General features: G+C 68.7%; 60 protein-coding genes and 1 rRNA gene (1 of these 61 running past the window's edge). 37 read left to right on the forward strand and 24 right to left on the reverse strand.

Going from position 1 to position 54872, the window contains the following annotated elements:
* The first annotated feature begins 2 nt into the window (after positions 1–2).
* The 3 genes from rrf to M8859_RS24960 all read left to right on the forward strand — a co-directional run bounded on the left by rrf (position 3) and on the right by M8859_RS24960 (position 1278).
* Positions 3–119, forward strand: a 5S ribosomal RNA gene (rrf, locus tag M8859_RS24950).
* 114 nt (positions 120–233) lie between these two features.
* Positions 234–923: an endonuclease NucS gene (gene nucS, locus M8859_RS24955; protein WP_195072411.1), complete on the forward strand. Its 690-nt coding sequence runs from the start codon at positions 234–236 to the stop codon at positions 921–923.
* 46 nt (positions 924–969) lie between these two features.
* Positions 970–1278 carry an Rv1322 family protein gene (locus M8859_RS24960; RefSeq protein WP_159924409.1) on the forward strand — a complete coding sequence of 103 codons (309 nt, stop codon included), beginning with the start codon at positions 970–972 and terminating at the stop codon, positions 1276–1278.
* 184 nt (positions 1279–1462) lie between these two features.
* Here M8859_RS24960 and M8859_RS24965 read toward each other — a convergent pair whose 3' ends face one another.
* Positions 1463–2464, reverse strand: coding sequence for a coiled-coil domain-containing protein (locus M8859_RS24965; RefSeq protein WP_159924407.1), 1002 nt, complete (start codon positions 2462–2464; stop codon positions 1463–1465).
* Positions 2465–2550: 86 nt separating this feature from the next.
* Complete coding sequence (gene mce / locus M8859_RS24970) at positions 2551–3024, reverse strand: methylmalonyl-CoA epimerase (protein ID WP_249644899.1); 474 nt, start codon at positions 3022–3024, stop codon at positions 2551–2553.
* A 139-nt stretch (positions 3025–3163) separates the two neighbouring features.
* On the opposite strand from mce, the gene M8859_RS24975 reads away from it, so the two are divergent.
* The 3 genes from M8859_RS24975 to M8859_RS24985 all read left to right on the forward strand — a co-directional run bounded on the left by M8859_RS24975 (position 3164) and on the right by M8859_RS24985 (position 5970).
* Positions 3164–4342, forward strand: a complete 1179-nt coding sequence (locus M8859_RS24975; protein ID WP_159924403.1) for an acetyl-CoA C-acetyltransferase — start codon at positions 3164–3166, stop codon at positions 4340–4342.
* A 349-nt stretch (positions 4343–4691) separates the two neighbouring features.
* Positions 4692–5060 carry a DUF3817 domain-containing protein gene (locus M8859_RS24980; protein ID WP_321210005.1) on the forward strand — a complete coding sequence of 123 codons (369 nt, stop codon included), beginning with the start codon at positions 4692–4694 and terminating at the stop codon, positions 5058–5060.
* Positions 5061–5121: 61 nt separating this feature from the next.
* On the forward strand, positions 5122–5970 hold the full coding sequence (locus M8859_RS24985) for a tetratricopeptide repeat protein (protein WP_159924451.1): 849 nt from the start codon (positions 5122–5124) through the stop codon (positions 5968–5970).
* Between the two features lie 84 nt (positions 5971–6054).
* Here M8859_RS24985 and glgB read toward each other — a convergent pair whose 3' ends face one another.
* The 4 genes from glgB to M8859_RS25005 form a co-directional block, all read right to left on the reverse strand.
* The gene (glgB, locus tag M8859_RS24990; protein WP_249644900.1) at positions 6055–8208 is read right to left on the reverse strand and encodes a 1,4-alpha-glucan branching protein GlgB; all 2154 of its coding nucleotides are present in this window, start codon (positions 8206–8208) and stop codon (positions 6055–6057) included.
* A complete protein-coding gene (locus M8859_RS24995) occupies positions 8205–10208 on the reverse strand; it encodes an alpha-1,4-glucan--maltose-1-phosphate maltosyltransferase (RefSeq protein WP_159924397.1) in 2004 nt (667 codons plus the stop codon). Before M8859_RS24995 ends, glgB begins: the two co-directional genes overlap by 4 nt.
* 99 nt (positions 10209–10307) lie before the next feature.
* Positions 10308–10949, reverse strand: coding sequence for a LysE family translocator (locus M8859_RS25000; protein ID WP_159924395.1), 642 nt, complete (start codon positions 10947–10949; stop codon positions 10308–10310).
* Positions 10950–11101: 152 nt separating this feature from the next.
* Entirely contained in the window at positions 11102–11488 is a 387-nt protein-coding gene (locus M8859_RS25005) for a hypothetical protein (protein ID WP_159924393.1), read from the reverse strand.
* A 351-nt stretch (positions 11489–11839) separates the two neighbouring features.
* On the opposite strand from M8859_RS25005, the gene glgP reads away from it, so the two are divergent.
* The 4 genes from glgP to M8859_RS25025 all read left to right on the forward strand — a co-directional run bounded on the left by glgP (position 11840) and on the right by M8859_RS25025 (position 17115).
* Positions 11840–14413, forward strand: a complete 2574-nt coding sequence (gene glgP, locus M8859_RS25010) for an alpha-glucan family phosphorylase (protein WP_249644901.1) — start codon at positions 11840–11842, stop codon at positions 14411–14413.
* A gap of 107 nt (positions 14414–14520) precedes the next feature.
* Entirely contained in the window at positions 14521–15882 is a 1362-nt protein-coding gene (locus M8859_RS25015; RefSeq protein WP_283780038.1) for an NCS2 family permease, read from the forward strand.
* A gap of 162 nt (positions 15883–16044) precedes the next feature.
* Positions 16045–16578: a DoxX family protein gene (locus tag M8859_RS25020; protein ID WP_249644902.1), complete on the forward strand. Its 534-nt coding sequence runs from the start codon at positions 16045–16047 to the stop codon at positions 16576–16578.
* A gap of 141 nt (positions 16579–16719) precedes the next feature.
* A complete protein-coding gene (locus M8859_RS25025; RefSeq protein WP_159924385.1) occupies positions 16720–17115 on the forward strand; it encodes a RidA family protein in 396 nt (131 codons plus the stop codon).
* Positions 17116–17277: 162 nt separating this feature from the next.
* Here M8859_RS25025 and M8859_RS25030 read toward each other — a convergent pair whose 3' ends face one another.
* The 3 genes from M8859_RS25030 to M8859_RS25040 form a co-directional block, all read right to left on the reverse strand.
* Positions 17278–19326, reverse strand: coding sequence for an ATP-dependent DNA helicase (locus M8859_RS25030; RefSeq protein ID WP_159924383.1), 2049 nt, complete (start codon positions 19324–19326; stop codon positions 17278–17280).
* Between the two features lie 57 nt (positions 19327–19383).
* Positions 19384–19950, reverse strand: a complete 567-nt coding sequence (locus tag M8859_RS25035; RefSeq protein ID WP_159924381.1) for an isochorismatase family protein — start codon at positions 19948–19950, stop codon at positions 19384–19386.
* A 231-nt stretch (positions 19951–20181) separates the two neighbouring features.
* Complete coding sequence (locus tag M8859_RS25040; RefSeq protein WP_159924379.1) at positions 20182–21492, reverse strand: nicotinate phosphoribosyltransferase; 1311 nt, start codon at positions 21490–21492, stop codon at positions 20182–20184.
* A gap of 122 nt (positions 21493–21614) precedes the next feature.
* Here M8859_RS25040 and clpS point away from each other — a divergent pair, with 122 nt between their 5' ends.
* The 10 genes from clpS (at position 21615) to rdgB (ending at position 28725) form a co-directional block, all read left to right on the forward strand.
* A complete protein-coding gene (gene clpS, locus M8859_RS25045; RefSeq protein WP_159924377.1) occupies positions 21615–21965 on the forward strand; it encodes an ATP-dependent Clp protease adapter ClpS in 351 nt (116 codons plus the stop codon).
* 22 nt (positions 21966–21987) lie between these two features.
* Positions 21988–22557 (forward strand): oxidative stress transcriptional regulator AosR, encoded by a 570-nt coding sequence (gene aosR, locus M8859_RS25050; RefSeq protein ID WP_159924375.1) that lies wholly within the window; start codon positions 21988–21990, stop codon positions 22555–22557.
* A 61-nt stretch (positions 22558–22618) separates the two neighbouring features.
* Positions 22619–23683, forward strand: a complete 1065-nt coding sequence (locus tag M8859_RS25055) for a P1 family peptidase (protein ID WP_249644903.1) — start codon at positions 22619–22621, stop codon at positions 23681–23683.
* A 152-nt stretch (positions 23684–23835) separates the two neighbouring features.
* Complete coding sequence (locus tag M8859_RS25060; protein WP_159924371.1) at positions 23836–24255, forward strand: M67 family metallopeptidase; 420 nt, start codon at positions 23836–23838, stop codon at positions 24253–24255.
* Positions 24256–24288: 33 nt separating this feature from the next.
* Positions 24289–24561 carry a MoaD/ThiS family protein gene (locus M8859_RS25065; RefSeq protein WP_159924369.1) on the forward strand — a complete coding sequence of 91 codons (273 nt, stop codon included), beginning with the start codon at positions 24289–24291 and terminating at the stop codon, positions 24559–24561.
* A gap of 8 nt (positions 24562–24569) precedes the next feature.
* Positions 24570–25532, forward strand: a complete 963-nt coding sequence (locus M8859_RS25070) for a PLP-dependent cysteine synthase family protein (protein ID WP_249644904.1) — start codon at positions 24570–24572, stop codon at positions 25530–25532.
* 59 nt (positions 25533–25591) lie between these two features.
* Positions 25592–26323 carry a rhomboid family intramembrane serine protease gene (locus tag M8859_RS25075; protein WP_372492940.1) on the forward strand — a complete coding sequence of 244 codons (732 nt, stop codon included), beginning with the start codon at positions 25592–25594 and terminating at the stop codon, positions 26321–26323.
* Between the two features lie 68 nt (positions 26324–26391).
* A complete protein-coding gene (locus M8859_RS25080) occupies positions 26392–27156 on the forward strand; it encodes a cyclic nucleotide-degrading phosphodiesterase (RefSeq protein WP_159924363.1) in 765 nt (254 codons plus the stop codon).
* Positions 27157–27343: 187 nt separating this feature from the next.
* Entirely contained in the window at positions 27344–28114 is a 771-nt protein-coding gene (gene rph, locus M8859_RS25085) for a ribonuclease PH (protein WP_159924361.1), read from the forward strand.
* A complete protein-coding gene (gene rdgB / locus M8859_RS25090) occupies positions 28114–28725 on the forward strand; it encodes an RdgB/HAM1 family non-canonical purine NTP pyrophosphatase (protein ID WP_159924359.1) in 612 nt (203 codons plus the stop codon). Before rph ends, rdgB begins: the two co-directional genes overlap by 1 nt.
* Positions 28726–28739: 14 nt before the next feature.
* Here rdgB and M8859_RS25095 read toward each other — a convergent pair whose 3' ends face one another.
* The 3 genes from M8859_RS25095 to M8859_RS25105 all read right to left on the reverse strand — a co-directional run bounded on the left by M8859_RS25095 (position 28740) and on the right by M8859_RS25105 (position 30719).
* Positions 28740–29039: a DUF3817 domain-containing protein gene (locus tag M8859_RS25095; RefSeq protein ID WP_223522154.1), complete on the reverse strand. Its 300-nt coding sequence runs from the start codon at positions 29037–29039 to the stop codon at positions 28740–28742.
* A 71-nt stretch (positions 29040–29110) separates the two neighbouring features.
* Entirely contained in the window at positions 29111–29569 is a 459-nt protein-coding gene (locus M8859_RS25100) for a transcriptional regulator (RefSeq protein ID WP_159924355.1), read from the reverse strand.
* Between the two features lie 274 nt (positions 29570–29843).
* A complete protein-coding gene (locus M8859_RS25105) occupies positions 29844–30719 on the reverse strand; it encodes an oxidoreductase (RefSeq protein WP_159924353.1) in 876 nt (291 codons plus the stop codon).
* Positions 30720–30983: 264 nt separating this feature from the next.
* Here M8859_RS25105 and M8859_RS25110 point away from each other — a divergent pair, with 264 nt between their 5' ends.
* Positions 30984–31625 (forward strand): TetR/AcrR family transcriptional regulator, encoded by a 642-nt coding sequence (locus M8859_RS25110; protein ID WP_223518389.1) that lies wholly within the window; start codon positions 30984–30986, stop codon positions 31623–31625.
* Here the strand turns inward: M8859_RS25110 and M8859_RS25115 are convergent.
* A complete protein-coding gene (locus M8859_RS25115) occupies positions 31622–32260 on the reverse strand; it encodes a TetR/AcrR family transcriptional regulator (protein WP_249644905.1) in 639 nt (212 codons plus the stop codon). The two genes, M8859_RS25110 and M8859_RS25115, sit on opposite strands and share 4 nt — an antisense overlap.
* A 172-nt stretch (positions 32261–32432) precedes the next feature.
* Between M8859_RS25115 and M8859_RS25120 the strand changes: the two genes are divergently transcribed.
* The 6 genes from M8859_RS25120 to M8859_RS25145 all read left to right on the forward strand — a co-directional run bounded on the left by M8859_RS25120 (position 32433) and on the right by M8859_RS25145 (position 38879).
* The gene (locus tag M8859_RS25120) at positions 32433–32669 is read left to right on the forward strand and encodes a hypothetical protein (RefSeq protein WP_249644906.1); all 237 of its coding nucleotides are present in this window, start codon (positions 32433–32435) and stop codon (positions 32667–32669) included.
* A gap of 73 nt (positions 32670–32742) precedes the next feature.
* Complete coding sequence (locus tag M8859_RS25125; RefSeq protein WP_195071568.1) at positions 32743–33690, forward strand: sigma-70 family RNA polymerase sigma factor; 948 nt, start codon at positions 32743–32745, stop codon at positions 33688–33690.
* A 55-nt stretch (positions 33691–33745) separates the two neighbouring features.
* The gene (locus M8859_RS25130) at positions 33746–35779 is read left to right on the forward strand and encodes an MDR family MFS transporter (protein WP_308221231.1); all 2034 of its coding nucleotides are present in this window, start codon (positions 33746–33748) and stop codon (positions 35777–35779) included.
* 58 nt (positions 35780–35837) lie between these two features.
* The gene (locus M8859_RS25135) at positions 35838–36482 is read left to right on the forward strand and encodes a PadR family transcriptional regulator (RefSeq protein WP_159924343.1); all 645 of its coding nucleotides are present in this window, start codon (positions 35838–35840) and stop codon (positions 36480–36482) included.
* Between the two features lie 182 nt (positions 36483–36664).
* Positions 36665–37867, forward strand: a complete 1203-nt coding sequence (locus tag M8859_RS25140) for an FAD-dependent oxidoreductase (protein WP_249644907.1) — start codon at positions 36665–36667, stop codon at positions 37865–37867.
* Between the two features lie 88 nt (positions 37868–37955).
* Complete coding sequence (locus M8859_RS25145; RefSeq protein ID WP_195071566.1) at positions 37956–38879, forward strand: LysR family transcriptional regulator; 924 nt, start codon at positions 37956–37958, stop codon at positions 38877–38879.
* Positions 38880–38891: 12 nt separating this feature from the next.
* Here M8859_RS25145 and M8859_RS25150 read toward each other — a convergent pair whose 3' ends face one another.
* The gene (locus M8859_RS25150; RefSeq protein WP_159924337.1) at positions 38892–39683 is read right to left on the reverse strand and encodes a helix-turn-helix domain-containing protein; all 792 of its coding nucleotides are present in this window, start codon (positions 39681–39683) and stop codon (positions 38892–38894) included.
* Positions 39684–39768: 85 nt separating this feature from the next.
* Here M8859_RS25150 and M8859_RS25155 point away from each other — a divergent pair, with 85 nt between their 5' ends.
* A complete protein-coding gene (locus tag M8859_RS25155) occupies positions 39769–40212 on the forward strand; it encodes a hypothetical protein (RefSeq protein WP_159924336.1) in 444 nt (147 codons plus the stop codon).
* 104 nt (positions 40213–40316) lie between these two features.
* On the opposite strand, the gene M8859_RS25160 is transcribed toward M8859_RS25155, so the two are convergent.
* Complete coding sequence (locus tag M8859_RS25160) at positions 40317–41039, reverse strand: HNH endonuclease family protein (RefSeq protein ID WP_159924334.1); 723 nt, start codon at positions 41037–41039, stop codon at positions 40317–40319.
* Positions 41040–41707: 668 nt separating this feature from the next.
* Here M8859_RS25160 and M8859_RS25165 point away from each other — a divergent pair.
* Both M8859_RS25165 and M8859_RS25170 read left to right on the forward strand, forming a co-directional pair.
* Positions 41708–42580: a haloalkane dehalogenase gene (locus M8859_RS25165; protein WP_159924332.1), complete on the forward strand. Its 873-nt coding sequence runs from the start codon at positions 41708–41710 to the stop codon at positions 42578–42580.
* A gap of 64 nt (positions 42581–42644) precedes the next feature.
* Complete coding sequence (locus tag M8859_RS25170) at positions 42645–43505, forward strand: RNA polymerase sigma factor (RefSeq protein ID WP_195071565.1); 861 nt, start codon at positions 42645–42647, stop codon at positions 43503–43505.
* 18 nt (positions 43506–43523) lie between these two features.
* Here M8859_RS25170 and M8859_RS25175 read toward each other — a convergent pair whose 3' ends face one another.
* A complete protein-coding gene (locus M8859_RS25175) occupies positions 43524–44183 on the reverse strand; it encodes a phosphate signaling complex PhoU family protein (protein ID WP_236565449.1) in 660 nt (219 codons plus the stop codon).
* Between the two features lie 510 nt (positions 44184–44693).
* On the opposite strand from M8859_RS25175, the gene M8859_RS25180 reads away from it, so the two are divergent.
* Entirely contained in the window at positions 44694–45089 is a 396-nt protein-coding gene (locus tag M8859_RS25180; protein ID WP_159924328.1) for a nitroreductase/quinone reductase family protein, read from the forward strand.
* Between the two features lie 70 nt (positions 45090–45159).
* Positions 45160–46251 (forward strand): calcium:cation antiporter, encoded by a 1092-nt coding sequence (locus M8859_RS25185; protein ID WP_249644908.1) that lies wholly within the window; start codon positions 45160–45162, stop codon positions 46249–46251.
* Positions 46252–46292: 41 nt separating this feature from the next.
* Here M8859_RS25185 and M8859_RS25190 read toward each other — a convergent pair whose 3' ends face one another.
* The gene (locus tag M8859_RS25190; RefSeq protein WP_195071563.1) at positions 46293–46673 is read right to left on the reverse strand and encodes a DUF5313 family protein; all 381 of its coding nucleotides are present in this window, start codon (positions 46671–46673) and stop codon (positions 46293–46295) included.
* Positions 46670–47161, reverse strand: a complete 492-nt coding sequence (locus tag M8859_RS25195; protein WP_195071562.1) for a MarR family winged helix-turn-helix transcriptional regulator — start codon at positions 47159–47161, stop codon at positions 46670–46672. Before M8859_RS25195 ends, M8859_RS25190 begins: the two co-directional genes overlap by 4 nt.
* A gap of 119 nt (positions 47162–47280) precedes the next feature.
* Here M8859_RS25195 and M8859_RS25200 point away from each other — a divergent pair, with 119 nt between their 5' ends.
* Positions 47281–48282 carry a DUF418 domain-containing protein gene (locus M8859_RS25200; protein WP_159924320.1) on the forward strand — a complete coding sequence of 334 codons (1002 nt, stop codon included), beginning with the start codon at positions 47281–47283 and terminating at the stop codon, positions 48280–48282.
* Between the two features lie 156 nt (positions 48283–48438).
* On the opposite strand, the gene M8859_RS25205 is transcribed toward M8859_RS25200, so the two are convergent.
* Complete coding sequence (locus M8859_RS25205) at positions 48439–48888, reverse strand: hypothetical protein (RefSeq protein WP_195071561.1); 450 nt, start codon at positions 48886–48888, stop codon at positions 48439–48441.
* Positions 48889–49514: 626 nt separating this feature from the next.
* Positions 49515–49709, reverse strand: a complete 195-nt coding sequence (locus M8859_RS25210; protein ID WP_159924316.1) for a hypothetical protein — start codon at positions 49707–49709, stop codon at positions 49515–49517.
* Between the two features lie 113 nt (positions 49710–49822).
* Between M8859_RS25210 and M8859_RS25215 the strand changes: the two genes are divergently transcribed.
* The 3 genes from M8859_RS25215 to M8859_RS25225 are packed head-to-tail and all read left to right on the forward strand — an operon-like array spanning position 49823 to position 50623.
* Positions 49823–50260 carry a hypothetical protein gene (locus M8859_RS25215; protein WP_159924314.1) on the forward strand — a complete coding sequence of 146 codons (438 nt, stop codon included), beginning with the start codon at positions 49823–49825 and terminating at the stop codon, positions 50258–50260.
* A gap of 22 nt (positions 50261–50282) precedes the next feature.
* Positions 50283–50438 (forward strand): DUF6131 family protein, encoded by a 156-nt coding sequence (locus M8859_RS25220; RefSeq protein ID WP_085994835.1) that lies wholly within the window; start codon positions 50283–50285, stop codon positions 50436–50438.
* 11 nt (positions 50439–50449) lie between these two features.
* Complete coding sequence (locus M8859_RS25225) at positions 50450–50623, forward strand: CsbD family protein (protein ID WP_159924312.1); 174 nt, start codon at positions 50450–50452, stop codon at positions 50621–50623.
* Between the two features lie 100 nt (positions 50624–50723).
* On the opposite strand, the gene M8859_RS25230 is transcribed toward M8859_RS25225, so the two are convergent.
* From M8859_RS25230 to M8859_RS25240, 3 genes are all read right to left on the reverse strand, one after another.
* A complete protein-coding gene (locus M8859_RS25230) occupies positions 50724–51452 on the reverse strand; it encodes a VIT1/CCC1 transporter family protein (RefSeq protein ID WP_195071560.1) in 729 nt (242 codons plus the stop codon).
* A gap of 67 nt (positions 51453–51519) precedes the next feature.
* Positions 51520–51894, reverse strand: a complete 375-nt coding sequence (locus M8859_RS25235) for a hypothetical protein (protein ID WP_195071559.1) — start codon at positions 51892–51894, stop codon at positions 51520–51522.
* Positions 51895–51958: 64 nt separating this feature from the next.
* Positions 51959–52348 carry a PPOX class F420-dependent oxidoreductase gene (locus tag M8859_RS25240; RefSeq protein ID WP_159924306.1) on the reverse strand — a complete coding sequence of 130 codons (390 nt, stop codon included), beginning with the start codon at positions 52346–52348 and terminating at the stop codon, positions 51959–51961.
* 158 nt (positions 52349–52506) lie between these two features.
* Between M8859_RS25240 and M8859_RS25245 the strand changes: the two genes are divergently transcribed.
* Complete coding sequence (locus tag M8859_RS25245) at positions 52507–53490, forward strand: sigma-70 family RNA polymerase sigma factor (RefSeq protein ID WP_159924304.1); 984 nt, start codon at positions 52507–52509, stop codon at positions 53488–53490.
* A 72-nt stretch (positions 53491–53562) separates the two neighbouring features.
* On the opposite strand, the gene M8859_RS25250 is transcribed toward M8859_RS25245, so the two are convergent.
* Positions 53563–54872, reverse strand: partial view of a UvrD-helicase domain-containing protein gene (locus M8859_RS25250; protein WP_195071558.1) — the 3' portion only. 640 nt of this gene lie beyond the right edge of the window; 1310 of the gene's 1950 nt are visible here — the last part of the coding sequence; its start codon lies beyond the right edge, outside the window — the gene reads right to left on this strand; its stop codon occupies positions 53563–53565.

Below are 54872 nucleotides of genomic sequence, written 5' to 3' on the forward strand. Positions count from 1 at the left end.
GTTACGGCGGCCATAGCGGTAGGGAAACGCCCGGTCCCATTCCGAACCCGGAAGCTAAGCCTGCCAGCGCCGATGGTACTGCACTCGACAGGGTGTGGGAGAGTAGGACACCGCCGGAACATCCTTCACGAAAGGCCCTCAACACTGTTGAGGGCCTTTCGTCGTTTCTAGGGAAGAAACGCAATTGATGGGCTGATCGCATCCGTCGTGCGGCGCTCGCCTACAGTGCTTGGGTGCGCCTAGTGATTGCTCGCTGTCAGGTCGACTACGTGGGGCGACTCACCGCCCATCTCCCGATGGCCCGCAGGCTACTGCTGATGAAAGCGGACGGCTCGGTGCTCGTGCACTCCGACGGCGGCTCGTACAAGCCGCTGAACTGGATGAGCCCGCCGTGCTGGTTGGAGGAACGCAACGGCGACTCGCAGCTCCCCGACGGAGCGAAGGCGCTGTGGGTCGTCACCAACAAGGCCGGCGAAGAACTCCGCATCACCATCGAGGACATCGAGCACGACTCCTCTCACGAGCTGGGCGTCGACCCGGGGCTGGTGAAAGACGGAGTGGAGGCCCATCTGCAAGAGCTGCTCGCCGAGCACGTGCACACGCTCGGCGCGGGCTACACACTCATCCGCCGCGAGTACATGACCGCGATCGGGCCCGTCGACCTGCTGTGCCGGGACGCCACGGGAGCGACGGTGGCGGTGGAGATCAAGCGGCGCGGCGAGATCGACGGCGTCGAACAGCTCACGCGCTACCTCGAGTTGCTGAACCGGGATCCGCTGCTGGCCCCGGTCGCGGGGGTGTTCGCCGCCCAGCAGATCAAGCCGCAGGCTCGTACGCTCGCCGAGGATCGCGGCATCCGCTGCCTGACACTGGATTACGACGCCCTACGTGGCACGGAGAGCAACGAATTCCGCTTGTTCTGACCATCGGCCGTGCGTGCCGCGCAGGGGCGAGTAATAGGCTTGTCGAATGCCCCGCCGTAAGCCGCGTACGGGTCGGCCCGCTGATCGCTCACGAGCGGGTGGCTACCCGCTCACGGACGTCTTCGGACGGACCGATTCCGGACCGCATGGTGACGAGACGTATGTGGTTCGCGCCATCCCGGGCAGCCGCGCGGTCAAGACCTACCGCTGCCCCGGCTGTGACCACGAGATCCCGCCCGGGATTCCCCACATCGTCGCCTGGCCCGCTTACGGAGGAGAGGACGACCGCAGGCACTGGCACAGCGGATGCTGGAACGGCCGCCACACCCGCAGAATCACGCGTCGGTGGTCCTGACCTACGCGGTCGCGTCATCGGGCGTAGTTGGATGCCCCTGCAAGGCCTCTAGGGGCCGGACGTCCACGTTGGACCTTCTACGCAGTAGGCGTCTTCAGGGCCAGAATTAAGGAAGGCCGCCCTGATGGGGCGGCCTTCGGTGAATCGGTTCAGGTATTGCTCGCAGTCGCCGTGGGGCCCGACGTCAGTTGCTGATGTCGGCGCTCTCGCGCTCGTCCGAGTCGATGTCCTCGTCATCGGTGGCGACCTCGGGGATCGCCTTCTGGCGCGAACCGGCGACGGACTTGGTGTTGCCGCCGATCGACTTGCGCTGATCGGGAACCCCGTCGAGCAATTCGCTTTCCCGGTTGACCGCGGCGAGCATCGCGGGCACCGAGTCGAGCTGACCGCGGATACCGAGCAGTTGGGCGAGCACGCGGCCGCGCAGCACGCGCATCTCCTCGGCCAGTTCCTTCGCGTGCGCGATCTTGCGCTCGGAGGTCTGGGTGGCGGAGGTGATGAGGCGGTTGGCCTCGTCGGTCGCGTCCTTGATCCGCTGGGCGGCTTCGGCGCGGCTGGTGGCTTCCAGCTCTTCCATGGCGCGGGTGAGCTTGGTGCGACGCTCGGCCATGGTGGCCTCGAAGTCCTGCTGGGTGGCCTTGCGCTTCGCGTCGGCTTCCTTCGCGATGCGGTCGGCCTCGGCCTGGGCGGCCTCGATGATCTTGGCGGACTCGGTGCGTGCGTTCGCGAGGGTCTGCTCGAATTCGATCTCGAGCGCCTCGCGCTTCTCCTTGGTCTCCGCGAGCAGCGACTCGTACTTGCCACGCATCTCGGTGGCCTGCTGCTCGGCGATCGACACCATCTCCGCTGCCTCGGCCTGAGCCAGGGCACGGACCTCGGACGCCTCGTCGGAGGCGAGCCGGAGCATGCGGGAAATGCGGTCGGACATGCCTTCCGCGGTGGTCGGCGGCACCGAGAGTCGGTCGACCTCCTTACGGAGTTCGTCGATCTCGTCGCGCGCGTCTTCCAGCTGACTGGCGAGGTTACGTGCTTGTGCCGCAGCGGCATCGCGGTCGGTGGCGGTGACTCTCAGTTCCGCGTCGAAGCGGTCGAAGTAATTACGCACCTCGTCTTGCGCATAACCCTTGCGCACAACGGTGAAGGGCAGTGCAACGAAGCGATTGCGATCGGACTCGGGTGACGACATGGCACACAAACTACAGCCTGAAGACAGCCGATGGTGACTCGACTGCGAATGTCATTCCAACGAGTTTTCCCGACTTGACGTCGATACTAGTGCGTAACATGAGCGCTCGGTTCGACCAACTCGATCAGCACACCTCCAGCATCCTTCGGGTGGATGAAATTGATGCGGGAATCCGCCGTTCCATGCCGTGGAGCCTCGTACAGCAAACGCAGACCCTTGGCGCGCAGGTACGCGGAGACGGCCTCGATGTCGGTCACCCGGTAGGCCAGTTGCTGCAAGCCGGGACCGCTGCGGTCGATGAACTTCGCGATGGTCGACTCCGCGTCGAGCGGGGCCAGCAACTGCAGGGCTGTGGCGCGATCCGGTGCGCCGGGCAGCGACAGCATCGCCTCGTGCACGCCTTGTGCCTCGTTGACCTCGCGGTGGGTCTCGACCATGCCCAGGTTCTCGGCGTACCAGGCCACCGCCGCGTCCAGGTCCGGCACCGCGATGCCGACATGGTCGACCGCGGTCACGTAGTCCGCGGGGATGAAAGGTGACTGTTCGATAACATTGCTCACCATTCGAAAGTAGCGCGACCTGGCACGGGGTGCGCGGGCCGCACCCGCTACCGTTGAGTAGAACACCTGCTCTCGCGCTGCCTCTGGCTGCCCTCGGCGTCGGCGCGGGCAGGTCCGATCTACGAATGCGAGGCTCGTCGTGACCACTTCCGTGATCGTTTCCGGTGCGCGAACCCCGGTCGGCAGGCTGCTCGGAGGTCTGAAGGACTTCAGCGGCTCCGATCTGGGCGGGTTCGCCATCAAGGCGGCGCTGGAGAAGGGCGGTGTCGCGCCCGACCAGGTCGAGTACGTGATCATGGGCCAGGTGCTCACCGCGGGCGCGGGGCAGATCCCGGCCCGTCAGGCGGCGGTCGCCGCGGGTATCCCGATGGACGTGCCCGCGTTGACGCTGAACAAGGTCTGCCTGTCCGGCATCAACGCGATCGCCCTCGCCGACCAGCTGATCCGGGCGGGCGAGTACGAGATCGTCGTCGCGGGCGGTCAGGAATCCATGAGCCAGGCGCCGCACCTGCTCGAGAAGAGCAGGGAAGGCTTCAAGTACGGCGATGTGACCTTGCGTGATCACATGGCCTACGACGGTCTGCACGACATCTTCACCGATCAGCCGATGGGCGCGCTCACCGAGCAGCGCAACGAGACCGACCGGGTCAGCCGGGAGGACCAGGACGCGTTCGCGGCGGCTTCGCACCAGCGTGCGGCGGCGGCGTGGAAGAACGGCGTTTTCGACGACGAAGTGGTCCCGGTCGCGGTGCCGCAGCGCAAGGGCGATCCGGTGCTGGTGAGCACCGATGAGGGGATTCGCGCCGACACCACGGCGGAGTCGCTGGCCAAGCTGCGGCCCGCGTTCCGCAAGGACGGCACGATCACCGCGGGCACCGCCTCGCAGATCTCCGACGGCGCCGCCGCGGTCGTGGTGATGAGCAAGGCGAAGGCGCAGGCGCTGGGTCTGAGCTGGATCGCCGAGATCGGCGCCGCCGGTGTGGTCGCCGGTCCGGACTCCACACTGCAGGACCAGCCCGCCAACGCGATCGCCAAAGCCTGCGCGCGCGAGGGTATCTCGCCCGCCGACTTGGACCTGGTGGAGATCAACGAGGCGTTCGCCGCGGTCGGCGTCGCGTCCACCCGCAAGTTGGGCATCGACCCGGAAAAGGTGAATGTCAACGGCGGCGCCATCGCCATCGGCCACCCGCTGGGCATGTCCGGTGCGCGCATCCTGCTGCACCTGGCCCTGGAACTGAAGCGCCGCGGCGGCGGCGTGGGCGCTGCCGCGCTCTGCGGTGGCGGCGGCCAGGGCGACGCGCTGATCGTCCGAGTCTGACCGTAGGCGGGCGACACCCGCACCGAACACCGACCGATGGCCGTCTCGAGTGGGCGGCCATCGGTCGTTCCCGACGCCCCTGCGCCTGCCCGGACGAACACGCGACGACGTCGGCGTGGCCGCCGTGCCACCGGCGTTCGGCCGCGACGGTGTCTCGCGTGCTCTCGGTCTGTGGCGTTGTAGCTCGCGTGACCACTTCGGCGCAACACCCGGTTCGAGCGAAGCGAGACCGAGCATCGCTCCGTTCGCGGCGAGCCACCACGGGGGCGCGAGCACGCCGCGCCGCAGGCGCGGCAATTAGACACAGCTCACTACGACAGGTTGTAGTGCATCCGGCACAATGGGGCGCATGGGCAATGTCTTCGACCTGAGCACGGTGGCCAAGCGGTTTCGTTTCATCGCGGTGCTCGAGGCGATCTCGTGGGTTCTGCTGATCATCGGCATGGTGTTCAAGCGGATTCCCGAACCGGTGATGTGGCCGGTCAAGGTGTTCGGCATGACGCACGGCATCGTGTTCGTGCTGTTCGTGATCAGCGCGATCGTGGCGGCGCGCGAGCTGGGCTGGAACGCCAAGACCACCGGTCTCGCGCTGCTGTCCAGCCTGCCGCCGTTCTGCACGGTGCTGTTCGAGATCTGGGCGGTGCGCACGGGGCAGCTGGGTGAGCTGAGCAACGCCGATTCGGCCGAGTCCGGGGCGCCCGCATCCGCTACGTCGTGACAAACTGGAAGTCGTGAATCGACCAGCCGCACGCCGTCCTTCGCCCGCTGTCGCCGCCGCCATGTCCGGGGCGGTCGATCTGTCCAGTCTGAAGCAGCCCGCCGGGAGTGCCGGCGGTGCGGCCGGTGGCGATCATGCGGTGTCGGAGGCCGAGTTCGAGACCAAGGTGCTGCGTCGTTCGATGCAGGTGCCCGTGGTGGTGGTGCTGTACTCGCAGCGCAGCCCGGGCAGTATCGAATTGGTCCGGACGCTGGAGCGTCTGGTGGCCGCCGACGGCGGCGCCTGGGACCTGGCCACGGTGGAAGCCGAGGCCAATATGCGTATCGCGCAGGCGCTGCGGGTGCAGGGTATCCCGACGGTCATCGCGATCGCGGCCGGGCAGCCGCTGGCCGATTTCGAGGGCGCCCAGCCGGAGCCGCAGGTGCGGCAGTGGCTGAACGCGGTGGTAGACGCGGTGGCGGGCAAGCTCGAGGGCGGCGGGCAGCCGCAGCAGCCTGCCGAGGACCCGCGTTTCGCGGCGGCGGAGGCGGCGCTGGAGCAGGGCGATCTGGCCGGAGCCGAGGCCGCCTACCAAGCGATCATCGACGCCGAGCCGACGAATGAGGAGGCCAAGGGCGCGCTGCGGCAGCTCCGCTTCCTGGCTCGGGCCCAGGACCTTCCGGAGTCGGCCATCGCGACCGCCGACGCCGACCCGTCGAATGTCGACGCCGCGATCGATGCCGCCGACCTCGAACTGTTCCAGCAGCGGCCCGAAGCGGCATTCGACCGGCTGATCGACGTCGTCAAGCGGACCTCCGGTGACGAGCGCACCAAAGCACGCACCCGTTTGCTGGAACTGTTCGAGTTGTTCGACCAAGCCGAGCCGTTCGTCGTGGCCGCGCGCCGCAAGCTCGCCGCCGCGCTGTACTGATCGCACCGCGTGGCGCGGCCGCGAACCGGGGCGTGACGCCCGCCCCGGGCCATGCGGTCGGGTCGCCTCGAGCGGCCAGGTTCGCTAGGCGGGACGCAGCCAGACCGCGCCGTGCGGGGCCAGGGTCACCGTGGCCGAGGCGGGACGATCGTGCCACGGCTCGTCGGTCGCCGTCAGCTCGCCCAGATTGCCGAGGCCGGAGCCGCCGTAGTCCACGGCGTCGGTGTTGAGGATCTCGAGCCAGCGGCCGGCGTGCGGCAGGCCGACTCGGTACGCGTCGTGCGTCGCCCCGGAGAAGTTGTAGACGCAGGCCACCACGGAGCCGTCGGAGCCGTAGCGTAGGAACGCCAGCACGTTGTTCGTGTGGTCGTTCGCCTCGATCCAGGCGTGGCCGCCCGGGGTGGTGTCCTGGCTCCACAGGGCGGGATGGGCGCGGTAGACCGCGTTCAGGTCGCGCACCAGCGTGCTGATGCCCTGGTGCAGCGGATTGTCCCGTTCGTGCCAGTCCAGGCCGCGATCGTGCGACCACTCCCGGTACTGGCCGAAATCCTGGCCCATGAACAGCAGTTGCTTACCGGGATGGGCCCACATGTAGGCCAGCAGCGCCCGTACGCCGGCGGCTCTGGCGAAATCGTCGCCCGGCATCCTGGTCCAGAGCGTTCCTTTACCGTGCACGACCTCGTCGTGGCTGATCGGCAGCACGTAATTCTCGCTCCAGGCATACACCAGCGAGAAGGTGATCTCGTGGTGGTGCCAGGAGCGGTGCACGGGATCGCGGCCCAGGAACCCCAGGGTGTCGTGCATCCAGCCCATGTTCCACTTCATGGTGAAGCCGAGACCGCCGACATCGGTGCCGCGGGTGACGCCGGGCCAGGTGGTCGACTCCTCGGCGATCGTCACGACGTCGGGGTGGTGCCGGTGCAGGGTCTCGTTGAGCTCCTGCAGGAAGTCGACGGCCTCCAGGTTTTCCCGGCCGCCGTGCACGTTGGGTTCCCACGAACCTTCGGTGCGGGAATAGTCCAGGTAGAGCATGGAGGCGACCGCGTCGACGCGCAGGCCGTCGATATGGAATTCCTCGATCCAGTAGCGGGCGTTGGCGACGAGGAAGTTGCGCACCTCGTGCCTGCCGAAGTCGAACACGTAGGTGCCCCAGTCGAGTTGCTCGCCGCGGCGGGGGTCTGGGTGTTCGTAGAGCGGGGTGCCGTCGAATCGGGCCAGCGCCCACTCGTCGCGCGGGAAGTGCGCGGGCACCCAGTCCAGCAGGACGCCGATGCCCGCCGCGTGCATGTGGTCGACGAAGGCGCGGAAATCGTCCGGGGAACCGAATCGAGCTGTCGGCGCGTAATAGGAGGTGACCTGGTACCCCCACGAGCCGCCGAACGGATGCTCGGCGACGGGGAGCAGTTCGATGTGGGTGTATCCGGCCGCCTGCACGTACTCGGCGAGCTGCTCGGCCATATCGCGGTACCCGAGGCCGGGCCGCCACGAACCGAGATGCACCTCGTAGACGCTCATAGGTGCGCGGGTCGGGTCGGTGGCCGCGCGCGTGTCCAGCCATGCGCGGTCATTCCACACGTGATGGCTCTCGGTGACCACCGACGCCGTCGCCGGGGGTTTCTCGGTGGCGAAAGCCAACGGGTCGGCGTGATCGACGGTTCGCCCGTCGGCGCCGTGCACGCGGTATTTGTACTTGGTACCCGGCACGACACCCGGCACGAAGACTTCCCAGATCCCGGACGACCCCAGCGCGCGCATCGGCGCGGTATTGCCGCTCCAACCGTCGAAATCGCCTATCACGGTGACGCCGCGCGCGTTGGGCGCCCACACCGCGAACGACGTGCCCGTCACGTCACCGTCGAGGGTGGCGTAGCGGCGGGGGTGGGCGCCGAGCACCTCCCACAGGCGCTCGTGACGGCCTTCGCCGATGAGGTGCAGATCGAGTTCGCCGAGCGTGGGCAGGAAGCGGTAACCGTCGGCACCGATGATCGTCTGGCCGCCGGGATAGGCCGTCACGACGCGGTAGTCCATGATCTCCGGATACGGCAGCGCCGCGGCGAAGACGCCGTGCCCCAGGGGCTCGAGCGCATGGTCGACGCCGCCGACCCGCACCGACACGGTTTCCGCGTGCGGGCGCAGGACCCGGACGGCCGTGCCGTCGGGATGGGGATGCGCGCCGAGCACGGTGTGCGGGTCGGGGTGGGTGCCTGCCGCGAGCAGCATGAGGTCGCGTCGTTTCATCGCAGCGTCCTGCGGTAGGCCAGCTCGGTGCGCGCCTGCTGTGACACCGGGGGCAAGGTGATGATGTGCGCGACGGCGTGTGCGGGGTCCAATCGCACGTAATTGGTTTGGGCCCAGTGGTATTCCTCGCCGCTGACCTCGTCGTACACCACAGGATGGTCGTGCCATTCGCGGCCGATCGCGGGCAGGTCGAGCGAGAGCATGCCCCACTCGGCGCCGAACGGGTTGAGATTCACCACGACCAGCACCGCGTCACCACTGGCGGGGTCGATCTTGGAGTAGGCGAGCAACGCGTCGTTGTCCACGTGATGGAAATGCAGGCAGCGCAACTGTTGCAACGCCGGGTGCGCCCGGCGGATCTCGTTGAGCCGGGTCAGCCACGGCTCCAGCGACTCTCCGCGCGCGAGCGCCTCGGCGAACGGACGCGGGCGCAGCTCGTACTTCTCCGAATCGAGGTACTCCTCGCTGTCCGGTCGCACCGCCTGGTGCTCGAACAGCTCGAAACCGGAGTAGACGCCCCAGGTCGGCGCGAGGGTCGCGGCCAGGACGGCGCGGATGGCGAACATTCCCGGTCCGCCGTGCTGAAGACTCTCGTGCAGGATGTCCGGGGTGTTGACGAACAGATTCGGGCGGGCCTCGTCGGCCTTCGCGGCCAGTTCGTTGCCGAACTCGGTGAGTTCCCACTTGGCCACTCGCCAGGTGAAATACGTATAGGACTGGCTGAATCCGCGCCGGGCGAGCCCGTAGAGCCGCGCCGGGCGGGTGAACGCCTCGGACAGGAAGATGACGTCCGGGTCGGTGCGCCGCACGTTCGCGATCAGCCACTCCCAGAAGTCGGCGGGCTTGGTGTGCGGGTTGTCGACACGGAAGATGTAGACGCCCAGCCCGATCCAGTGCCGAACCACGCGCAGCACTTCGGCGTAGAGACCGTCGGGATCGTTGTCGAAGTTGACCGGGTAGATGTCCTGGTACTTCTTCGGCGGGTTCTCCGCATAGGCGATGGTGCCGTCGGGCAGGGTCGTGAACCACTCGGGATGCGCCGACACCCACGGATGATCGGGCGCGCATTGCAAGGCGAGGTCGAGCGCCACCTCCAGGCCGAGTCGCCGCGCCTGCGCGACGAACTCGGCGAAATCGGCTTCGGTGCCCAACTCCGGGTGCACGGCATCGTGCCCGCCGTGCTTCGAGCCGATCGCCCACGGGGAGCCGACGTCGCCCGGCTCCGCGGTGAGCGCGTTGTTGCGGCCTTTGCGGTTGACCTCGCCGATCGGGTGGATGGGTGGCAGGTAGACCACGTCGAAGCCCATGGCGGCGATGCGCGGCAGTTCCTCGGCCGCGGTGGCGAAGGTGCCGTGCACCGGCTTGCCGGTCGCGTCGCGACCGCCGGTCGAGCGGGGGAAGAACTCGTACCAGGAGCCGTAGAGGGCGCGTTGCCGCTCGACCTGGACGGTGTGCTGCGGGCCGCGGGTGACCAGGTCACGCAACGGCGCGGCCCGCAGGATCTCGGCGACCTCCTCGGCGAAGGCCGGGGCCACCCGTGCGGGCAGTTGCTCGTCGCCGCGCAGCGCCGCCGCGACCGCGCGCAGGCGCTCGAACTGTTTTTTCGGTACGGCTTGGGCCGCGCGCTCGAACAGGCGGGCGCCCAGCTCCAGGTCGTTGGCCAGATCGGCGGCGCTCTGCCCGACGGCCAGCTTCGCCTCGATCGCCGAGCGCCAGGTCGCGATCGGGTCGCTCCAGCCTTCGATCCGGTAGGTCCACGCTCCCGGCGCGTTCGGGGTGAACGTCGCGTTGAAGACGTCGGGCTCGTAATCCGGCGTCATGCGGATGCGGGTCGGTCGCGACACACCCGGGGCGCGGACGACGAGTGTGGCGGCGACGGCCTCGTGCCCCTCCCGCCACACCACGGTGCGCACGGGAAAAACCTCGCCGACCACCGCTTTGGCGGGCCGGCCGCCGGGGATGGACGGTGCAGTGTCATCGATAGCGATGCGGCCGGTCACGGGACCAACCTACCGGTAGCCGGCCGTCCGGACCGGATCGGCGGAGTTTTCCTCCGCCGTCCCGGCTCGGCGCGGCGGCGGCTGAGCTGGGCTGATCGGTCAGCGTGCGTCGGCGGCGAGGCCGAGGCCCAGCGCGACCAGCACCGCGCCGAGCGCCCGTTCCACCCGCTGCCGGATGCCGCTGCGGCGCAGCCACGCACCCGCGTGGTCGGCGGCCAGCACCACGCCGACGCACCACGCGGTGTCGATCACCAACTGGATCAGCGCCAGGATCACCACGGTCGGCAGCACCGGCCCGCTGGACGGAAGGAACTGGGGAAGGATCGTCAACCCGAAGACGGCCGCCTTGGGGTTGGCCGCGATCGAGAGCAGCGAGGCGCGGAAGGCGGCGGCGGGCGAGCGGCCCGCCGGAAGCATCTTCGTCATCGCACTGCCGAACTCGTCGCCACCCCGTGCGCCCCGCCAGGCCTGCACGCCGAGCCAGATCAGCACCAGCGCCCCGACGATGTGCACCGCCGTGTTCATGGCCCGGTTCGCGACGAGCAGGACCGACAGCCCCGCTCCACCCGCCAAGGTCCAGCCGAGCACGCCGATCTCGTTTCCGGCTACCGCCGCCAAACCCGCGGTGCGGCCGTCACGCACGGCGCGCTGCAGGAACAGCGCGGTCGCAGGCCCGGGTAGCGCGGCGAGGAGCAGGCAGGCGAGCAGGAATTGCGGCAGAACATCGACCCAGTGCGGCATCCGCCGATGCTGTCACCTCTACGCGGCTCCGGCTACGGATTTCCCGGTCCGCGAGGGGGCCGAGAGGTGCCCAGGAGGCCACGACCAGGAATCCATGGCAGTGGCCGCCCGGGCGCTCACCTGACACTCCGGATGCGCGAAGAGCGCGGCGCTTACGGCAGAACCACGCACCCGACGCCGAGGTTGATCCCGTTGTCCACGTTCATCACCGGTGAAGTCCAAGCGGGACCGGCGGCGCCCTGTGTAGCCGAGATGGTGTGCGGCCCGGTCGCGTCAGGTACCCACGTGGTGGTGGCCTGGTTGCCGACCACCGGTGCGGGATTCGGCGTGAAGCTTCCGCCCGCGCTGTCGACGAACTGGACGGCGTCGGACGAAGGAACGTTGTCCACCGTGGCCGTCACCCGGTATTGGCAGTTGGTTCCGTAGTTTCCGAACCCGAGACTCATTCCTTGGGCCGTTGCCGTCGCCGTTGTGACCGCGGCCCCGGCGGCGGGTGCGACGAGAACGAGAGCCGCCGTGCAAGCTACGAACCCCGTCATCGCCGATCCGGCGCGCGACCAGCGCCGATCGCGGGCGCGATTTGGGTGTGCTTTCATCCACATCTCGATCACTCCCGTACTGATTCGGTTGGTGCGGCCGGTTGGTCCGCACAGCTTGTGGGTTTGCCCCGCGTTCGGGAGTTCACAAGGAAACGGGGGTCTCGATCGGGTAGCGGGCCAGGGGGCTCGGTGCGCGTGATGTGTTCGTTCTGTGACGGTAGAGGGCGTTACGCGAGTGCGCGCGCAGGGTGCGCGCCACCGAGCCACGTCACGAAAGACGCAGGTCGGAAGGTTGTTCCGGCTCGTAGGCGCGCACGGCGCGAGCGGTGGGCTCCGTGTAGTTTCTACCCAATGAAGGCATTGCGTCGTTTCACCGTCCGTGCCCATCTGCCCGAGCGCCTGGCGGCCCTGGGCGAGCTCGCCACGAATCTGCGCTGGTCGTGGCACCCGCCGACACAGGACCTGTTCGCCGCGCTCGATCCGCGGCGGTGGCAGGAGGTGGGCCACGATCCGGTCCGGATGCTCGGCGAGGTACCCGCGGCGCGGCTGGACGAGCTGGCCGCCGACCCCGCCTATGTCGCCCGCGTCGACGCCGCGGCGGCGGATCTGCGGGAATACCTCGCGGCGCCGGGCTGGTTCCAGCGCCGGGCAGGTGAGGAGGGCGTGCGGGGCATCGCCTACTTCTCGATGGAGTTCGGCGTCACCGAGGTGTTGCCGAACTATTCGGGTGGTCTGGGCATCCTGGCCGGCGACCACCTCAAGGCCGCCTCCGACCTGGGTCTGCCGCTGATCGGCGTGGGCCTGCTCTACCGCTCGGGCTACTTCCGGCAGTCCCTGACGGCGGACGGCTGGCAGGCCGAGCACTACCCGGCGCTGGACCCGCAGGGCTTGCCGCTGCGGGCGCTCACCTCGGACGGGTCGCCGGTGCTCATCCACGTGGCGATGCCCGACCGCAGGGTGCTGCGCGCGCGGGTGTGGATCGCGCAGGTCGGCCGGGTTCCGCTGTTGCTGCTGGACTCGGATATCGCCGAGAACGACCCGGAGCTGCGCGCGGTCACCGACCGGCTCTACGGCGGCGACCAGGAACATCGCATCCGCCAGGAGATCCTGGCGGGCATCGGCGGCGTGCGCGCGGTGCGCGCGTATACGGCGTCGGCCGGCCTGCCCGATCCCGACGTGTTCCACATGAACGAAGGGCACGCGGGCTTCCTCGGTGTCGAGCGCATCCGCGAATTCGTCGCGGAGGGGCGGGATTTCGATTCCGCGCTCGCCGCTGTGCGGGCGGGCACGGTGTTCACCACACACACACCGGTCCCGGCGGGCATCGACCGTTTCCCGATGCCGATGGTGCGCCGTTACTTCGGCGGTGCGCACGGCGAATCCGAATCCGCCCTGCTGCCAGGACTTCCCGTGGACCGGATCGTGGCGCTCGGACGAGAAGCCGATCCCGCTGTATTCAACATGGCGCACATGGGGCTGCGCCTGGCGCAGCGCGCCAACGGCGTCTCGCGCCTGCACGGCGAGGTGAGCCGGTCCATGTTCGCCTCGTTGTGGCCGGGCTTCGACCCGGCGGAGGTGCCGATCGGTTCGGTCACCAACGGTGTGCACGCCACGACCTGGGCCGCGCGGGAATGGGTGGACAAGGCGCGCGAGCACATCGGCGCGGAACTGGTCGAGGAGGGGCGCGGCTGGGAACGACTGCGTGAGATCGACCTCACCGAGCTGTGGTCGACGCGCAACACCCTGCGCGGCATTCTCGTCGACGAGGTGCGCCGCAGGGTGCGCGCGTCATGGTTGCAGCGCGGCGCCGCGGAGGCCGAACTCGGCTGGGTGAACGGCGTTTTCGATCCGAATGTGCTGACCGTCGGTTTCGCGCGCCGGGTGCCGACCTACAAGCGCCTCACCCTCATGCTGCGCGACCCGCAGCGGCTGCGCGCCCTGCTGCTGGACCCGCGCCGGCCGATGCAGTTGGTCGTCGCGGGCAAGAGCCACCCCGCCGACGACGGAGGCAAGGCGCTCATCCAGCAGGTGGTCCGCTTCGCCGACGATCCCGAGGTGCGGCACCGGATCGTCTTCCTGCCCGACTACGACATGTCGATGGCCCGCTACCTGTACTGGGGCTGCGATGTCTGGCTGAACAACCCGCTGCGACCGTTGGAGGCGTGCGGCACCTCCGGCATGAAATCCGCGCTGAACGGCGGGCTCAATCTCTCCATCCGGGACGGCTGGTGGGACGAGATGTACGACGGCGAGAACGGGTGGGCCATCCCGACCGCAGAGGGCGTCCGGGACGAGCATCGCCGCGACGACCTGGAGGCCACCGCGCTCTACGACCTGTTCGAGCGCACGGTGGCGCCCCGCTTCTACGAACGCGACGCGTCCGGGATGCCGGTGCGCTGGGTCGAGATGGTCCGCCACACCCTCCAGACCTTGGGGCCGAAGGTGCTGGCTTCCCGCATGGTCCGCGACTACGCGGTGGAGTACTACGCTCCCGCCGCCGCGGCGTATCAGCGGGCGACGGCCGACGAGTTCGCGGTGGCGCGCGCCATCGCCGAGTACCGTCACCGGGTCGAGTCGGCGTGGCCCTCGGTCAAGGTGATCCAGGTGGACAGCGCGGGTCTGCCGGATACGCCGGTCATCGGGGCGCGGCTGTCGCTCACCGCGCGAGTCGAGCTCGGCGGATTGAGCGTGTCGGACGTGGTGGTGCAGGCGGTGCTCGGCCGGGTGTCGGCGTCCGACGACCTCTCCGACACCACGGCGGTCCCGATGACGCACAGCGGGTCGGACGGCGGGGCCGAGCTGTTCACCGTCGACACCCCCGTGCCGCTGTCCGGAGCGGTCGGCTACACGGTGCGCGTGCTGCCGCACAACGACCTGCTGGCCTCCGACGCCGAGCTGGGCCTGGTCTCCGCCCCCAACGCCTAGCCGGGTGGCGCTGGTCACGGTGGGGCCGCCGCGAGTCGCCCCGGCCGGTGAATCGTCGGCTACCGTGCCTGGCAGCCCGAGCATTGTTTTCCCGACTGGAGTCACCCATGGTCACCGACGTTCTGAACCGGACCCGAGGACGCATCGACGGGTACTTCGGGGTCCGGTCGACCGGCTCGACCGTCCGGCGGGAACTCATGGCGGGAACGATCACGTTCCTCGCCATGTCGTACGTCCTCGCGGTGAACCCCGCGATACTCGGCGACCAGGGCGCGCTGGGTGACAAGGGCATCCCGATGCAGGCGGTGTTCACCGCCACCGCCGTCGCCGCGGTGTTCGGCACGTTGGTCATGGGGCTGTGGGCACGGTATCCGATCGCGCTCGCGCCGGGTATGGGACTCAACGCGTTCTTCGCCTACACCGTGGTGCTCGGCATGGGCATTCCATGGCAGGTCGCGCTCTCGGGCACGTTGCTGTCGGGCGTCATCTTCTTCGTCCTGGCCGTGACGAAGATCCGGGAACGCATCCTCGACGCGATCCCGATGCAGTTGAAGCTCGCGGTCGGCGCGGGCATCGGACTGTTCGTGGCCTTCCTCGGCCTGAAGAACGCCGGGATCGTGGTGAACAGCGAGGCGACCCTGGTCGCGCTGGGCGACTTCACCGAGGGCACCACGTTGCTCGCGCTGTTCGGGTTGCTGGTGACCGTGGTGTTCCTCGTGCGGGGCTGGCACGGAGCGGTGCTCTACGGCATCGTGCTGACCACGATCGTGGGCATCGTCAGCGGTTTGGTCGACCTGCCCAAGGGGGTGTTCGCCGCGCCGAAGGGCCTCGAGCACACCTTCGGCCAGGCGATCATCCATCTGCCCGACGCCTTCACCGGCCAGATGGCTGTGGTGGTGCTGACCATGCTGTTCGTCGACTTCTTCGACGCCTCGGGAACCCTGATCGGCGTCGCGAACCAAGCCGGTCTGCTGGACGAGGACGGCAAGCTGCCGCGCGCGTCGAGCGCGCTGGCGGCGGACTCGGTGGGCACCATGGCGGGCGCCGTCATCGGCACCTCGACCACCACCGCCTACGTGGAATCGACCGCGGGCGTCTCGGCGGGCGGCCGGACCGGCCTGACCGCCGTCACCACGGCGGGCTGGTTCCTGCTCGCGATGTTCTGCTATCCGATCTTCGCGGTGGTCGCGGGCTCCGGCGAGGTGACCGCCGCTGCACTCATCGTGGTCGGCATCCTGATGGCCCGCTCGCTCGGGCAGATCGACTGGAACCGCCTGGAGTACTCGGTGCCCGCGTTCGTCACCATCGTGATGATGCCGCTGACTTACTCCATTGCCAACGGCCTGGCCATGGGCATGCTGCTGTATCCGATCGTCATGGCGGCCAAGGGCCGGATCAAGGACGTACACCCGGCGATGTGGGCGCTGATGCTGGTGTTCCTCGGCTACTTCTTCTTCCTCGCGGAGTAACTTCCCGCTCGCCTTCGCGCTGAACCTTCCTTGCCTGCCGGTCGTGGAATAGGACCGAGGGGTTGGACAGTTGAGCTCTTCATGCGAGAATCGGACCGTAGTCCGGTTATTCGCCGAGGTAACGAACATACCGAAGACGACAGCGCAGGGATGAGGACCAGCATGACCATCAAATCCGTACTCGAACGAAACGGCGCCACTACCGAACTGGACGGAATCGCCACCGACATCGGCCTGCTGATCCTGCGGGTCGTCTTCGGCGGCTTGCTCGCGGCACACGGCGCGCAGAAACTGTTCGGCTGGTGGGGCGGACCGGGCCTACAGGCCAACGCGGACAGCTTCGAGCAGATGGGCTACAACCCGGGCAAGCTGTTCGGGACGCTGGCCGGCCTGACCGAACTCGGCGGTGGCCTTCTGCTGCTGCTCGGTCTGCTGACGCCGCTGGCCGGGGCGGTCGTGGTGGGCACGATGATCAACGCGATCAACGTCACCTGGTCCGGTGGACTGTTGGGCGGTTGGGAGATGGGCCTGCTGTTCGCGGTGGTCGGCGCGGCGCTTCCCTTCACCGGACCCGGCAAGTTCTCGTTGGACGCCGGGCGGCCGTGGGGGCGTCACGGCTTCGTGTGGGGTGTCGGTGCGCTGGTCGTGGCGGTCGTGGCGGGCGTGCTCACGCTGATCCTGAAGTGGGTGCTCTGACTCTGCGGCACAGCCGGATTCGCGGCGCGGTGGCCTCGGCCGCCGCGCCGCGGTCGTTTGTGGGCATCGTCATGTCACAGTGTGGCATTCCGGATCGTCGTCGTGGTGTTGCAGCGCGTGACGATCGAGCAAGGAGAAACCATGGCCGTCGAAATCAGCAATCCCGGTGCACTGCACGATCCGACCGGGTTCGGCTACAGCCACGTGGCGGTGGCGCGTGGAGAACTGGTGTTCATCGCCGGGCAGTACGACTCGGACGGGCAAGGGCACACCACGAGCACGGAATTCGCCGTGCAGGTGGACAATGCGTTCGCCAACCTGGGCATCGCGCTGCGCTCGGCGGGAGTGGACTTCGGCGATGTCGCGCAGTTGCGGACGCACATCGTCGACCACGACCTCGACAAGTTGGCGGTGCTGGGCAAGAAGATCGCGGAGATCTGGGGTGACCGCCCGCCCGCGCAGACACTGACCGGGGTGGCGGCGCTCGCGCTGCCGGGCATGCTGTTCGAGGTCGACGCGGTGGCCGTGCGCGGCTGAGTAGCCGCTGTGCGGAGATGAATTCGGTGAGGTCCCCGCGCCGCGTGCAGGGCTTGGCGCGGGGACGAGCCGATACATTCGGTGTGGGAATTGGGGGTCACCGAAGTACCGACCAACAATCTACTTCCGAATGGAATTAGATGCCGAGCGGTGTGTTTGGTATCACACCGTGGCCGCTGCGGCCAGTCGGTGCAACGCCTTCACCACGACCTCCGGGTCCGCGGTCTCCCAGTACGGCGGCAGCGACGCGCGCAGGTACCCGCCGTAGCGTGCGGTGGCCAGGCGGGAATCGAGGATGGCGACCACGCCGCGATCGTCGACGCTGCGCAGCAGGCGCCCGGTACCCTGCGCGAGCAGGAGAGCCGCGTGATTGGCGGCGACGGTCATGAACCCGTTTCCGCCCCGCATCTCCACCGCGCGTTGCCTGGCGGCCAGCAGCGGATCGTCCGGGCGCGGAAACGGGATGCGATCGAGAATCACCAGGCTCAGCGACGGCCCCGGCACGTCGACGCCCTGCCACAGCGACAAGGTGCCGAACAGGGAAGTCTCCGGGTCGTCGGCGAACTTGCGGACCAGCGCGCCCGTCGCGTCGTCACCCTGGCACAGCACGGGCGTTCGCAACCGGTCGCGCAGGGCGTCGGTGGCCGCGCGGGCCGCGCGCATGGAGGAGAACAAACCGAGGGTGCGCCCACCCGCCGCCGTGATGAGCCGTTCGATCTCGTCCAGATAGGCCGGTGCGAGCCCGTCCCGGCCCGGCGGGGGCAGGTGTTTGGCGACGTAGAGGATGCCGGACTTGGCGTGGTCGAACGGTGATCCGACGTCGAGCGAACTCCAGCGCACGGTGTCGGCGTCCGACGGCGCCTCCGCGCCGTTCGCGGTGGCCGCATCGGTGCGACTGCCCGACTGCGCGGGCAGGCCCCAGGTGACCGCGAGGCCGTCGAACGAGCCGCCGATCTGCAACGTCGCGGAGGTCAGCACGACGGTGGCGGTGCCGAAAAGCCTGCTGCGCAGCAGGCCACCCACCGACAGCGGCGCCATCCGCAGCGATCGGCGCACGACACCGCGGATCTCGTCGGCGGCCAGCCAGATGACGTCGCGCCGGGCGGCCGGGTCGGGCTCGTCGAAGGCCGTCAGCGCGCGGACCGCGCTGTCATGCACCTCATCGATCGCGGCCAACGCCATGGTGCGGGCGGCGGCGTTCTCCGGGTCGCCCTGCGCGGTGGTGCTGCCCGGTGGCGCCAGCGCGGTGCGCGCGTTCCACGCGGCGTCGCGGATCAGAGCCAGCACCGGGGCGACGCCGTCGGGCAGTCTGTCCCACCGGGCGGCGGGCAGTTCCTCCAGCACCTCGTGCCATGCCTCGGCGGCGCCCTCCAGACGGTCCAGCTCCTGCTCGTCGACCAGCTTGGCGCAGCGCCGTGCGGCCGCGCTGATCGCGGCGGAAGCCAGTTCGGCGGTGGCCACGCCGGTGACCCGGTCGACCAGCTCGTGCGCCTCGTCGATGACCACCACGTCGTGTTCGGGCAGCACCTGGATGCCGCTGATGGCGTCGATGGCCAGCAGCGCGTGGTTGGTCACCACCACATCGGCCTGCGCGGACTCGGTCCTGGCGCGCTCGGCGAAGCAGTCCTGGCCGAAGGAGCAGCGCGACTTGCCGAGGCATTCCCGCGACGACACGCTGACCTGCCGCCAGGCGCGGTCGCTCACCCCGGGGGCGAGTTCGTCGCGGTCGCCGGTCTCGGTGTCGGAGGCCCAGTCGTTGAGCCGTTGCACTTCGCGCCCTAGGCGGGAGATCGCGAACGCGTCGAACAGCTCCGCTTCGGCGGGCTCGTCCGGAACGGCGCTGTTGATCTTGTTCAAGCATAGATAGTTGTTGCGTCCCTTGAGGATCGCGAACTTCGGGGTGCGCCCCAGCGGTGCGCTCAGCGCCTCGGCCAGCCGGGGGAGGTCACGGTCGACCAGCTGACGCTGCAGCGCGATCGTCGCCGTGGAGACCACGACCGTACGGCCGGTGCGCACCGCGTGACGCAGGCTGGGCACCAGATAGGCCAGCGACTTGCCGGTACCCGTCCCGGCCTGCACCGCGAGGTGCTCCTTGGTGTCGATCGCGTGGTCCACCGCCGCGGCCATCGTCACCTGCCCGGCGCGCTCCTTGCCGCCGAGCGCCTGCACGGCGGTGGCCAAAAGGTCGGAAACGGGCGGCAGTTCGGGCACGCGAGCAGCCTACTCGGCACCGCCGACAAGGCAGGACGGTCGCCGAGACCGGACGGTCTACCGGCTGATGCTGCCCTCGAGATCGACGCCCGCTCCGCGCATACGGTCCAGCGCGGCGGTGATGGTGTCGGGCGCGACACCGGCGGTGAGGTCGAGCAGGACGCGGGTGTCGAAACCCTCGATGCGCGCGTCCAGCGCGGTAGCGCGCACGCAGTGGTCGGTCGCGATGCCGACGACGTCGACGGCGTCGACGCCGCGGTCACGCAGCCAGTCGGCCAGCGCGGCTCCCTCGTCGGTCGTGCCCTCGAACCCGGAGTAGGCCGCCGAGTACGTCCCCTTGGAGAAGATCGCCTGAATGGGTCCGGTGGACAGCGCGGGGTGGAAATCGGCGCCCGGCGTGCCGACCCGGCAGTGTGGCGGCCAGCTGTCGATGTAGTCGGGCTCGTCGGAGAAGTGCGCACCGGGATCGATGTGATAGTCGCGAGTCGCGACGATCGCGCCGTAGTTCGTCGCCACGAGGTGCTCGCTGATCCGGGCCGCCACGGCGGCGCCGCCGGTGACCGCGAGTGAACCGCCCTCGCAGAAATCGTTCTGGACGTCGACGATGATCAGTGCCCGGGTCATGGCGACCTCCCGCGGTGTGGCTGGATGACTGCCCCAGATTCTGCCGCCCGGTCGGACACTCGGTTCACCGACTCGCGGGAAATCAGTCGCCCGCGATGTAAACGCGGACACCGCCCACGGTGATTACCGAGTGCCCCCTTCGCTTCCCGGCCGAGTTCGCCGCCTTCTCGCGCTGCTTTTCGCCGCCGGACTGCTGCTGGTCTGCCGGGTCGATGAGCGTAGGCACCACCCTCAGACGAACGTGGTCACCACGGCCGGCTCACCTGCCGACAGCTTGAGACCCTCCCAAGGCAGGCTGATCAGTCCGCGCGCGACCAGGTCGCGGCTCTCGGCGAGGGTCGGCAAGTCCTCGACCTGCTCACCGCGGCGCAGCAGCGGGACCAGCGGCTCACGGGCTTGGAAACCGTTGGCGGGCGGCACCGGCCCGGCCGCCGGATAGACGATCTCCTCGACGATGGTGCCGGTCTCCCGGGCCAAGCGGATCACCTTCTTGGTGCCGCCGCGGGACTGCTTGTGGCTGCTGCGTTTGGCGACCGGCACCCCGTCGACCTCGACCAGCTTGTAGACCATGCCCGCCGTGGGCGCCCCCGAGCCGGTGACCAGTGCGGTGCCGACGCCGTAGACGTCGACCGGCTCGGCGCGCAACGCGGCGATGGCGTACTCGTCGAGATCGCCGGAGACCACGATGCGGGTCTTGGTGGCGCCGAGCGCGTCGAGCTGGTCGCGCACCTGCCTGGCCAGGACGCCGAGATCACCGGAGTCGATCCGCACCCCGCCCAGCTCGGTGCCCGCCACCTCGATGGCGGTCGCGACGCCCGCGGCGATGTCGAAGGTGTCCACCAGCAGTGTTGTCCCGACCCCGAGCGTCTGCACCTGGCTGCGGAACGCTTCGGCTTCGTGCGCACCGTCGGGTCCGCTGTGCAGCAGGACGAACGCGTGTGCGCTGGTACCCGCGCCCGGGATCCCGTAGCGGCGCACCGCCTCCAGATTCGAGGTGGCGTCGAAACCGGCCAGATACGCGGCGCGGGCGCAGTCGGGGGCGGCCAGCTCGTGGGTGCGCCGGGAACCCATCTCGATCATCCGCCGCCCACTCGCGGCGCTGACCATGCGTGCGGCGGCGGCCGCGATCGCGCTGTCGTGGTTGAGGATCGACAGGATCAGCGTCTCCAGGACGACGCATTCGGCGAAGCTGCCCCGCACCGAGAGGATGGGGGAGCCGGGAAAGTACAGCTCGCCTTCGGCGTAGCCGTCGATATCGCCGGTGAATCGGTAGTCGCGCAGCCAATCGAGCGTGCGCCGATCCGAGAACGAGGCGGCCACGGCGAGTTCCGCCTCGCCGAACCGGAACTGCCGCAGCGCGTCGAGCAGCCTGCCGGTACCCCCCACGACACCGTAACGACGACCATTTGGCAAACGTCTAGCAAACACCTCGAACGTGCATTGCCGATGCGCCGAACCGTCGGCCAGCGCCGCGGCGAGCATGGTCAGTTCGTACTGGTCGGTCAGCAGCGCCGTGCTGGAGACGCCGTCACGCAGATTCACGCAGTCACTGTAGACAGGACGGCTCGTCCACGGCGGCCGGCATCGGTCCGGTGAACCGGGGAATCGCGAATCGGGGCTGCGTGGGTGTTGTTTATCGGGAGTCGAGTCGTACCCTTGACCCTATGGCCTTGTGCAACATCGTCCGGGGTGACGTCGTTATGGACGCCGCGAACGCGACATTGTCGGCGGCACAGGCGACACCCGAAGCGGTCGAATACACCGAGATCCTGGAGGCGGAGGACCGCCCTTGGGTGACCGTGGTCTGGGACGATCCGGTCAACCTCATGCACTACGTCACCTACATCTTCCAGAAGCTGTTCGGCTACAGCAAAGCGAAGGCGACCGAACTGATGCTGAAGGTCCACAACGAAGGCAAGGCGGTGGTGTCGTCCGGTTCCCGGGACAAGATGGAACACGATGTCCAACGGCTGCATGCCGCTGGCCTGTGGGCCACCATGCAGCGGGACGACTGACCAGGACGACTACCCTGACGCCGTGCGCAAGTGGAGCAGGAAGAACTCGCTGAGCGGTCTCAAACTGCGATCCGAAATGGACGCACGTGAGGCCGATGTGCTTCGGTCGCTGGTGGGCGCGGTTTCCGGGCTGCTCACCGAGCGCGCCGAGTCCGCACCCGACGACGACTTGGCCGCCCTCACCGGCTTGCGATCCGGCAACACCGTGCCCCCGGACGACCCGAGGCTGCGCAGACTCCTTCCGGACTTCCACCGCAGCGAGCCCGGCTCGCCGGATGCCGAGCGCGCCGACCTCAACAGCGCGCTGCGCGGCCTGCACGAGCCCGACATCATCGACGCCAAGCTGGCGGCGGGTTCGGTCGTGCTGGACACCGTGCCGAGCGCGGGCGGCAAGATCGTCCTCACGCCCGAGCAGGCCGACGCGTGGCTGACCGCGCTCACCGACGTGCGGCTGGCGCTGGGCACGGTGCTCGACATCGACGCCGACACGCCCGACCAGCTCGCCCCCGACGACCCGCGCGCACCGCACCTGGACGTGTACCACTGGCTGACCTGGATGCAGGACTCACTGCTGCAGGCGCTGGCTCCCTGACCGGCCGCGATGCGAAGATCGGCGCGAGCCGACCCGCGGTTCCGCGTCGTGAGGAGTAGAGATGGCGAATGCCACCCCGGGGCAAGGTAATTCACTCACCGACGTGCCCGGAGTGCTGGTCGGTCATCACCACGTCCTCGACCCGGACGCCACACTCGGCTCCGGGGCGGCGACGGGATGCACGGTCGTGCGCGTGCCGGGCGGTGCGGTGGCGGCCGTCGACGTGCGCGGCGGCGGACCGGGTACCCGCGAGACCGACCTGCTCGATCCGGCGAACACCGTCCGCCAGATCGACGCGATCCTGCTCACCGGCGGCAGCGCTTTCGGTCTCGCCGCGGCCGACGGCGTGATGCGCTGGCTGGAGGAGAACGGCGCGGGCATCGTCATGGACCCGGCCGACGCGACCCGGGTGGTGCCCATCGTCCCCGGCGCGGTGATCTTCGATCTGCCCGTCGGCGCGTGGGACATCCGTCCCACCGCCGAGTTCGGCTATCGAGCGGCGGAGGCGGCGGGCGTCGACTTCGCCCGCGGTTCGGTGGGCGCGGGCGTCGGCGCACGCGCCGGATCGATCAAAGGCGGGGTGGGCACCGCGAGTATCGTGCTCGGCGAAGGCGCCGCCGCGGGAATCACCGTCGCCGCCCTGATCGTGGCGAATCCCGTCGGCTCGGTGTTCGATCCGCGCACCGGCTTGCCGTGGGGGTGCGGCACCGACGGACCCGAATTCTTCGGTCTACGGCCGCCGACCGAAGCGCAGTTGGCGGCGGCGAACGAGTTGCCGGTGAAAGGCACCGTGCTCAACACCACGATCGGCGTCGTGGCCACCGACGCCCCGCTCGATCCGGCGGGATGCCGGCGGGTCGCGGCCACCGCGCACGACGGCTTGGCCCGTGCGATCCGCCCCGCGCACTCGCCGCTGGACGGGGACACGCTCTTCGCGCTCGCCACCGGGACGGCGGAGGAGGGCGCGGACCTGCCGCTGCCGCCCGCTTTCCCCGCCGATCTGCTCGTCTTGGACGCGATCTGCACGGCCGCCGCCGTCTGCGTCGAGCGCGCCATCGTCGATGCGATCCGCTCGGCGCGCGCGGTAGCGGGCATCCCGGCCTATCACGACCTCTTCGGTGTTTGACTTCCGGCCCTGCTGTGCCTCGTGTGCGAGTCGCCGCCACTCGATCTCCGGGCCGGCTCCGGGGGACCGGGCGGTGTCGTCGTGGGAATAGCCGAATATTCTGGCTCGTTGTCGACTGAGATGGGTCGGCGTTGTGGAAAGGTGTGCGACTCGTGCTGGTGATCAGGGCCGACCTCGTGAAGGCGATGGTGGCGCACGCGCGCGCCGATCACCCGGATGAGGCCTGCGGTGTCATCGCGGGGCCGGAGGGCTCGGATCGTCCGGAGCGCTTCATCGCCATGGTCAACGCCGAACGTTCGCCCACTTTCTACCGCTTCGACTCGGGTGAGCAGTTGAAGGTGTGGCGTGAAATGGACGATGCCGACGAGACGCCGGTGGTGATCTACCACTCGCACACCGCCACCGAGGCCTATCCGAGCCGGACCGACGTGTCCTACGCCTCCGAGCCGTTCGCGCACTACGTGCTGATCTCCACCCGGGATCCGGAGCAGCACGAGCTGCGCAGCTACCGGATCGTCGACGGCGAGGTCACCGAAGAGCCGGTGCGGATCGTCGACGCCTACGAGAACTAGACCGATGCCTGTTCGCGAAACCGAGGAGTACCCATGCCGGTAACCGTGTCCATCCCGACCATCATGCGCGGCCTCACCGGAGGTGAGAAGCGTGTGCAGGCCGAGGGCGCCACGCTGTCGGCGCTGATCGATGATCTGGAAGCCAACCACCCCGGGCTCGCCGAGCGCCTGCTGAAGGACGGCAAGCTGAACCGTTACGTCAACATCTACGTCGACGACGAGGACGTGCGTTTCGCCGGCGGGCTCGAGGCCGAGGTGCCGCAGGACGCCAGCGTCACGATCCTGCCCGCCGTGGCCGGAGGCTGACCCGTCCCGTGGCGCGTTACGAATCGCTGATCGCGACCCTCGGCAACACTCCGCTGGTCGGTCTGCGCACCTTGTCGCCCCAGTGGGACGGTGACAGTCACGTGCGGCTGTGGGCCAAGCTGGAGGATCGCAACCCGACCGGCTCGATCAAGGATCGGCCCGCCCTGCGGATGATCGAACAGGCCGAGGCCGACGGGTTGCTGCGACCCGGCTGCACCATCCTGGAGCCGACCAGCGGGAACACCGGCATTTCGCTGGCTATGGCCGCGAAGCTGAAGGGGTACCAGCTGATCTGCGTGATGCCGGAGAACACCTCGGTGGAGCGTCGGCAGCTGCTCACCATGTTCGGGGCGCGGATCATCGATTCGCCCGCGGCGGGCGGCTCCAATCAGGCCGTCGCGCTGGCCAAGCAGATCGCGGCGCAGAACCCGGACTGGGTGATGCTCTACCAGTACGGCAATCCGGCGAACGCGGCGGCGCACTACGAGACGACCGGTCCGGAGATCCTGGCCGACCTGCCCGAGATCACGCATTTCGTCGCGGGCCTCGGCACCACGGGAACGCTGATGGGTACGGGCCGTTTCCTGCGCGAGAAGGTGCCCGGCATCGAGATCGTCGCCGCCGAGCCGCGCTACGGCGAACTGGTCTACGGCCTGCGCAACATCGATGAGGGATTCATCCCCGAGTTGTACGACGAGAGCGTGCTGACCACCCGTTTCTCGGTGGGTCCGTACGACGCGGTGAAACGCACCCGCGAACTGGTGCTCGAAGAAGGCATTTTCGCCGGGATCTCCACCGGAGCCATCCTGCACGCCGCGCTCGGCGTCGCCCGTAAGGCGGTGGAGGCGGGCACCCGCGCCGACATCGCGTTCGTGGTCGCCGACGGCGGATGGAAGTACCTGTCCACCGGGGCCTACGACGGCACCCTCGAAGAGGCGGAAGAGCGGCTCGACGGCCAGCTCTGGGCCTGATTCCCGGCCGCGCCGGTACCCTCGATGAGGCGGGGCCACGCCCCCGCAACGGCGAGGAGGTGGCCATGACCGGCGCGGGAACCGGGTCGTCGTTCGACCCTGATCGGATCGCTGCGATCCGTGCGCGCCTGGGCAAGCCCGTCAGCGCGCCGGGGCCGTCCACGCCGCCCAACACCGCGGGTTTCGCCGCGGTCAAACAGTTGTGGCTGCGCGCGGGGATGCTGATCGTCTGCTTCGTCGCGGCGCTCTACGGGCTCGAAGGGGTCGACTCCGTGGTCGGCGGACGGCTCGACTACGCAGGCATCGAGCCGCGCCGCGCCGACGGCCTGTCCGGCATCCTGTTCGCGCCGTTGCTGCACGGCGGCTGGGGGCACCTGATCGGCAATACGCTTCCGGTGCTGGTGCTCGGTTTCCTCGTGCTGCTGGCGGGGATCGGCCGGGGGCTGGCCGCGACCGCGATCATCTGGCTGCTGGCCGGGCTCGGCGTCTGGCTCACCGGAGCGGCCGGCAGCGTGCATCTCGGTGCGTCCTCGCTGGTATTCGGCTGGTTGACCTTCCTGATCTCCCGTGGCTGGTTCGCCAGGAACGTGGGGCAGATCGCGCTCGGCCTCGTGGTGCTGGCCCTGTACGGATCGCTGCTGTGGGGGGTGCTGCCGGGACAGGACCGAATCTCTTGGCAGGGGCATCTATTCGGCGCGTTGAGTGGATTGCTGGCCGCCTGGGTACTCTCTGGAGATGCACGACGAAACCGCCGCGGGGACCGAGCCGGAATCGGCGCTTCGCCGCGGTGACGCGCGGCCCGCGGGAGAATGTGGGGGATCCTTTCTTGAGTGAGAATTCCGCGTGGCAGCATGGGGGAATGCGCCTTACCGTCCTCGGGTGCTCGGGCAGTGTGTCCGGCCCGGACTCTCCTGCGTCGGGTTATCTGCTGACCGGCCCGGACATGCGGCCGACGGTCATCGATTTCGGTCCGGGAGTGCTCGGCGCGTTGCAACGCCACGCCGACCCTGGTGAAGTCGACATCTTCCTGACCCATCTGCACGCGGACCACTGTCTGGACCTGCCCGGTTTGCTGGTGTGGCGTCGCTACCATCCGACTCCGCCCGAGGGCAAGGCGGTCGTGCGCGGCCCGTCGGACACGTCGTTGCGTATCGGCAACGCCTCCGCCGAGGTCGGCGGCGAATGCGACGACTGGTCCGACGTGATCGACATGCGGCCCTGGGCCGAAGGCGAGCCGATCTCGTTCGGGCCCGGGCACACGGTGACCGCACGCCGCATGTACCACCCGCCGGAGTCCTACGGGCTGCGGATCGTCACCGCTGCCGGACGCACCTTCGTCTACACCGGTGATACCGCGTTGTGCTCCCAGGTCCACGAGCTCGCGCAGGGCGCCGACGTCCTGATGGCGGAGGCGTCCTGGACGCATGACCCGGCGAACAGGCCACCGGGCATTCACCTTTCGGGTACCGAGGCAGGCCAGATCGCCGCCGAGGCGGGGGTGAAGGAACTGCTGCTCACTCACATCCCCCCGTGGACTTCCCGCGAGGACGTGATCGCCGAGGCCAAAGCCCAGTTCGCGGGTCCGGTACATGCTGTGGCCCCGGGCGAGACCTTCGATCTCTGATCGCATCCGGATCCGCCACCACCGGCGCGAACCGCCACCGCACTCGAGACTCGAGACGTCGAACCCTTGTGTGGCACCCGAGCGAAGCGAGACCGAGCATCCGCCGTTCGCGGCCCGCGAGCCACAAGGGGGGCCGCGAACACGCCGCGCGAAGGCGCGGCCGATCGGACACAGTAGGCTGTGCCCCGTGTCGAGACGAGCCGATGGCAGGGCGGACGATGAGCTCCGCGAGGTCCGGATCACCCGGGGATTCACCACGCATCCAGCCGGTTCGGTGCTGGTGGAGTTCGGTCAGACGCGGGTGATGTGCACCGCGAGCGTCACCGAGGGAGTGCCGCCGTGGCGGCGTGACTCCGGGTTGGGCTGGCTCACCGCCGAATACGCGATGTTGCCCGCCGCGACGCACACCCGCAGCGGGCGTGAATCGGTGAAGGGCAGAGTCGGCGGACGGACCCAGGAGATCAGCCGACTGGTCGGCCGTTCGCTGCGCGCCTGCATCGACCTGGCCGCGATCGGTGAGAACACCATCGCGATCGACTGCGATGTGCTCCAAGCCGATGGTGGTACCAGGACGGCCGCCATCACCGGCGCCTACGTGGCGCTGGCGGATGCCGTGACCTATCTCGGCGCGGCAGGCGCGCTGGCCGACCCGCAGCCGATCTCGTGCGCGATCGCCGCGGTGAGTGTGGGCGTGGTCGACGGCCGGGTGCGCTTGGACCTGCCCTACGAGGAGGATTCGCGCGCCGAGGTCGACATGAACGTGGTCGCGACCGACACCGGGACATTGGTGGAGATCCAGGGCACCGGCGAGGGCGCCACCTTCCCGCGCTCCACGCTGGACAAGTTGCTCGATTCCGCGCTCGCGGGCTGTGAGCAGCTGTTCGTCGTGCAGAAAGAGGCGCTGGCGCTGCCGTATCCCGGTGTGCTTCCGGAGCCGGCCGAGGCGAAGAAGAAGTGATGACCCGCCGTCTGCTGGTGGCCAGCCGCAACGCCAAGAAATTGAACGAGCTGCGCCGCATTCTCGATTCGGCGGGTATCACCGGTATCGAGATCGTCGGGTTGAACGACGTTCCCCCGTACGACGAAGCACCCGAAACCGGCGCGACGTTCGAGGAGAACGCACTGGCCAAAGCGCGCGACGGCGCCGCGGCCACCGGGTTGGCCTGTGTCGCCGACGACTCCGGTCTCGAGGTGGACGCGTTGAACGGGATGCCCGGCGTGCTGTCGGCGCGCTGGTCCGGCAAGCACGGCGACGACGCGACCAACAACGTGCTGCTGCTGGCACAACTGGCCGATGTGCCGGACGAGCGCCGCGGCGGGCGGTTCGTGTCGACCTGTGCGCTGGTTGTGCCCGGCGGCGTGGAGACCGTGGTGCGCGGCGAATGGCCCGGCGTGATCGGGCGGAAGCCGGTGGGCGACGGCGGTTTCGGCTACGACCCACTGTTCGTCCCGGAGGGCGGCGATGTCACCGCGGCCCAGTTGACGCCCGCGCAGAAGGACGCGATGTCGCATCGCGGCCGGGCGCTGGCCCAGTTGACGCCCGCGCTGGCTGCGCTGGCCGACGGCTGAGCGCGGGCCTGGGGTCAGACGCCGAAGTCCTGCTTGACCTGCTTGGCGTTGACGTGCTCGACGAAGAACGACAGCAGGGGGATGGTGCCCGCGAGCAGAGTGCCGACGGTGCGCAGGACCGGCCAGCGGACCTTGACCGCGAGGTCGGCGGTGAACAGCAGGTAGACGAAATACACCCAGCCGTGCACGACGGCGATCCAGCTGGGGGTCTGCACGTCGAAGCCGTACTTGGCGATCATCTCGCCGGTGAGCAGCAGCAGCCAGAGTCCGGTGATCCAGGCCAGCGCCCGGTAGCGCAGGAGCGCCGGACCGATTTTGGCGGCGTTCCCGGCAGCGGCCGGGGTCTCGGTGGTCTGGCTGGTCTCGGTGGAATTCTCGCTGGTGGTCAACCGGCGCTCCTCTCGCGGGTGGGCAGGCCTGCCGAACGGACCTGCTCATCGATGTCGTTGGCGTGCAGTTCGGCGAGGTACCGGTTGTACTCGGCGAGCACCGGGTCCTCGTCCCGAACGGCCTTGGGGCGCTCGGGCAGCAGACCCGCGGGCAGTTCTGTGGGAGCGATCGGTTTCGCGGCGCGCCCGGCTGCGGTGGGAGTGCGCCGGGGGGTCTCGTCCTCCGTTTCGTTCGCTTCACGCTCGAGCCGGACGAACCGGAAGTAGGCGAAGACGGCGAATCCCGCGAACAGCGGCCACTGCAGCGCGTATCCGAGATTCTGGCCGGTGCCGCTGGAGGACTCGTACCGTTCCCACTGCCACCAGGCCAGCGCCAGGCAGCCCAGCGCGGCCACGATCACCAACGCGATCAGGGCCGGGCGGTTGTGTGCCGAGCGGCGGGGTGAGGCGGACACGGCTTCTACGGTACCCGTTCTACTACGCGGGCCGTAGAACCAGGTACGTCGTCTCGCGCGCGCTGTGGCCACGATCATCGCGACGCGCGAGCGGACTGCGTCGGAGCAGGTCTTCAGCCGGTGCCGTCGAGCGCGCCACGCGCGGCGCTCACGCTCAGGAGTTCGGGCGTGCACAGCGGGCCGGGCACACGGTTGACGGGCACGGCAGCCTCCGTCGGCCTGGATGCCGCGCCGGACGGGGTCGAGTCCGGACCGCGCCCGAGCGGCGTCCGGCTCAGAACGAGTAGACGACGCCGGTCTTGCGTTCGGACTCGGCCCACAGTCGCTGCCAGAGCTCCCTGTTCTGCGACAGGCGGGTGGACGGCGCGGCCTTGACCGGCCCTTGGGTTCCGAACAGCCAGGTGGGCCCCCAGTAGACCTCGGGGTCGGCATCGGGCATGGTCGCGGCGAACAGCGTCGAGTGCGCTGCCTTGGCGGGTGAGTGTCCGATCAGCCGGATGAACGGTTTGGAGATGTAGTCGAGCGGGGTCTCGGTGTGGGCGAAGAGGTCGGTGGCCGAGACGCCGGGGTGCACACCGTAGGAGCGCTTGCGCGAGCCGGATTCGGCCAGTCGGCGCTGTAGTTCCCGCGCGAACATCAGATTGCACAGCTTGGACTGGGCGTAGGCGAGATTGCGCTGGTAGCGGCGGTTCTGGTAATCGAGGTCGTCGATCCGCAGCTTCGGGGTCTGCTTGTGCGCGATGCTGGAGAGCGTGACCACCCGATCGGTGATCCGGTCCAGCAGCAGTCCGGTGAGCGCGAAGTGTCCGAGGTGGTTGACGCCCCATTGGGTTTCGAAACCGTCCTTGGTCCGCGAGAACGGGAGGTTCATCAGGCCCGCGTTGTTGACCAGGACGTCGATCTCGTCGCTGTCGTCGGCGAACTTGCGCACCGAGGCCAGGTCGGCCAGGTCCAGTTCGGCCACCCGGACGTCGCCGTCGATGGCCCCGGCGACCTCTTTCGCCTTGACCGGGTTGCGGCAGGCCATGATCACGGTCGCGCCCTTGGACGCCAGGACTTTCGTGGCGACGGCGCCCAGGCCGCCGTTCGCGCCGGTGATGACAAAGGTGCGTCCCGTCTGATCCGGGATCTCACTTGGTTTCCACGCCATGGGCCAACCTTACTTTGGAGTAAGTTTCGGGGGAAGGTTTCGACGGCATTCGGCATCGATCGTCTCAGACGCGAGAGTTCACGCCCCGGAACGCAGCCGCGACACGAGCTTCGCATCGTGCTCTGAGCCGCATATGTGATCCCTGTCGGTCTCAGATTTGCCATAAGTATGCGGGGTCCTGGTGGAGACCGCAAGAACGAAGTCGTTCGGTCTCCGCCTATGGGAATAGTCCGTGGTCGCCGGGATTTCGCTACGGTGAGAGATGTGACGGCGACAGCGGGTAGACAGTACGGCGGGCGTGCTGTCGCGGAGCGGAAGGCCGAGCGGCGCCTGCGGTTCCTCGATGCGGCCACCCGGATCTTCGCCGAACGCGGCTACGCGAACTGCTCGCTGGCCGACGTCTGCGCGGCCGCGGGCCTGTCCAAGCGGCAGTTCTACGAGGAGTTCCAGACCAGGGAAGACGTTCTGGTCGCCGCGTACGACCGGATCCAGGACGAGGCCGCCGCCGCCGTGCTCGCCCGGATCGGTGAACTCGACCCGCGGTTCGACCTGCCCGCCGCGATGACCGCCGTGGTGACGGCCTACCTCGAATCGATCGGTTCCGATCCCTATCGCGCGAAGGTCGCCTTCATCGAAGTGGTCGGGGTGAGCGACGGGATGGAGCGCCACCGTCGCGAACGCCGCCACGGCTGGGCGTCGGTGCTGGAGTCTCATGTGGTGCCGGTCGTGGCGCCGGGCTCGAGGGTGCGCGGCGCGCCGGGGTGGGGTGCGAGCGCTTTGATCGGCGCGATCAACGGCTTGGCGCACGAGTGGGTACTCGCCGATCCGCGTCCGACGGCGGCCGAGCTCGTCGATCTGCTCGTCCCGATCGCCATGGCGTTGATCGAGCGGCCGCGGGAGAGCTAATCGCGGACGGCGTAGTCGCCGATCGCTTGCTCCAGCGTGTCGAACGCGCTGCCGATGTATTCGGTGAGGGCGGTGGCGATGCGGTCGTCGGATTCGCCGTCGAGCGTGCGGCGCAGGGTCTCATCGAACAGGACGCGATGCACGCCGCCGAGCAGCGCGGCCGCGACGCGAGGTGTGATGTCGGTGGCCGCGGCGCTCGTTTCCGCCGCGAGGGTGGTGGCCAGCGCCTGTTCACGCTCGTCGTGGAACTCGCGCAGCCGGGCCGTCAGCGCGGGGCTGTCGGTGATCAGGCGGGCGAATTCGGGCCCGGAGAAGCCCACCACCGGATCTTGCCGGGCCACGGCGGCCAGGTAGTCCCGCCGTAGCGCGGCGAGCGCCGACTCGCCGGACGCGCGCTCGCGCACGACGCGGGCGAGCTGGTCGACGAACACCTCGTGCAGGTCCAGTGCGAGATCTTCCTTGCGAGGGAAGTAGTTGGTGACCGTCATCTTCGCGACCTGCGCGGCGGCGGCGACGTCGGCGATCGTCACCTTGTCGAAGCCGTGTTCCAGGAACAGCGCGGTCGCGTGATGGGAGATGTTCTCCCTGGTCTGCTGCTTTTTCTTGGCCCGGAGCCCGAGGTCGGCTGTGCTCATGTCATCACCATAGCTGAACCCGACATAAAAATGCTCTTGACATATTTTTATGCTCATTCTAAGTTTGTGTTCGTCATCGGAACGAAGGAGCGGCAGCACCATGAACCACGGACTTGTCGAAGCGACCCCGACCCGCATCAGCTCCCCCCTCGACCGAAAGGGATCAGCCACCATGGCCGACAAGACCACCGCGCATTCCGTCCTCGAAACCGCGATTCGCCTGCTCCGCACCGAAGGGAACGACATGAGCGGTGCTGCCCGCGACGTGGCCGCGGCCCGCGTCACCCCGCCCGTTCGGCCCTACCCGAGCGCAGTGCGCCGAGGGCGACGGGACACCGAGCCGATTCGGTCCACCACGGGTTATCGCGCCAAGCCGCAACGCCCGCTGCGCATCCCGGGGCGCGGCTGACCTCCCCTCATCCCCGTTCGGCGGCGTGTTCGCCGCACCGCCGAACGGTCCGCTTCACCAGGAAGGACGTTCCGTGACCGAACTGTGCACCCGCCCTACCCGCTTCCCCGGCGCCGTCAGCGCCGACCCGATCAAGGATTACCTGCGGCTCATCGGCCGCACCCCACTGCTCACCGCCGCGCAGGAGTTCGAGCTCGGCGAGCGGATCGAGGCCGGCGAGCAAGCCGCTGCGCGCCTGGCGGCCGGTACCGAGGTCGATGCGCTGGAGCGCGGCCGATTGCGTCGCCGGATCGCGGACGGCGAACGCGCCAGAGCGCACATGGTCGAGGCCAACTTGCGCTTGGTCGTCTCGATCGCCAAGCGGTATCCGACGCCCACGGGCATGTCGCTGCTGGACTTGGTGCAGGAAGGCACGCTCGGCATGATGCGCGCGGTGGAGAAGTTCGACCACCGGCGCGGGCTGAAGTTCTCCACGTACGCGACCTGGTGGATCAAGCAGTCGATCGGTCGAGCACTGGCCGATCAGAGTCGCACGATCCGGATACCGGTGCACGTCGTCGAGATGCTCAACCGGCTGAACCGCACGCAGCGGGCGCTGGCTCAGCGGCTGGGGCGCGCGGGGACGGTCGCGGAGCTCGCCGCGGAGCTGGAACTGCCGGCGGGAAAGGTGCGCGAGCTGCTCGACCTCGCCCGCGAACCGCTGTCGCTGCACACCCCGATCGGCGACGATGCCACCGAGTTCGGTGAGCTCATCGCCGACACCGCGCCGGACCCCTCCGATTCGGTGGCCGCGTCGGCACTGCGCGCCCAGCTCGACCGGGCGCTCGGCACGTTGACGGCACGGGAGGCCGAAGTGCTCGCGTCGCGCTACGGCCTGGCCGGCGCGGAACCGAAGACACTCGAAGAGGTCGGCAAGACCTACGGCGTGTCTCGCGAACGTGCTCGGCAAATCGAGGCCAAGGGCCTGGCGAAACTGCGGCAGCCTGCGCGGCTCGAGGCGCTGGAGGGCCTTCTCGGCTGATTCGCTGTTGTGTCGCTGGACATCCATCCAAGCGGCAGAGTCCCATACTGGGCTGATGGCTGGTTCGGTAGCTGTGGCCGCGGACCCGGTTGCCCCGATGGGCAGGGCCAAGACCAACATCGTCTTCGGCACGATCGTGCTCGGCATGCTGATGGCGGCGCTGGACCAGACCATCGTGTCCACCGCGCTGCCCACCATCGTGGCCGATCTCGGCGGTGCGGGGCACATGGCCTGGGTGGTCACGTCGTATCTGCTCGCCGAGGCGGTGGCGACGGCGCTGGCGGGCAAGCTCGGCGATCTGTTCGGCCGCAAGCTGGTATTCCAGGTCAGCGCGGTGATCTTCATCGTCGGGTCGATGATCGCGGGCTTGGCGAACGGCATGCTGTTGCTGGTCGCCGCCCGCGGCATCCAGGGCTTCGGCGCCGGTGGACTGATGGTCACCTCGATGGCGCTGATCGCCGACATCATTCCGCTGCGGCAGCGTGGCAAGTACCAGGGCGCACTCGGGGCGGTGTTCGGCGTGACCACGGTGATCGGTCCGACGCTGGGCGGCCTGTTCACCGACCACGCCAGTTGGCGCTGGTGCTTCTACATCAACGTGCCGGTCGCCGTTGTCATGATCGCGTTGGCGGCGCGCACCATCCCCCGGGTGCGGGCCGCGGCCAGGCCGATCATCGACTACGCGGGCATCGGTCTGGTGGCGCTGGGCGTCTCCTGCTTGATCCTCGGATTGGAATGGGGTGGGGAGCAATACGCGTGGGGTTCGCCGACAATCATCGGCCTGTTCGCCGGGGCGGTGATCCCGCTGGCCGGGTTCGTGGCGGTGGAGTCGCGAGCCGCCGAACCGATGCTGCCGATGGGGTTGTTCCGCAGCCGGGTATTCACGGTGTGCTCGATCCTCAGCTTCATCGTCGGCTTCGCGATGCTCGGCTCGCTGACCTACCTACCCGCCTATCTGCAATACGTGGACGGGGTTTCGGCCACCATGTCCGGCGTGCGCACCCTGCCGCTGGTGGCAGGCCTGTTCGCCACGTCGATCCTGTCCGGACAGGTGGTCGGCAAGACCGGACGCTACCGGTACTTCCCGATCGCGGGCACGCTGGTCATGGCACTCGGGCTGTACCTGATGTCGACCATGGGCCGGACCACCAGCACTTGGCTGGAGTCGCTGTACATGCTGATCCTGGGTCTCGGCATCGGCCTGGCCATGCAGGTGCTCACCATCGTCGTGCAGAACACCGTGCCCTACGCCCAGCTGGGCACCGCCACCTCCGGAGTCACCTTCTTCCGCACGCTCGGGAGCGCCTTCGGCACAGCCGTTTTCGGCACCCTGTACAGCAACGAGATCGGTCCCGCGCTCGCCGATGCCCTGACTCGCTCGCGTGTGGTGCCGCCGGAGGTCGCGGCGGACCCGCAGGCGTTGCGCGCACTGCCCGCCGAGCAGTCGGCTCCCCTCATCGACGCGTACGCGGACTCCATCGCTCACGTGTTCTTCTGGGTCGTACCGGTCGCGCTGGCCGGATTCGTGATCGCGTGGCTGCTGCCCGAAGTGCCGCTGCGCGACAGCGCGCGAGCGGGCGCGGGCGATGTGGGCGAAGGGTTCTCGGTGCCCGACTCACCGGATCGGTTGGTGCAACTGGAACGGGCTATCGCGGGCACCATGCGCGGGGCGGGAGCCGAGCACCCGATCGGCCCGCGCATCCTCGCCGAGGCCGACAGCGACCTGACGCGTGGGGAGGCATGGGCGCTGGGACAGGTGTATCTGCGCGACCGGGTGATCGGTGCGGCGACGCTGGCCGAGATAGCGCGGGCGCACCGGTTGCCCGACGAGGTGATCGAACCGATCTACGACCAGGTCGGCGCGGAGGGGTATCTGACGCGCGAGGGCGAACGGTTGCGGCTCACCGACTCCGGCGCGGCCGAGATCGATCGGATCAAGACCGCTTGGCGGCGCTGGCTCGACAGCAGGCTCGACGATTGGAACGAAGCCGATCCCGCCGACCGCGCCCTGCTGGACCAGGCGCTGACGAACATCGCCACGAAATTGCTGGAAGACCACACGCGCGAGCAGGAAACGGTGCCCGCCTGAGCGCTTGCGCCCGAATACTCGCACACGTATATTCGTGCACGAGTAGGGAGGCGCCGCTATGAAGAAACGCAAGGTGGACAACCTGCTGGCGCTCGCGGTGCTGTCGGTGATCATCGAGCGTCCGATGCACCGCTACGAGATCGCGCAGACCTTGCGCGAGCGGGGCAAGGACCAGGACATGGCGATCAAGTGGGGCTCGCTCTACACGGTCGTGCAGAACATGGCCAAGGTCGGTTTCCTCGAAGTGGTCGGCAGCGAACGGGCCGGTGCGCGGCCGGAGCGGGTGATCTACCGGATCACCGACGCGGGCCGCGCCGAGATGGCCGATTGGACCAGGGAACTGCTGTCGACTCCCGAGCAGGAACATCATCGGTTCGTCGCGGGCCTGTCCATTCTCGCGGTGCTCCCGCCCGCCGAAGTGGTCGACCTGCTCGGCACGCGCCTCGAAGCGCTGAAACGGACGATCGAGCGCCTGCGCGGTGAACTCGACGGCTTGGCGGGCACGCTGCCTCGCCTGTTCATCGTCGAGTCCGAGTTCGCGCTCACGATGCTGGAAGCCGAGGCGGCATGGACGCGTTCGCTGCGCGACGAGCTGACCGGGGGCACCTTCCCGGGGCTGGAGCAGTGGCGCGCGTGGCACGACCGCGGCATGCCGCCATCCGAGGTCACCGAACTGGTGGAGAGGGGGATGGCCGAGAACTAATGCCGGAAATCGGGCCCGGCGAGGTGCGGCAACACCGCCGCCGGGCCCGATCGAAACAGTCTCGAACCGCGCCCGCGAACGCACCCGGCTACAAGGCTGGCAACCACAGGATAACCGGGTGGGTGACGCGCGCGTCGGTTCGGGAACCGAAACCCCGTATCGCACGAATCCTGGAGACACCCATGTCCGAAACACGTACCGCCCTGGTGATCGGTGGCGGAATCGCCGGCCCCGTGGTCGCGACCGCCCTGCGCAAAGCGGGCATCGAAGCTCGCGTCTACGAGGCTTATCCCGGCCCTTCCTATGGCATAGGCAGCGGACTCGCCCTCGCGCCCAACGGCATCGCCGCCCTCGACATCATCGGAGCGGGCGACCCCGTCCGTGCGATCGCGCAACCGGTGTCGAAGATGAACATGGCGGTTGGAGACAAGGTGCTCGCATTGCCCGGCCTCGCCGATGTGCCTCCCCTGCAACTGGTCGATCGCAGCGAATTGCACCAAACGCTGCGTCGGCACGCGGTCGCCGCGGGGGTGCCGTTCGAGTACGACAAGCGCCTGGTCGATGTAGGTGAGCGGGAGACGGGCGTCGTCGCCCGGTTCGCCGACGGCAGCACGGCCACCGCCGACGTGCTGATCGGCGCGGACGGCATCCGCTCGACGGTGCGCACGTTGATCGACCCGGACGCGCCGGGCCCCGCCTACACCGGCATGCTGGGTTTCGGTGCGATCACCGAGTGCGCCGCCGACCTCGCGCCCGACACGATGACTTTCGCGTTCGGCAAGCGGGCGTACTACCTGTACTGGCCGGTCGGCGACGGCCGTGTCGCGTGGGGAGCGAACCTGCCGCACAAGGAGTATCTGTCGCTCACCGCGGCGCGGGCGATCCCGAACGCACACTGGTTGGAGATCCTGCGCGAGACCTACCGCGATGACACCCCTGGCGGCGAGTTGGCCCGCCGTACCACCGAGGAAGAGCTGGAAGTGACCGGCGCGCTGCACATCATGCCGCCGGTGCCGCACTGGTATCGCGGACGGATGGTACTGGTGGGCGACGCGGTGCACGCCCCGTCCAACAGTTCCGGCCAAGGCGCGTCGCTGGCGATCGAGAGCGCCGTGCAGCTGGCCCGCTGCCTGCGTGATCTGCCCGCCCCGGAGGCGTTCGCCGTCTACGAGCGCTTGCGGCGCGACCGTGTGGAGGGTATCGCCGCTCGCGCCGCGAAGATCAATCACAGCAAGACGCCGGGGCCGGTGGCGCGCAGAGTAATGCGGCTGCTCATGCCGCTCATGGCCAAGACCGTGATGAAACCGGAGAAGACCATGGGACCCGAGCAGCGCTACCGCATCGATTGGGACGCGCCGGCCGACAGCGAGCTCGCGGCGGCCTAGGAGCACCGAGAACGCCCGCCGGTCCGGCCGATCGGCTGGACGGCCCGTTCCTGCGCGACTCGCATCAGCGGAAGAATAGAATTTCGCTGTGAGCGATAGGGATTCCGATGGGAATGTCGATCTGAACCAACTGCGCACGTTCTTGGCCGTGCACCGGGCCGGATCGATCACCGCGGGAGCGCGGCTGGTCGGGCTGTCCCAGCCGACGGTAACCGGGCAATTGCAGGCGTTGGAGAAGCGGCTCGGCGCGCGACTGTTCGAGCGACTGCCGCGCGGCGTGTCGCCGACCGCGGCGGCGACCGAGTTGGCGGCGCGCGTCGCCGCGCCCCTGGACGCGCTGGACACCGTAGCGGGCCCGGACCACCGTGCCGAGCCCACGCCCCAGTCCGCCGTGCGGCTGGCCGGGCCCGCCGAGTTCCTCGCGGTCCACGCGCTCCCGGCGCTCGCGCCGCTGGTCGATCGGGGCGTGCGGCTGGCGGTCGCCGCCGGGCTGTCCGACGATCTGCTCGGCGGCCTGCGCGCGGGACACTTCGACCTGGTGGTGTCGACCGTCCGCCCTCGAGGCCGGACAGTGGTCGCCGAACCACTGTGCGACGAGGAATTCGTGCTCGTCGCCGCGCCGCCGATCGCCGCGCGAGTCGACGGCGAGCTGTCGCGGGCCAGGGTCTCGGCCGCACTGTCCGGTATCCCACTGGTCAGCTACGCCCCAGACCTGCCGATCCTGCGGCGGTACTGGCGGCACGTCTTCGGTGTCCGGCTCGTCGCCGAGGCCGCGGTCGTCGTCTCCGACCTACGCGCGGTGGCTTCGGCGGTCGCGGCGGGCGCGGGGATCAGCGTGCTGCCGCGCTATCTCTGCGCCGCCGAACTGGATTCCGGAGCGCTTGTCACGCTGCTGCAACCGGACGACCCGCCGATCAACACGGCGTTCCTGGTGCGTCGTCCCGGTCCCACCGCCCGCTCGCACGTCGAGCTGGTCTATCGCCGGCTGCTCGCGGCGGCGCGGGGCTGGTGAGCGCCATCCCGCTCAGCGCCGTGCCGCGCGGTCGCGCAGGATGCGCGCGGTCTGCTCGTCACCGGGCAGGAACGCCTCGAGCTGCAACTCCGCGAGCGTGACGTCGACGGCGGTCGCGAACGAAGTGAGTGTGGTGATCAAACGCAATTCGCCTTCAGCGCAGCGCAGGCGCAACGGCACCGCGAAACCGAGGTGGTCCGGACCGGGATCGGCCTGCGGAAGATAGGTTTCCAGCTCTTCGACGAGTTCGTCCAAGGCTGGATCGGGGCTGCGTGCCATCCGGTTGCGCAGCGCCTCGGTGATGTGTTTCCCCCATTCCGGCAGGTTCAGCACGCGGGCGGCCAAGCCGTCCGGGTGCAGCGCGAGCCGGAGCACGTTGACCGGCGGCTCCAGCAACCAGGGGGCGGCCCCCTCGGTCAGCACGTCGAAGGCGGCGTTGGCGGCGACCAGGATGCCGTAGGGCTGTACGACCAGCGCCGGGTAGGGCTGATGGCCGTCCAGGATGGCGCGCAACGCCTCCAGAACCGGCGCCAATTCCCGGGTGTCGAGTTCCGTTTCGGGAAAGATCGGCGCGAATCCCGCGGCCAGCAATAGTCCGTTGCGCTCACGCAGCGACAACTCCAGTGATTCGGCCAGTCGCACCACCATGGTGCGTCCCGGACGTGAGCGGCCCTGCTCCAGGAAGCTCAGATGCCGCTGCGTGGTGTCGGCGCGGATCGCGAGGTCGAGCTGGCTGACCCGGCGCAGCGTCCGCCAATGCTTGAGCTGCCGGGCGAACCCGGTGGACTCGGTCGCCGTCGTCATAGCAGCAGTATCGGGCGCTGCGCTGTCGCTCGCCATACCCTGCGGGGAATCGCACACGCTTCGGACGAGGACGAAACTCTGCCGCATGAGCAATGAACTCGATGAGCAGGAACTCGCGCGTTTCGCCGAACAGTACGTCGCGTTGTGGAACGAGCCCGACGCCGCGGCCAGGCGCGAGCGGATCCGGCGGCTGTGGTCCGAAGACGGGGCGCAAGTACTGGTGGACCCACCGGAGGCGATGCGTGAGGCGCTGGCCGCGCTGTCCTTCCCGATCCCGACCGTGGAGATCCGGGGTCACGAGGCGCTCGCCAAGCGCGTCGACCGCGCGTACGACGAGTTCGTCGCCCCCGGCGAGCACCTGTTCGCGTCGAAGGAGCCCGCGGTGCTGCTGTCGGTGAACCTGATCGGGCTCTCCTGGCACATGGTGACCCATGCCGACGGCGCCGTCGTCGGCGGTGGTTACGACGTCATCGCGCTCGACGACGACGGCCGGATCCGATGGGACCACCAGTACATCGGCGTCGCGTGACGAACGCCGTCACTTACCGTTCGGAGCCGTGACGTCGCAAATCCGTGCGGCCGGGCGCGTACGGCATGATCCGTTCGGAAGGTGGCGTTCGAGTTCCGTGCGGCTCAGGGGCAGGCGGTCAGAACTCGCACCATGGCGTCTTTCTCCGCCGGGGTGACCCAGAGCTGGTAGGCCGCCTTCACCTGGATTTGCCTCGTCAGATACGCGCAGTGGTAACCCTTGACCGGTGGCAGCCACTCGGCCGCGTCGGAGTCGCTCTTGGACTGGTTGGTGGGCCCGTCGACGGCTTGCAGGTTCAGCGGATCGTTGGCCAGGTCACGGCGGCGCTCGGCGGAAAGTTGTTGTGCGCCTTTCTGCCAGGCGTCCGAGAGCGCGACGACGTGATCGATCTGCACGTCGTCGGAAGACCTTGTGCCGCGCTTGAAGTTGATGGTCTTACCGGTATAGGGGTCGGCGAGCGTACCGGTGGAGACGATGCACTTGCCCGATTTGAAGGTCACGTCGGTGAGGTCGCGCTGGAGAATGTCGTTGCGGGTGTCGCAGCCGTTGTTGCCCCCGGGCACCGACACATTGTCCGACCAGGGCGGCCCGAATTCGTCGCGGCTGTAGCCGGTTCTGGGCGCGCGCTCGGCGACGCGCAGGGAGTTCAAGAGGGCGAGGGCGTCGCGACCGGGGATCGGGGCGGGCGCGTCGGCGCAGGCCCGGCCGCCGGGACCACATTCCACCGCCGTCGATTCGCTGGGCCGAATGGAAGAGCAGGAGAGCAGTCCGACGGAAGCCGCGACCGTTACGCCGATCAGAGCCAACCGCTGCGCTGTGGACTTCATCGCACTTCCTAACGCCGAACCCCAGTGAAACTGTAACCGGCGTCAACGTATCCAGTGCCGGGGTTCGCACAACCGAACGGCGCGTATGAGATTCGGCACAGCTGTGGGATAGCGGGCGGTAGGCCAGGGCTGGTGGGCAGAAGAGTGGGGCCGCCCCCGAATCGCCGTGCCGGCGCCGATTCGGGGGCGGTTTATCACGAGGAGGCCTGGGGAGCCGCGCGGTTGTGCGGATGGTTGTCCACTCCGAAAACCGCACTGGGACGACACCACGGGGCTGATGAGGGGGAGGTCCCGAGGTGTCGAGCCGCGCCTGCTCCGGACTCACTCGTGATGATCAGGGGTGATCGGGATCCGGTCCCGGTGACCAGGGGAGATCCCTCTCCGTGGACGTCGGCACGAGTCTCGATCACGCTTGGTTCTACGTATCAGAACAGTAGATATGTGCGGTGTAGATTGGCAAGTTCGTTCCCAGGGTCCGGAAAATTTCTCAGCCGATCTTCAGTTTCGGCCATGCAACTACTGCATGAGTACGGATGTTTCCGTGGGATGACGGCGCGGTCGGGACCGAAAGATGTGACCATGCTCACGGGGGGACCGGTCACAGGCAGCGGAGATCGCGTGTCGAAACGGATACAGGCGAGCAATCCGCCACCCGAAAGGACCGCATCATGCCCACCGTCGACGTACTCGACTCGTTCCTCAGCTACCGCGACACCGGCGTGGGGGAGACCCCCGTGGTGTTCCTGCACGGCAATCCGACCTCGTCCTATCTATGGCGCAATGTGATTCCGCATGTCGCGGACCGGACCAGAGCACTGGCGCCGGACCTGATCGGGATGGGGGAGTCGGGTAAGCCGGACAGCGGCTACCGATTTACCGATCACGCCGCCTACCTGGACGGCTGGTTCGACGCGCTCGGCTTGGACCAGGTGGTGCTGGTCGGGCACGACTGGGGCGGCGCGCTCGGCATGGATTGGGCCGCTCGGCATCCGGATCGCGTGCGCGGCATCGCGCTGATCGAGACGTTCCTGCGGCCGATGCGCTGGGAGGAGTTGCCTTCGCTCGGCGCCGAACTGTTCCGGAAGTTCCGCTCCGCCGAAGGAGAGCGAATGATATTGGAGGAGAACACTTTCATCGAGTTCAACCTGCCGAAGGGCGTCGCCGACCTGGCGGCCGAGGACCACGACGTGTACCGGGCGCCGTATCCGACTCCGGCATCGCGCAAGCCGCTGCTGGTATGGCCGCGGGAGTTCCCCCTGGACGGAGAACCCGCCGACGTGGTGGCACTGGTCCGGAACTACGGCGTGTGGGCCGCCGCGACACCGGACGTGCCCAAACTGTTGATGGCGCTGGAGAACGGCGTAGGGCTGGGATCGGCGGAAGTGATCGACTGGGCCGCGAACGCCTTCGCGAGCGCCGAGGTCGCGCCGATCGGCCCGGCGGGCCACCACGCGCCGGAGGACCGGCCGGAGGAGATCGGCCGGGCGGTCGCGCGGTGGCTCGACCGGCACGCCCTGATCGCAGCGGCTGCCCGGTCGTGACCGCGCCCGCGGTGTGACCCGGCGGCGCTTGCGCCGACCGTGACGCGGGCCGAATGATGGCCGGATGAGCACTGAGCACGACCGGGTCGCGGCGGAGGAGAAGGCCATGGTCGCCCGCGCGGTCGCGGGCGACCGGGACGCCGTCACCCAGGTGGTGCGCCTGCTACAGGACCCGCTCTACCGGCTGGCCCTGCGCATGGTCTGGCGGCCCGCGGAGGCCGAGGACGCGACGCAGGACATCATGGTGCGCGTCCTCGACCATCTGCACACCTGGCGCGCCGAGGCTCGGCTGCTCACCTGGGCCTACCGCATCGGCGTCAACTATCTGCTGAATCTGCGGCGGCAGACCCCGCAGGAGGCCGCGCAACTGAGCCTGGACGCCTACCGGGACGGGCTGGCGGACGGATTGTCCGAGGCGGACTATCGCGGACCGGAAGCGGTGCTTCTGACCGCCGAGGTGCGGCTCACCTGTAGTCAGGGCATGCTGCAATGCCTGGCCCGCGACGAACGGATCGCCTTCGTGCTCGGCGACGTGTTCGAACTGAGCTCGACCGAAGCCGCCTGGATCCTCGGCATCACCTCCGCCGCCTATCGAAAGCGATTGCAGCGAGCGAAGAAACGACTCGGGAACTTCCTGAACGCGACCTGCGGCCTGGTCGACCCGGCGGCGTTCTGCCGCTGTTCGCGCCGAGTGGACCGAGCACTCGCTCTCGGGCGCGTCGACCGGCGTACACCGGTGTACGCGCGCCATCCGGTCAGCGTGGGCGGCCGCACCGCGGCCGAGGCAGAACAGCAGATGATCCGGTTGCACGACGCCGCTTCGGTGCTGCGTGCCCATCCGGATTACGCCGCACCGCAGGCGAAGATGGACGCGATCGCGGGGCTGCTCGGTTCCGGACGCTTCCCCTTGCTCGACGGGGCCTGACCCGCGCTCGGCTGCGGCTCATTCCTCGTCGGCGGGCTGGGCGGTCGGGGGAATTCCGGTGTCGAGGAAGCGGATGAGCCGATCGATGCGTGCCGTGTGGTCGACACAGCGCTCCAAGTGGTGCCCCAGCAACGCGATATCCATCGCCACTTCGGTGGACGGCTGGGACGCTTGGTCGCGCAGCGCGGAATCGAGTTGCTCGTGCAGGGTTTCCATCGGGCGTCCGGGGGGCGTCTGCTCGGACAGCGCTTGGTGACCCGCGACCGCCTGCCCCGCCAACGCCGTGCGCTCGGCCGCCAGCTTGCCCATCGCGGCCAGGATGTCCAGGATGGGTTGCCGCGCCACGTGTCCGGGATGACTCTGGTACACCTTGTCGGCGACCCGGCTGACGAGCCAGCCGATGCGGGACAGTTCACCGGCGATCTGGATCGCGGTCACCACGTGCCGTAGGTCGCGCGCCACCGGCGCCTGTAACGCCAGCAGCACCACGGTGCGCGCCTCGCACGCGCCGTACATCTTCTGCAACTGCTCGTCGAGTGCGAAGACCTCGTAGGTCGCGGTGAGGTCGGCGTCGACGAGCGCGTCGGTAACACGCTCGACGGCGTCGTGGGCGAGCGTGCACATCAGCGTCAGATCATTCGTCAACGCGATGAGCTCGGCAGTGAACTGGGTGCGCACCGCCAAATTCTCACCTATCGACGGGCACGGGGTCGATTCCTTGCCGGATGTTCTTCCATAACGACATCGACTCGGCGCCCCCGGCGATCGACTACGCCGCGCGGAGGATCGAGTCTTTGCGGCCGCTGCGCGTAAAACGCAGTTCCGCCCGTGGTTTCGCGCCCTCACACCGGTCGGGCCGACGCGCGAATGCGACGTCTCCGCTCGGGCCCGGCTCTCGGAATCGTGCTGGTCGCCGCATAGTCAGGCGGAGCCTCGAGAGATATTGCCGCGCTGCATATCAGTGTCGAAGATCACAGAGATGTTGGTGTGCATGGCAACTCGCCTATCTGCTCGAGCAGGTCTCCCGAGCCCGGCGCGGTCGCTCGGACGGCCGATACCGCGTGATACCGCGGGCGTCGCGTTCGGTGTTCGGCGCCTGTACATGCGCGTGCCGGTGCCCTGCTCGACGCCCGAATCGCCCAGGCCGCGAAGCCCACCCACCAGTGCCGCCGGTGTTACCGTCGCGGCATGCCGAACTTGCGCGATATGCAGCATCGGGTGGTGACGGCGTTGCAGCGCCGGGTCGGCAACCCGATCCTCCGCACACTGCCCGGACAGACCCTGTTGGAAACCACCGGCCGGATCAGCGGGCAGCCGCGGATCACCCCGATCGGCGGACGAAAGGTCGGGCGGGAATTCTGGCTGGTCTCGGAGTTCGGCGAGCGGTCGCAGTACGTCCGGAACATCAAGGCCGACAATCGGGTCCGGCTGCGGCTGCACGGCCGCTGGCACACGGGCACCGCGCACCTGTTGCCGGACGACGATCCGCGTGCCCGCCTGGTCGCGTTGCCGCGCGCCAACAGCGCGGCCGTCCGGTTGGTCGGCACCGATCTGCTCAGCTTGCGCATCGATCTGGACGATTGAGCCCGCGGCCGGGTGGCGGAGATTGATCACCCGACCAGGATGCGGATAATTTGCTGGGACGATGGTGGGCATGATCCGTGTGTTGCTTGCCCGCTGGACCGTACTCGTACCACTCCTCGCAGTCCTCGCCCTCGCGGCGACGTGGGGCCGAAGTCTGCCCGGTGCGACGGTGACGATCGTGGTGCTGGCGTTGATCGGGGCGGTGCTCGCCGCGGTGCACCACGCGGAGGTGGTCGCGCTCCGGGTCGGTGAACCGTTCGGCTCCCTGGTACTCGCGGTCGCGGTGACAGTGATCGAGGTCGCGCTCATCCTCACACTGATGAGCCAGGGCGGCGACAAGACCGCCACTCTGGCTCGCGACACGGTCTTCGCCGCGGTGATGATCACCTGCAACGGCATCTTCGGTCTTTGCCTGCTCGTGGGAGCCCTGCGGCGGCGAGTGGCCGTGTTCAACGCCGAAGGCACCGGAGCGGCGCTGGCCACCGTGGCGACGCTGGCCACGCTCAGCCTGGTGCTGCCGACCTTCACCACGAGCAAGCCCGGTCCGGAGTTCTCGCCCGCGCAGCTGGCCTTCGCCGCGGTGGCCTCGCTCGCGCTGTACGGGTTGTTCGTGATGGTGCAGACCGTGCGTCATCCGGACGACTTCCTGCCGGTCGAGGCGGACGGCGTGGTCACCGAGAGTGACGAGCACGCCGAGTCCCCCAGCGTGCGCGCAGCGGTGGCCGCTCTCGCTCTGCTGCTGATCGCCTTGATCTGCGTGGTGGGTCTGGCGAAGGTGGTCTCGCCCGCCGTCGAGACGGCCGTCGAGTCGGCGGGTCTACCGCAATCGGCGGTCGGGGTGGTGATCGCGCTGCTGGTGCTGCTGCCAGAGACGCTGGCCGCGGTACGGGCAGCGCGCCGCGATCAGGTGCAGATCGGTCTCAATCTGGCGCTGGGTTCGGCCATGGCCAGCATCGGCCTGACCATCCCGGCGATCGCCGTGGCGAGCATCTGGCTGGAGGGCCCTCTGGTACTGGGTCTCGGCTCGACCCAGATGGTTCTGCTGGCCCTCACCGTCGTGGTGGGCGGGCTGACGGTGGTTCCGGGGCGGGCGACACTGCTGCAAGGCGGCGTCCATCTGGCGGTGTTCGCGGCGTTCGTGGGTCTCGCCGCCAGCCCCTAGGTGGAAACCACCATCACCGGACCCGCTGCGGAGCGCGACAGTCAGCGCGGGTGCTGGGCCGCGTACCTCGCGCGCTCCCGGGCTCGGCGCTGGGCTCGCCGCGCATTCTCCAGATCGGCGGGCAACCCGTGCTTCGCGAGCCGGTGCGCGCGGTTCATCGGCATGAAAGCGACGGTGTAGAACAGGGCCAGCAGCAGCGCGAGCAGGACCATGGCGCCGCGCAGCCACAGTTCGCCGGGGAACAGCAGTAATGCCGCGAACAGCGGTGTGAAGGGCACCATCCCGCGCAGAACGTGCCTGGCGGCGGCGAATCTGCCGGTCAAGTCGTCGCGTACCCATTCGCGCATCGAATCGGGCAGACGTCGTCCGAGGGCATAGCCGATCCACTGGATCGGACCGGGCCGTCGCCGCTCTCGGGTCATGCCTGGGCTCCTCGGTGAGGGGACAGGGCGTCGGGCTCGGTGAGCACCGACCGGCGGGCCGCCTCGTTCACCCGGGTGAGGGCTTCGCGCAACTCCTCGAGGTCGGCCAGGGTGACGCCGAGGCGGCGCACGACGGCGGGCGGGATGCGCTCGGCTCGCGCGCGCAGTTCGGCCCCGGCCGGGGTCAGATTCACCACCAGGTTGCGCTCGTCGCGGTTGTCTCGTTCGCGGCTGATCAGCCCGGCGGCTTCGAGGCGTTTGAGCAGCGGCGACAGGGTGGGTGAGTCCAGCTGGACGGCCTCGGCGATCGCTTTGACCGACATCGGCGCCTCGCCCCACAGCGCGAGCATCACCAGATATTGCGGGTGGGTGAGGCCGAGCGGCTCCAGCAGCGGCCGGTAGACGGCCAGCACCGCCCGGTTCGCCACCGCCAGCGCGAAGCAAACCTGCCGATCCAAACGCAGGGGATCGTCGATCTCGCTCTTCATCGAGCCTCCTTGGTCCGCATTCAAGTTATCGCATGAACAGTTAGTGCGTTAATCAATGTGTGCGACATCTCGGCCGCGAGAACCCGGTTCCGGGGCGGCTGCTCGATACCGTGAAGTTCATGCACAACGACGCGGATCCGCTACGCATCGAGGAATTGGACGCGGTCCGTGGTTTCGCCCTGTGCGGAATCCTGGTGGTGAACATCTGGCGGATCACCGGGATGGCGGCGACGGATGGGTCGGGGGTGATGCATCCGATCCGGCATGTGCTGTCGGTGGTGTTCGAGGGGCGGTTCTTCCCGATGTTGGCGTTCTTGTTCGGGATCGGCTTCGCCTTGCTCTTGGACAAGGCGGCGGAGTGCGGCGAGCGCCCGCGATTGGTCCTGATCCGCCGCCTGCTCGCGCTCGGGGTCATCGGCCTGGTCCATCAGTATTTCCAGCCGGGGGAGGCGCTGCTGCCGTACGCGCTGGCCGGGCTGGTGGTCCTGTTGCCCGCGTCGGCGCTGCCGAACTGGGTGGTGCTGGTGGCGGGCCTGGCCGGCACCTTCGGCGTAGCGCTGGCACTGGGCGGTGGGCTGGCCCTGGCGCCCGGGTTGTTCCTGCTCGGCCTCGCCACCGCTCGCGCCGGGATTGTGGACACTCTGGACGAGCGGGGGCTGCAGATCGCTGTGGTCTTCGCCCTCGCCTTGCCCGCCGCGATACTGGCGGGCAGGTGGGAGTACCGCACGCCGTATCTCGAATTGTGGTCTACCCCGGCCATCGCGGTGGCGGGCCTATTGGGCGCGCTGGCCTATTCCACCGGGCTGCTGCTGTTGCTGCGCATCGAGCCGGGTCAGGTGCTGGCGGAGGTGTTGCGGCCGCTGGGGCGCATGGCTTTGAGCAATTACGTCGGCGCAACCGCTGTGATCCTGCTCGCCGCACCGCGTCTGGGGTTGTCCGGCTCCGACGACTACGCGACGGTTCTGGGGTCGGCGGTCGCGATCATCGTGGTGCAGGCGGCGCTGAGTGCCCTCTGGCTGCGGCTGTTCGAGTACGGCCCACTGGAATGGGTGTGGCGCTGCGTCACCTGGTGGACGGTGGTGCCGATCCGGCGGGTGCGAATGCCGAGCCGTCCGTACTGATCTCGAGGTCACGGGACCACCTGTGTCGTGGCGAACGCGGCACGCGTCACGAGACAGTGGCTAGCAGTCGTCTCGCTCCCGTGCCGCGGCCTGCGGTTCGGCGAGCAGGTGGCCGAACTCGTGTCAGAGTGTGCGCCCGGCCGCGATCGCCATCGCTCACTGGCTCTGTTCGTTCTCGATGCGCCGCAGGACATCCAGCATCGCCAGTACCGAATCCGCGCGGACCGTGCCCTGTCGTAAACCATCACGCAGCACCAGCTCGAGCACCTCTTGCTCGACATTTCCCCTGAGCGCGTTGATCAATGCCAGCTCGCTGCCCCGCGCCGCCGCCAGCTGCGGATCGGTGAACGGATCCAGGCTGTCGAGCCCGAAGTAGCCGCGGAACACCTCCAGCGTCTCGTAGGACGGGTTCACCGCCTGCCCGGTACGCAGCTTCCAGAGGTAGTTGGCGGACAGGCGCGCTCCGGTGGCGCGGTGGATGTCCGCGGCCAGCGCTCGGTGGGTGATCTGCTGCGCGCGTCCGTCTTTGCCCACGGGCGGGTGCATTCCGTTGATGAGCTTGTTGAGAGCCCGCGTGAACGGGTGCGTAGCGTGAACCTCCCCCATGATCAGCATGTCTCCTGTAGTTGACAGGCTATGTGGCGTAGATCATACTCGTCGTGCTCCGCCCGCGGTTGCCGATGCGGTCGCCCCGAAGGCTCGGGGGACCATGAAAGCCTGGCGCTTGGAGCGGCAGCAGGTGGGGCGATCATCGTCGCTCGCCCCATTTCATCGGTGTACACGACAGGGCGAGTGGTTCTCGATGCCGGGAATCGAAGCGCCGGAAGGTCGCTCACGCAGCGATTCTGCTCGACCCCGATCCCAGCGTGCGGCCGAGAACCATCGGCGGGCGGGCCGGGGCCGACATGCGCGGCCGTTCAGCGGCCGAGCGCCGTATCGGTGCTCCGTGCGTGCGCACTGGTGTCGGCGATGACTGCCGACCTGGTGGCCAGGGTGGCGCGAGCGCGTGCCGCGACGGTGTCGGCGTCGAATCCGACCAGCTCGGAAGCCGTTCCATGACCGGAGGCCGAGACCGAGCCACTTCTCCCCGGAACCTCTACGGGTAGCGGCACCGCCAGCCGTTCGACGAGTGAGGTCGCTGGATGCCGGGCGGACTGCCCGCCACGGGACGGAGGCGGTCCCGCCGGTGCCCGCGCAGATCGGTCAGGTAGCCGGGCGGCGGAACGATCCGATCAGGAGGCGGAGGCTCCGGTCCGGCGGATCGCGTCGAGGACTTCGCCGTAGGTGAGGTCGGTCGAGTTCACGAGCGCGCGCTCCGACGGGACGTCGATGTCGACGGAATCGATGCCGTTGACGCCGCGCAGCGCGGATTCGATCGCCGACGCGGACTCACGCGTAACGTTGTGCAGAGTAACTGTGTAGGTCATGCATTTCGCATTGACCGATTCGGCCCGCTCAAACTTTCCTTTTCGTCGCGTTTGACCGCCCGTACGCCGGGAATAGCGGAGTTGTCAAACGACTCGACGCAACAAGGATTGCCATGATCATCATCATCGGGCTCGTCGCCTTGATCGCGGCCGTGATTATCGGAGTTGCCGCCGTGGTGGGCAACACCGGCCCCGCTCAGCAACTGACGAGCGATTTCGCGGTATTCGACTACCACTTCCACGGTTCCACCGGAGCGCTGTTCGGTTACGGCGTCGTGCTAGGCGCGGTCGGCATGCTCGGACTGGCACTGGTCCTCTCCGGCGCCTGGCGGGTGAGCCGCCGCAGCGCGGCCGCGCGTCGGGAACTCAAGCAGTCACGTCGCGAGATGGCGGCGGTGCGGCGTGATCTGGCGGCGGGCACCCCTGCTCCGGCCGACCGGACTGCCAACGAGCCGGCCTGGCGCCAGTGGCTGCGCACACCCCGTTCGGGCGCTGCCCGAACCGATCGCGGCGCGACGGTGTCGACTTCGAAACCTGTGACCGCGAAATAGTCAAGAGAAAAGGAACACGACAATGATTATCCTCGGCCTCATCCTCCTGGTCCTGGGCTGGCTGCTCGGTATTTCACTGCTCACCACGGCGGGCATCATCGTCCTGATCATCGGGCTCGTCCTGCTGGTGGCCGGCTCGGTCGGCCGTCCGGTGGGTGGCCGCCGCTGGTACTACTAGAGGAATTCGTCATGAAGTTCGAAGATCGCCTCGCGCATCAGGTACAAGCGACTCGGGGCAACGTGAAGAAATTCCTCGGCAGAGCGACGGGAAATTCCCGGTTGGAGGCCGAGGGGCGGGGTGAGCAGACTCGCGGCAACGTCAAGCGCGCCGCGGACAAACTGCGCAACGCGTTCAAGCGCTGACCGCCCGACCGATCGACCCGGTGCCGGGCGGAGGCCGATGGCCTCCGCCCGGCACCGGCGTGCTCCGGGGACGGATGCGTCCGGAATTACGGCTTCCGGCTCAGATTCCGGCGACGTCGGCGGCCTGCCCTATTCCGTAAGTGACGGCCATGGCCAGCGCACCGCCGAGCACGACCCGGACCACGGCCCGGCCACGCGGGCTTCCACCCAGCCGGGCGCTGACCGACCCGGTGAGCGCGAGCGCCGCGAGCACGGCCGCGAAGGTCACCGGAATGCGCGCGGTGACCGGCGGCAGCAGGATGGCCAGCAATGGCAGCAGCGCCCCGAGGGTGAAGGCCACCGCCGAGGAGAACGCCGCCTGCCAGGGGTTGGTCAGCTCGGCGGGGTTCAGGCCGAGTTCGGCCTCCGCGTGTGCGGTGAAGGCGTCGTGCGCGGTGAGTTCTTCGGCTACCTTGCGCGCCGTTTCGGGCGTCAGCCCCTTGGCCTGATAGATCCCCTCGAGTTCGGCCAGCTCGTAGTCCGGCTCTTCGCTGAGCTCCCTGCGTTCTTTCGCCAGTAGTGCCCGTTCGGAGTCACGCTGGGTGCTGACCGACACGTATTCGCCCACCGCCATCGAGATCGCGCCCGCCGAGAGACCCGCGATGCCCGCGGTGAACAACGCCGCCGTCTCCGTCGTCGCCGCGGCGACGCCAACGACCAATCCCGCCGTCGACACGATGCCGTCGTTCGCGCCGAGCACACCCGCTCGCAGCCAGTTGAGCTTGGCGGCGAAGCCGTTGCTGTGCGGTTCGTGCGGATGGGCGCCGGAGGCGCTGGTCGTGCGATCCATGCAACGCACACTAATCACCGCCGCGACGCGCGGACGGCAACCGCCGCAGGGCCTCCGGGACGCCCGGCTAGGTGCGGGGTTGGCGGGGAACCGCCAGTGGATGCGGAAGCATCGTGCGGTGGATGATCTGCAGAATCATCAGGAACAGCACCGAAAGCCCGGCAGTGGTGTAATCCCCGAGCAGCACCGCCAGAACTGCGAACCCGCCGAACACGGGAAGCTCCAGCAGCGCGCACCAGCGCAGGATCCGCAGCCGCCTGGCGTTGGCGGCCAGCCGTTGTACGCCGTCGTCGATGATGGTCAGCGCCGTCTCGTACCGCACCATACCGTCACCGACCTGGACGAACATGTGCACCGCTTGGTCGCGGCTGAGTTCGCCGAGCCAAGCCCGGTCGATCAGCCGCTTGCCCTCCTCGGCGACCTCCTTGATAACCGCGTCCATGCGGCCCCCTTCCCAGTCGATCCCGGAGAGTCTAGCGGCCGAATCGAGCCTTCCCAGTGGCGATTCAAGCGGGCGGGAAGAGGTAGAGACGCTCGGGCACGATGCGCACGATCAGCCGCTGCGCCTCGGGTTCCGGTGGGGGAGTCGCGCCACCCATGTACTTGGCGTACATCGCGGTCAGCAGGGTCTTGTCCGGGTCGTCGGTGATCTCGACCCGGCCGCGCACCTCCGCGTACCGGCCGTCGGCGCGGCTGAGCACCAGCAGGCTCACCCGCGGATCGCGCCTCATGTTGCGGGTTTTCAGCCGTCCTTCGATCGTGCTGAACAGCAGGGTGTCGCCGTCGTAGTCGACGAAGATCACCGAGGACTGCGGACGGCCGTCCGCGTTCGCGGTGGCCAGGACGGCGGCGTGTGGGCGGTCGATCAGGGTGCGCACGGTGTCGTCGAGTTGCATCGGAAGTCTCCTCGGTCGGTGCGGGAATCGCGGTGATCCCCGTAATGCCGACCACCCCAGCGACGCGAAGGAATCGGGGGGCGAGCGATTCTTTTTGGCGTCCCGCTCGGTCATATCTGCGACGGCTCACGTTCTGTGGACCGGGAAAGGACCTGCGGATGACCTCGACCAGTGCGCTGCCCGGCGCCGAATTCAGCCGCCGCACCCAGCCGTATCGCCGGGAATTGCTCGCCTACTGCTACCGCATGCTCGGCTCGATCCACGACGCCGAAGACCTGGTGCAGGAGACCTATCTGCGCGCCTGGCGCTCCTACGACACCTTCGAGGGCCGCTCCTCGGTGCGGACCTGGCTGTACCGGATCGCCACGAACGCATGCCTGACCGCGCTGCGGCACCACGGGCGGCGGGTGCTGCCGTCCGGCCTCGGGGCCCCCGGCACGGACCCGACCGCGCCGCCGGTCCTCGCTCCTGCGGACGTCCGATGGTTGCAGCCCTTGCCGGATGCCCTGGTGACGCGGGAGTCGGCGGACCCGGCCGGTGTCGCGGTGGCTCGCGACAGCCTGCGCTTGGCGCTCATCGCCTGCCTGCAACATCTGAACGGCAGGCAGCGCGCGGTGCTGCTGCTGCGCGACGTCCTCGGCCTGCCCGCGGCCGATGTCGCCGACTCGCTGGACACCAGCATCGCGGCGGTGAAGAGCACCTTGCAGCGCGCCCGGGCACGGCTCACGGAGGTCTCGGCGGCCGCGGAGCAGGCGGTGCCGCCGAGCGAGCCCGCTCAACGCGCGTTGCTCGAGGAGTACATGATCGCCTTCCGCCGCGCCGACCCCGCGGCCATCGAACGCCTGCTACACCGCGACGCCGTGCTCGAAATGCCGCCTTCGGGCACCTGGTTCGAGGGCAAGCGCACGTGTGTCGCCTACCTGGCCGAGCAGGTCCTCGGCGCTCCCGGCGAGTGGTTGATGTTCCCGGCGACGGCCAACGGGCAACTCGCCGCCGTGGCCTATCGCCGGGAAACCGACTGCTTCTACCGAGCTTTCGGCATCGCGGTGCTGACCACGACGAAGGACTCCATCATCCGGATCACCGCCTTCGGCGACCCCGGCTTGGTCACCGCCTTCGGCTTCGCCCCTGTCCTCGGGTGAATCGGTACGCGCCGGGCCGCCGACTCCGTGCACGACGCGGGGCGTCGGAAGGCCTGACGACCGCGGGTTCCGCTATGCCCGGTCGGCCCCCGAACGATCGTCTCGGATGCCGATCCACGCGTAGTCGCGCGCCCTGGTGACCGCGACGAGTTTCTGCCGCTCGGCGAGTTCGGCTCGTTCGCGGCTCGCGCTGGTGCGCGGTTGCGCGCCGCTGGACCAGGTCGGATGGAAGACCGCTGCGAAGTCGAGCCCCTTGGCGCGATGTATCGTCCCGACTTTGACCGCAGCGCACAGTGTCCCGTCGTAGTCCTCCAGGGGCAGCGTGGCGATGCCGACGGCGTCCAGTGCCCCGGCGAGCCGGCTGGACTCCTGGCGCGTGCGGGTGAGTACGGCGATGTCCGACAGCGGTTTCCCGCATCCGAGGATGCCGCTCACGAGCGCGGACTCCAGGTACTGATCCGGCCCACGCCAGATGTGCACCACACCGTCGGGCAGGGTGACGTCGGCGTCGCGCAACAGCACACCGGCCGCCTCGTCGAAATCGCCGAGCGCGTTCACCGCGTCGATCCCGGCGGCGTTCTCCCAGACGCGGCGGCGATTGCGGTAGTTCACCCGCAGGATCTCGCCGCGGCCGCGCAGGTCGATGCCCGCGTCGGCCATGCGCCAGCCTCCGGCGTACACTTGCTGCTGGCCGTCGCCGAGCAGCAGCAGCGGACTGGACCCGTTGCCCCCGGCGATGGCGTGGGCCAGCCGCAGCCCGGCCGGCGTCATGTCCTGCACCTCGTCGACGACGACAGCGTCATAGGGTTCGGCCAGCGGTTCGTTACGGATCTCGGCCAGCGCGACGGCGATCACGTCGCTGTAGTCGGAGATGCCCCGCTCACGCATCTCGTTCACGTACGGGACGTACAGCTTGTGCCACACGTCGGCACGTCGGTCGTCGCCGAGGCGAACGCCGTGGCGTCCGTGCCGCTCCGTGCGCTGGTAGACGTCGAGATCGTTGATCTCGCGCCCCTTGATGACGCGGTCGATCTCCTCCCGCCAATAGCTCTCGTGCGGCTCGATGTCCTCGAAGTCGGATCGCGCTTGCTCCCAGACCCGGCCGAATACTTCGTCGGCTCCGCGCGGATCGAGTTTCGGTGCCGCGATCCGCTGCCCGAGGAAATCCAGGGCCCAGGAATGCAATCCGGCGAACTGGACGCTTCCCTCGGTTCCCGGTGCCAGGCGCCGGAAGTAGGTTTCCTGGCAGTGGACGAGCGTCTTGACGAACGTGGTGTACAACTGACGCCCGGTTGATCGTTTCGCCTGCCTGGCCATGCGGTGCAGGGCCACGACGGTCTTGCCGGTGCCCGCCGGACCGGCCAGCCGGGCGGGACCGGTGT

The sequence above is a fragment of the Nocardia sputi genome, from assembly GCF_023501985.1.

What these genes read in the sequence shown, in the direction of transcription:
- M8859_RS25230 (WP_195071560.1), bottom strand. Translation starts at nt 51,452, where the DNA reads ATGGATCGCACGACCAGCGCCTCCGGCGCCCATCCGCACGAACCGCAC.
- M8859_RS25065 (WP_159924369.1), top strand. Translation starts at nt 24,289, where the DNA reads ATGCCGGTAACCGTGTCCATCCCGACCATCATGCGCGGCCTCACCGGA.
- M8859_RS25135 (WP_159924343.1), top strand. Translation starts at nt 35,838, where the DNA reads ATGAAGAAACGCAAGGTGGACAACCTGCTGGCGCTCGCGGTGCTGTCG.
- M8859_RS25185 (WP_249644908.1), top strand. Translation starts at nt 45,160, where the DNA reads ATGATCCGTGTGTTGCTTGCCCGCTGGACCGTACTCGTACCACTCCTC.
- rdgB (WP_159924359.1), top strand. Translation starts at nt 28,114, where the DNA reads ATGACCCGCCGTCTGCTGGTGGCCAGCCGCAACGCCAAGAAATTGAAC.
- M8859_RS25190 (WP_195071563.1), bottom strand. Translation starts at nt 46,673, where the DNA reads ATGACCCGAGAGCGGCGACGGCCCGGTCCGATCCAGTGGATCGGCTAT.
- M8859_RS25105 (WP_159924353.1), bottom strand. Translation starts at nt 30,719, where the DNA reads ATGGCGTGGAAACCAAGTGAGATCCCGGATCAGACGGGACGCACCTTT.
- M8859_RS25155 (WP_159924336.1), top strand. Translation starts at nt 39,769, where the DNA reads ATGAGCAATGAACTCGATGAGCAGGAACTCGCGCGTTTCGCCGAACAG.
- M8859_RS25225 (WP_159924312.1), top strand. Translation starts at nt 50,450, where the DNA reads ATGAAGTTCGAAGATCGCCTCGCGCATCAGGTACAAGCGACTCGGGGC.
- M8859_RS25020 (WP_249644902.1), top strand. Translation starts at nt 16,045, where the DNA reads ATGACCATCAAATCCGTACTCGAACGAAACGGCGCCACTACCGAACTG.
- M8859_RS25170 (WP_195071565.1), top strand. Translation starts at nt 42,645, where the DNA reads ATGAGCACTGAGCACGACCGGGTCGCGGCGGAGGAGAAGGCCATGGTC.
- M8859_RS25080 (WP_159924363.1), top strand. Translation starts at nt 26,392, where the DNA reads ATGCGCCTTACCGTCCTCGGGTGCTCGGGCAGTGTGTCCGGCCCGGAC.
- M8859_RS25120 (WP_249644906.1), top strand. Translation starts at nt 32,433, where the DNA reads ATGGCCGACAAGACCACCGCGCATTCCGTCCTCGAAACCGCGATTCGC.
- M8859_RS24980 (WP_321210005.1), top strand. Translation starts at nt 4,692, where the DNA reads ATGGGCAATGTCTTCGACCTGAGCACGGTGGCCAAGCGGTTTCGTTTC.
- M8859_RS24985 (WP_159924451.1), top strand. Translation starts at nt 5,122, where the DNA reads ATGTCCGGGGCGGTCGATCTGTCCAGTCTGAAGCAGCCCGCCGGGAGT.
- M8859_RS25115 (WP_249644905.1), bottom strand. Translation starts at nt 32,260, where the DNA reads ATGAGCACAGCCGACCTCGGGCTCCGGGCCAAGAAAAAGCAGCAGACC.
- M8859_RS25200 (WP_159924320.1), top strand. Translation starts at nt 47,281, where the DNA reads ATGCACAACGACGCGGATCCGCTACGCATCGAGGAATTGGACGCGGTC.
- M8859_RS25220 (WP_085994835.1), top strand. Translation starts at nt 50,283, where the DNA reads ATGATTATCCTCGGCCTCATCCTCCTGGTCCTGGGCTGGCTGCTCGGT.
- M8859_RS25205 (WP_195071561.1), bottom strand. Translation starts at nt 48,888, where the DNA reads ATGGGGGAGGTTCACGCTACGCACCCGTTCACGCGGGCTCTCAACAAG.
- M8859_RS25240 (WP_159924306.1), bottom strand. Translation starts at nt 52,348, where the DNA reads ATGCAACTCGACGACACCGTGCGCACCCTGATCGACCGCCCACACGCC.
- M8859_RS24960 (WP_159924409.1), top strand. Translation starts at nt 970, where the DNA reads ATGCCCCGCCGTAAGCCGCGTACGGGTCGGCCCGCTGATCGCTCACGA.
- clpS (WP_159924377.1), top strand. Translation starts at nt 21,615, where the DNA reads ATGGCCTTGTGCAACATCGTCCGGGGTGACGTCGTTATGGACGCCGCG.
- M8859_RS25130 (WP_308221231.1), top strand. Translation starts at nt 33,746, where the DNA reads ATGGCTGGTTCGGTAGCTGTGGCCGCGGACCCGGTTGCCCCGATGGGC.
- M8859_RS25210 (WP_159924316.1), bottom strand. Translation starts at nt 49,709, where the DNA reads ATGACCTACACAGTTACTCTGCACAACGTTACGCGTGAGTCCGCGTCG.
- M8859_RS25245 (WP_159924304.1), top strand. Translation starts at nt 52,507, where the DNA reads ATGACCTCGACCAGTGCGCTGCCCGGCGCCGAATTCAGCCGCCGCACC.
- M8859_RS25160 (WP_159924334.1), bottom strand. Translation starts at nt 41,039, where the DNA reads ATGAAGTCCACAGCGCAGCGGTTGGCTCTGATCGGCGTAACGGTCGCG.
- glgB (WP_249644900.1), bottom strand. Translation starts at nt 8,208, where the DNA reads ATGAAACGACGCGACCTCATGCTGCTCGCGGCAGGCACCCACCCCGAC.
- M8859_RS25015 (WP_283780038.1), top strand. Translation starts at nt 14,521, where the DNA reads ATGGTCACCGACGTTCTGAACCGGACCCGAGGACGCATCGACGGGTAC.
- M8859_RS25165 (WP_159924332.1), top strand. Translation starts at nt 41,708, where the DNA reads ATGCCCACCGTCGACGTACTCGACTCGTTCCTCAGCTACCGCGACACC.
- M8859_RS25000 (WP_159924395.1), bottom strand. Translation starts at nt 10,949, where the DNA reads ATGCCGCACTGGGTCGATGTTCTGCCGCAATTCCTGCTCGCCTGCCTG.
- M8859_RS25025 (WP_159924385.1), top strand. Translation starts at nt 16,720, where the DNA reads ATGGCCGTCGAAATCAGCAATCCCGGTGCACTGCACGATCCGACCGGG.
- M8859_RS25215 (WP_159924314.1), top strand. Translation starts at nt 49,823, where the DNA reads ATGATCATCATCATCGGGCTCGTCGCCTTGATCGCGGCCGTGATTATC.
- M8859_RS25055 (WP_249644903.1), top strand. Translation starts at nt 22,619, where the DNA reads ATGGCGAATGCCACCCCGGGGCAAGGTAATTCACTCACCGACGTGCCC.
- M8859_RS25150 (WP_159924337.1), bottom strand. Translation starts at nt 39,683, where the DNA reads ATGACGACGGCGACCGAGTCCACCGGGTTCGCCCGGCAGCTCAAGCAT.
- M8859_RS25140 (WP_249644907.1), top strand. Translation starts at nt 36,665, where the DNA reads ATGTCCGAAACACGTACCGCCCTGGTGATCGGTGGCGGAATCGCCGGC.
- M8859_RS25195 (WP_195071562.1), bottom strand. Translation starts at nt 47,161, where the DNA reads ATGAAGAGCGAGATCGACGATCCCCTGCGTTTGGATCGGCAGGTTTGC.
- M8859_RS25035 (WP_159924381.1), bottom strand. Translation starts at nt 19,950, where the DNA reads ATGACCCGGGCACTGATCATCGTCGACGTCCAGAACGATTTCTGCGAG.
- M8859_RS25235 (WP_195071559.1), bottom strand. Translation starts at nt 51,894, where the DNA reads ATGGACGCGGTTATCAAGGAGGTCGCCGAGGAGGGCAAGCGGCTGATC.
- glgP (WP_249644901.1), top strand. Translation starts at nt 11,840, where the DNA reads ATGAAGGCATTGCGTCGTTTCACCGTCCGTGCCCATCTGCCCGAGCGC.
- M8859_RS24965 (WP_159924407.1), bottom strand. Translation starts at nt 2,464, where the DNA reads ATGTCGTCACCCGAGTCCGATCGCAATCGCTTCGTTGCACTGCCCTTC.
- M8859_RS25005 (WP_159924393.1), bottom strand. Translation starts at nt 11,488, where the DNA reads ATGACGGGGTTCGTAGCTTGCACGGCGGCTCTCGTTCTCGTCGCACCC.
- M8859_RS25180 (WP_159924328.1), top strand. Translation starts at nt 44,694, where the DNA reads ATGCCGAACTTGCGCGATATGCAGCATCGGGTGGTGACGGCGTTGCAG.